Annotated in this window: 56 protein-coding genes, 1 tRNA gene and 1 pseudogene (1 of these 58 running past the window's edge); 27 read left to right on the top strand and 31 right to left on the bottom strand. The window is 59.0% G+C overall.

Translation table 11 applies throughout. The features are described from left to right. Both HNQ99_RS16895 and HNQ99_RS05920 read left to right on the top strand, forming a co-directional pair. On the top strand, positions 1-586 hold the 3' portion of the coding sequence (locus HNQ99_RS16895) for a glutathione S-transferase family protein (protein WP_184474702.1). It extends 83 nt beyond the left edge of the window; 586 of the gene's 669 nt are visible here — the last part of the coding sequence; its start codon lies beyond the left edge, outside the window; its stop codon occupies positions 584-586. Positions 587-1012: 426 nt separating this feature from the next. Then, positions 1013-1456: a globin domain-containing protein gene (locus tag HNQ99_RS05920; RefSeq protein ID WP_184474701.1), complete on the top strand. Its 444-nt coding sequence runs from the start codon at positions 1013-1015 to the stop codon at positions 1454-1456. 641 nt (positions 1457-2097) lie between these two features. Here HNQ99_RS05920 and HNQ99_RS05915 read toward each other — a convergent pair. Beyond that, a complete protein-coding gene (locus HNQ99_RS05915; protein ID WP_184474700.1) occupies positions 2098-2343 on the bottom strand; it encodes a hypothetical protein in 246 nt (81 codons plus the stop codon). Between HNQ99_RS05915 and xth the strand changes: the two genes are divergently transcribed. Then, positions 2324-3109, top strand: coding sequence for an exodeoxyribonuclease III (xth, locus tag HNQ99_RS05910; protein ID WP_184474699.1), 786 nt, complete (start codon positions 2324-2326; stop codon positions 3107-3109). The two genes, HNQ99_RS05915 and xth, sit on opposite strands and share 20 nt — an antisense overlap. Before the next feature lie 212 nt (positions 3110-3321). Here xth and ppc read toward each other — a convergent pair whose 3' ends face one another. Both ppc and pyk read right to left on the bottom strand, forming a co-directional pair. Then, on the bottom strand, positions 3322-6006 hold the full coding sequence (gene ppc / locus HNQ99_RS05905; protein WP_184474698.1) for a phosphoenolpyruvate carboxylase: 2685 nt from the start codon (positions 6004-6006) through the stop codon (positions 3322-3324). Between the two features lie 80 nt (positions 6007-6086). Further along, the gene (pyk, locus tag HNQ99_RS05900) at positions 6087-7550 is read right to left on the bottom strand and encodes a pyruvate kinase (RefSeq protein WP_184474697.1); all 1464 of its coding nucleotides are present in this window, start codon (positions 7548-7550) and stop codon (positions 6087-6089) included. A gap of 104 nt (positions 7551-7654) precedes the next feature. Here pyk and HNQ99_RS05895 point away from each other — a divergent pair, with 104 nt between their 5' ends. From HNQ99_RS05895 to HNQ99_RS05830, 14 genes are all read left to right on the top strand, one after another. After that, positions 7655-7939: a DUF1244 domain-containing protein gene (locus tag HNQ99_RS05895; protein WP_407692304.1), complete on the top strand. Its 285-nt coding sequence runs from the start codon at positions 7655-7657 to the stop codon at positions 7937-7939. A 62-nt stretch (positions 7940-8001) separates the two neighbouring features. Beyond that, positions 8002-8244 carry a DUF2312 domain-containing protein gene (locus tag HNQ99_RS05890; RefSeq protein WP_184474695.1) on the top strand — a complete coding sequence of 81 codons (243 nt, stop codon included), beginning with the start codon at positions 8002-8004 and terminating at the stop codon, positions 8242-8244. 140 nt (positions 8245-8384) lie between these two features. Further along, positions 8385-9128, top strand: coding sequence for a YebC/PmpR family DNA-binding transcriptional regulator (locus HNQ99_RS05885; RefSeq protein ID WP_184474694.1), 744 nt, complete (start codon positions 8385-8387; stop codon positions 9126-9128). A 96-nt stretch (positions 9129-9224) separates the two neighbouring features. Then, the gene (gene ruvC / locus HNQ99_RS05880) at positions 9225-9716 is read left to right on the top strand and encodes a crossover junction endodeoxyribonuclease RuvC (protein WP_184474693.1); all 492 of its coding nucleotides are present in this window, start codon (positions 9225-9227) and stop codon (positions 9714-9716) included. Beyond that, positions 9713-10318 carry a Holliday junction branch migration protein RuvA gene (gene ruvA, locus HNQ99_RS05875; protein WP_184474692.1) on the top strand — a complete coding sequence of 202 codons (606 nt, stop codon included), beginning with the start codon at positions 9713-9715 and terminating at the stop codon, positions 10316-10318. The genes ruvC and ruvA overlap by 4 nt, the downstream gene beginning before the upstream one ends. 70 nt (positions 10319-10388) lie before the next feature. Continuing rightward, positions 10389-11414, top strand: a complete 1026-nt coding sequence (gene ruvB, locus HNQ99_RS05870) for a Holliday junction branch migration DNA helicase RuvB (RefSeq protein ID WP_184474691.1) — start codon at positions 10389-10391, stop codon at positions 11412-11414. A 141-nt stretch (positions 11415-11555) separates the two neighbouring features. Continuing rightward, entirely contained in the window at positions 11556-12023 is a 468-nt protein-coding gene (locus tag HNQ99_RS05865) for a YbgC/FadM family acyl-CoA thioesterase (RefSeq protein WP_184474690.1), read from the top strand. After that, positions 12020-12727 (top strand): protein TolQ, encoded by a 708-nt coding sequence (tolQ, locus tag HNQ99_RS05860; RefSeq protein ID WP_184474689.1) that lies wholly within the window; start codon positions 12020-12022, stop codon positions 12725-12727. Before HNQ99_RS05865 ends, tolQ begins: the two co-directional genes overlap by 4 nt. Then, complete coding sequence (tolR, locus tag HNQ99_RS05855) at positions 12727-13173, top strand: protein TolR (RefSeq protein WP_184474688.1); 447 nt, start codon at positions 12727-12729, stop codon at positions 13171-13173. Before tolQ ends, tolR begins: the two co-directional genes overlap by 1 nt. Positions 13174-13185: 12 nt before the next feature. Further along, the gene (locus HNQ99_RS05850) at positions 13186-14004 is read left to right on the top strand and encodes a cell envelope biogenesis protein TolA (protein WP_184474687.1); all 819 of its coding nucleotides are present in this window, start codon (positions 13186-13188) and stop codon (positions 14002-14004) included. Next, the gene (tolB, locus tag HNQ99_RS05845) at positions 14001-15329 is read left to right on the top strand and encodes a Tol-Pal system beta propeller repeat protein TolB (protein ID WP_184474686.1); all 1329 of its coding nucleotides are present in this window, start codon (positions 14001-14003) and stop codon (positions 15327-15329) included. Before HNQ99_RS05850 ends, tolB begins: the two co-directional genes overlap by 4 nt. Before the next feature lie 101 nt (positions 15330-15430). Then, entirely contained in the window at positions 15431-15937 is a 507-nt protein-coding gene (gene pal, locus HNQ99_RS05840) for a peptidoglycan-associated lipoprotein Pal (protein ID WP_184474685.1), read from the top strand. A 157-nt stretch (positions 15938-16094) separates the two neighbouring features. Continuing rightward, positions 16095-16715 carry a DJ-1/PfpI family protein gene (locus HNQ99_RS05835; RefSeq protein ID WP_184474684.1) on the top strand — a complete coding sequence of 207 codons (621 nt, stop codon included), beginning with the start codon at positions 16095-16097 and terminating at the stop codon, positions 16713-16715. 176 nt (positions 16716-16891) lie between these two features. Then, on the top strand, positions 16892-17611 hold the full coding sequence (locus HNQ99_RS05830) for a DUF899 family protein (RefSeq protein WP_184474683.1): 720 nt from the start codon (positions 16892-16894) through the stop codon (positions 17609-17611). Between the two features lie 58 nt (positions 17612-17669). On the opposite strand, the gene HNQ99_RS05825 is transcribed toward HNQ99_RS05830, so the two are convergent. After that, positions 17670-17972: a hypothetical protein gene (locus HNQ99_RS05825; RefSeq protein ID WP_184474682.1), complete on the bottom strand. Its 303-nt coding sequence runs from the start codon at positions 17970-17972 to the stop codon at positions 17670-17672. Positions 17973-17997: 25 nt separating this feature from the next. Next, positions 17998-20877: a M16 family metallopeptidase gene (locus tag HNQ99_RS05820; protein ID WP_184474681.1), complete on the bottom strand. Its 2880-nt coding sequence runs from the start codon at positions 20875-20877 to the stop codon at positions 17998-18000. A 158-nt stretch (positions 20878-21035) separates the two neighbouring features. Between HNQ99_RS05820 and clpB the strand changes: the two genes are divergently transcribed. Both clpB and HNQ99_RS05810 read left to right on the top strand, forming a co-directional pair. Beyond that, complete coding sequence (gene clpB / locus HNQ99_RS05815) at positions 21036-23615, top strand: ATP-dependent chaperone ClpB (protein ID WP_184474680.1); 2580 nt, start codon at positions 21036-21038, stop codon at positions 23613-23615. A gap of 51 nt (positions 23616-23666) precedes the next feature. Beyond that, positions 23667-24410, top strand: a complete 744-nt coding sequence (locus HNQ99_RS05810) for a 2OG-Fe(II) oxygenase family protein (RefSeq protein WP_184474679.1) — start codon at positions 23667-23669, stop codon at positions 24408-24410. 1 nt (position 24411) lies between these two features. On the opposite strand, the gene HNQ99_RS05805 is transcribed toward HNQ99_RS05810, so the two are convergent. The 4 genes from HNQ99_RS05805 to xseA all read right to left on the bottom strand — a co-directional run bounded on the left by HNQ99_RS05805 (position 24412) and on the right by xseA (position 30870). Beyond that, the gene (locus HNQ99_RS05805) at positions 24412-25398 is read right to left on the bottom strand and encodes a hypothetical protein (protein WP_184474678.1); all 987 of its coding nucleotides are present in this window, start codon (positions 25396-25398) and stop codon (positions 24412-24414) included. A 72-nt stretch (positions 25399-25470) separates the two neighbouring features. Further along, positions 25471-28350, bottom strand: coding sequence for a TonB-dependent receptor plug domain-containing protein (locus tag HNQ99_RS05800; protein WP_184474677.1), 2880 nt, complete (start codon positions 28348-28350; stop codon positions 25471-25473). 767 nt (positions 28351-29117) lie between these two features. Then, the gene (locus HNQ99_RS05795) at positions 29118-29327 is read right to left on the bottom strand and encodes a DUF2093 domain-containing protein (RefSeq protein ID WP_184474732.1); all 210 of its coding nucleotides are present in this window, start codon (positions 29325-29327) and stop codon (positions 29118-29120) included. A gap of 40 nt (positions 29328-29367) precedes the next feature. Then, positions 29368-30870 (bottom strand): exodeoxyribonuclease VII large subunit, encoded by a 1503-nt coding sequence (gene xseA, locus HNQ99_RS05790; RefSeq protein ID WP_184474676.1) that lies wholly within the window; start codon positions 30868-30870, stop codon positions 29368-29370. On the opposite strand from xseA, the gene purD reads away from it, so the two are divergent. Next, positions 30869-32149, top strand: a complete 1281-nt coding sequence (gene purD, locus HNQ99_RS05785; protein WP_184474675.1) for a phosphoribosylamine--glycine ligase — start codon at positions 30869-30871, stop codon at positions 32147-32149. The genes xseA and purD overlap by 2 nt on opposite strands. 26 nt (positions 32150-32175) lie before the next feature. Beyond that, positions 32176-32649, top strand: a complete 474-nt coding sequence (locus HNQ99_RS05780) for a hypothetical protein (protein ID WP_184474674.1) — start codon at positions 32176-32178, stop codon at positions 32647-32649. Between the two features lie 78 nt (positions 32650-32727). Here HNQ99_RS05780 and HNQ99_RS05775 read toward each other — a convergent pair whose 3' ends face one another. Continuing rightward, complete coding sequence (locus tag HNQ99_RS05775; protein ID WP_246414560.1) at positions 32728-33918, bottom strand: acyltransferase family protein; 1191 nt, start codon at positions 33916-33918, stop codon at positions 32728-32730. Between the two features lie 270 nt (positions 33919-34188). Here HNQ99_RS05775 and HNQ99_RS05770 point away from each other — a divergent pair, with 270 nt between their 5' ends. Beyond that, positions 34189-35670 (top strand): phytoene desaturase, encoded by a 1482-nt coding sequence (locus tag HNQ99_RS05770; protein WP_184474673.1) that lies wholly within the window; start codon positions 34189-34191, stop codon positions 35668-35670. A gap of 58 nt (positions 35671-35728) precedes the next feature. On the opposite strand, the gene HNQ99_RS05765 is transcribed toward HNQ99_RS05770, so the two are convergent. The 7 genes from HNQ99_RS05765 to HNQ99_RS05735 form a co-directional block, all read right to left on the bottom strand. Further along, the gene (locus HNQ99_RS05765) at positions 35729-36517 is read right to left on the bottom strand and encodes an inositol monophosphatase family protein (protein WP_322790321.1); all 789 of its coding nucleotides are present in this window, start codon (positions 36515-36517) and stop codon (positions 35729-35731) included. Continuing rightward, positions 36510-37856, bottom strand: coding sequence for a TldD/PmbA family protein (locus tag HNQ99_RS05760; protein WP_184474672.1), 1347 nt, complete (start codon positions 37854-37856; stop codon positions 36510-36512). The genes HNQ99_RS05765 and HNQ99_RS05760 overlap by 8 nt, the downstream gene beginning before the upstream one ends. Positions 37857-37952: 96 nt before the next feature. Continuing rightward, positions 37953-39170, bottom strand: coding sequence for an argininosuccinate synthase (locus HNQ99_RS05755; protein ID WP_184474671.1), 1218 nt, complete (start codon positions 39168-39170; stop codon positions 37953-37955). A gap of 84 nt (positions 39171-39254) precedes the next feature. Further along, complete coding sequence (locus HNQ99_RS05750) at positions 39255-39566, bottom strand: type II toxin-antitoxin system RelE/ParE family toxin (protein WP_184474670.1); 312 nt, start codon at positions 39564-39566, stop codon at positions 39255-39257. Further along, complete coding sequence (locus HNQ99_RS05745) at positions 39563-39823, bottom strand: type II toxin-antitoxin system ParD family antitoxin (RefSeq protein WP_184474669.1); 261 nt, start codon at positions 39821-39823, stop codon at positions 39563-39565. The genes HNQ99_RS05750 and HNQ99_RS05745 overlap by 4 nt, the downstream gene beginning before the upstream one ends. 368 nt (positions 39824-40191) lie before the next feature. Then, positions 40192-42864: an aconitate hydratase AcnA gene (gene acnA / locus HNQ99_RS05740; protein WP_184474668.1), complete on the bottom strand. Its 2673-nt coding sequence runs from the start codon at positions 42862-42864 to the stop codon at positions 40192-40194. Positions 42865-43061: 197 nt separating this feature from the next. Continuing rightward, positions 43062-44348, bottom strand: coding sequence for a DUF418 domain-containing protein (locus tag HNQ99_RS05735; protein WP_184474667.1), 1287 nt, complete (start codon positions 44346-44348; stop codon positions 43062-43064). A 240-nt stretch (positions 44349-44588) separates the two neighbouring features. Here HNQ99_RS05735 and HNQ99_RS05730 point away from each other — a divergent pair, with 240 nt between their 5' ends. Together HNQ99_RS05730 and HNQ99_RS05725 are read left to right on the top strand one after the other, a co-directional pair. Next, complete coding sequence (locus tag HNQ99_RS05730) at positions 44589-44957, top strand: glycine zipper 2TM domain-containing protein (protein ID WP_184474666.1); 369 nt, start codon at positions 44589-44591, stop codon at positions 44955-44957. An 829-nt stretch (positions 44958-45786) separates the two neighbouring features. Then, entirely contained in the window at positions 45787-46830 is a 1044-nt protein-coding gene (locus tag HNQ99_RS05725) for a helix-turn-helix domain-containing protein (RefSeq protein WP_184474665.1), read from the top strand. A gap of 31 nt (positions 46831-46861) precedes the next feature. Here HNQ99_RS05725 and HNQ99_RS05720 read toward each other — a convergent pair. After that, positions 46862-47059 (bottom strand): annotated as a pseudogene (locus HNQ99_RS05720) (TetR/AcrR family transcriptional regulator); the annotation flags it as partial. Positions 47060-47109: 50 nt separating this feature from the next. On the opposite strand from HNQ99_RS05720, the gene HNQ99_RS05715 reads away from it, so the two are divergent. Beyond that, entirely contained in the window at positions 47110-47397 is a 288-nt protein-coding gene (locus HNQ99_RS05715; protein ID WP_246414558.1) for a phage portal family protein, read from the top strand. Between the two features lie 7 nt (positions 47398-47404). On the opposite strand, the gene HNQ99_RS05710 is transcribed toward HNQ99_RS05715, so the two are convergent. Both HNQ99_RS05710 and HNQ99_RS05705 read right to left on the bottom strand, forming a co-directional pair. Then, complete coding sequence (locus tag HNQ99_RS05710; RefSeq protein WP_184474664.1) at positions 47405-47698, bottom strand: addiction module antidote protein; 294 nt, start codon at positions 47696-47698, stop codon at positions 47405-47407. Positions 47699-47743: 45 nt separating this feature from the next. Beyond that, positions 47744-48025, bottom strand: coding sequence for a type II toxin-antitoxin system RelE/ParE family toxin (locus HNQ99_RS05705; protein ID WP_184474663.1), 282 nt, complete (start codon positions 48023-48025; stop codon positions 47744-47746). Positions 48026-48938: 913 nt separating this feature from the next. Between HNQ99_RS05705 and HNQ99_RS05700 the strand changes: the two genes are divergently transcribed. Next, a tRNA-Val gene (locus HNQ99_RS05700) sits at positions 48939-49014 on the top strand. 61 nt (positions 49015-49075) lie between these two features. On the opposite strand, the gene HNQ99_RS05695 is transcribed toward HNQ99_RS05700, so the two are convergent. The 10 genes from HNQ99_RS05695 to HNQ99_RS16940 all read right to left on the bottom strand — a co-directional run bounded on the left by HNQ99_RS05695 (position 49076) and on the right by HNQ99_RS16940 (position 55007). Next, positions 49076-49762 (bottom strand): RES family NAD+ phosphorylase, encoded by a 687-nt coding sequence (locus HNQ99_RS05695; protein ID WP_184474662.1) that lies wholly within the window; start codon positions 49760-49762, stop codon positions 49076-49078. Beyond that, positions 49763-50200, bottom strand: a complete 438-nt coding sequence (locus HNQ99_RS05690) for an antitoxin Xre-like helix-turn-helix domain-containing protein (protein WP_184474661.1) — start codon at positions 50198-50200, stop codon at positions 49763-49765. A gap of 54 nt (positions 50201-50254) precedes the next feature. Then, complete coding sequence (locus tag HNQ99_RS05685; protein WP_184474660.1) at positions 50255-50401, bottom strand: hypothetical protein; 147 nt, start codon at positions 50399-50401, stop codon at positions 50255-50257. 67 nt (positions 50402-50468) lie between these two features. Beyond that, complete coding sequence (locus HNQ99_RS05680; protein WP_184474659.1) at positions 50469-50708, bottom strand: hypothetical protein; 240 nt, start codon at positions 50706-50708, stop codon at positions 50469-50471. A gap of 74 nt (positions 50709-50782) precedes the next feature. Then, positions 50783-51319, bottom strand: coding sequence for a peptide-methionine (S)-S-oxide reductase MsrA (gene msrA / locus HNQ99_RS05675; RefSeq protein WP_184474658.1), 537 nt, complete (start codon positions 51317-51319; stop codon positions 50783-50785). A gap of 59 nt (positions 51320-51378) precedes the next feature. Further along, positions 51379-51963, bottom strand: coding sequence for a 3-isopropylmalate dehydratase small subunit (gene leuD, locus HNQ99_RS05670; protein WP_184474657.1), 585 nt, complete (start codon positions 51961-51963; stop codon positions 51379-51381). Between the two features lie 103 nt (positions 51964-52066). Continuing rightward, the gene (gene leuC / locus HNQ99_RS05665; protein ID WP_184474656.1) at positions 52067-53506 is read right to left on the bottom strand and encodes a 3-isopropylmalate dehydratase large subunit; all 1440 of its coding nucleotides are present in this window, start codon (positions 53504-53506) and stop codon (positions 52067-52069) included. 93 nt (positions 53507-53599) lie between these two features. Continuing rightward, a complete protein-coding gene (locus HNQ99_RS05660) occupies positions 53600-54202 on the bottom strand; it encodes a response regulator transcription factor (protein WP_246414556.1) in 603 nt (200 codons plus the stop codon). A gap of 306 nt (positions 54203-54508) precedes the next feature. Further along, positions 54509-54730, bottom strand: a complete 222-nt coding sequence (locus tag HNQ99_RS16450; RefSeq protein ID WP_221232599.1) for an MDR/zinc-dependent alcohol dehydrogenase-like family protein — start codon at positions 54728-54730, stop codon at positions 54509-54511. Then, on the bottom strand, positions 54678-55007 hold the full coding sequence (locus tag HNQ99_RS16940) for a zinc-binding dehydrogenase (RefSeq protein WP_221232581.1): 330 nt from the start codon (positions 55005-55007) through the stop codon (positions 54678-54680). Before HNQ99_RS16940 ends, HNQ99_RS16450 begins: the two co-directional genes overlap by 53 nt. On the opposite strand from HNQ99_RS16940, the gene HNQ99_RS05650 reads away from it, so the two are divergent. Beyond that, positions 54970-55641: a zinc-binding dehydrogenase gene (locus HNQ99_RS05650; protein WP_322790320.1), complete on the top strand. Its 672-nt coding sequence runs from the start codon at positions 54970-54972 to the stop codon at positions 55639-55641. The two genes, HNQ99_RS16940 and HNQ99_RS05650, sit on opposite strands and share 38 nt — an antisense overlap. A gap of 18 nt (positions 55642-55659) precedes the next feature. Here HNQ99_RS05650 and HNQ99_RS05645 read toward each other — a convergent pair whose 3' ends face one another. Beyond that, complete coding sequence (locus HNQ99_RS05645) at positions 55660-56994, bottom strand: MFS transporter (protein ID WP_184474653.1); 1335 nt, start codon at positions 56992-56994, stop codon at positions 55660-55662. Between the last annotated feature and the right edge of the window lie 402 nt (positions 56995-57396).

Raw genomic sequence — 57396 nt, 5'->3', positions numbered from 1 at the left:
CGATTTCGTCAGCGTCGACCTGATTTCGGCGCAGCAAAAGCAGGATTCGTTCCTGGCCATGAACCCGATCGGCAAGATACCGGTCCTGGAGCTTGAGGACGGTACCATCATTTCCGAATCGGCAGCCATCACCGAATATCTGGACAATCTCGACGGCAACCCGACACTTACAGGCCGCACCCCGCGAGAAAAGGGATTGATCCATATGATGCAGCGCCGGGCTGAGATGATGGTGCTCGACGCCGTCGATGATTATTTTCATTACGGTACGCCGGGTCTTGGACCTGCATTGCGTCCTTGGCGCATGCCCGACTGGGAGGGCGCACACGAGTGGGGCCAGCGGCGCGGCGCATATGCGGTGAAGAATATGGCCTATTTCGACGAGCTTCTGGCCAAACAGCCTTTCCTTGCCGGAGAGAAATTTTCGATGGCGGATATAACCTTGTTCAGCGGTCTTATGTTCGCCGATGCGGTCGCACTGCCGATCGCCCCCGAATTGACTGCTCTCCATGCGTGGCGCGCGACCGTCTCTGACATTCCTGCGTCAAGAATCGCAGCGGACAAGATGTTTTGCCAGAGGATATAGAGCGCCACATTGCGGGCTAAAGTGCAGCGTCGGGGATTGTTCCGCCGCGAATATGAGGGCGCCATGCTGCGAACATCTTGGCCTCAAGCGTCCCCCCCCCCCCCCCCCGCGTCTGCCAGGTGAACAGCAGAACACCGCCCAGGGTCTATAGAAACAATGGGCGTTTCATCTCTATTGCACCAAAGGCGGGGTCGTAACGCCGCACGGACATAAACCATGTGCGACTGAGCCGAACGACAAATTCCGCATCCAGCTTGGTTGGACGCGCTGGATCCGTTCCACGACTGCCGCGAACGCGGGTGCTCTGAGATGCATTTCCCCATCTACGTATTAGCCCGTATTTCGCGTGATGTGGCGGCCGGTAGAAGTCGGGAACCCGTCCGGGTCCTATCACCAGCAAGCGGGCTTCGCCCGAAGGAGACAGCTGTGCCAAAGCCGCTTTCGTCGGAAACCATCGCCATCATCAAATCCACCGCTCCGTCTCTTCGCCAGCATGGCGTCGCCATCACCACGCGCATGTATGAACGCTTGTTCGTCGACCCGGCTATCAAGGCGCTATTCGACGAGGCCGCACAACAAACTGGCGAACAACCGAAGCGGCTTGCGGCGGCCATCCTGGCTTTCGCCGAAAATGCCGATAAGCTTGGGGCACTCGTACCCGCCATCGAACGAATGGCCGCGCGGCATGTTGAAACCAACGTCAGGCCGGAACATTACCCGGCGGTCGCCAATGCCCTGTTGCCGGCAATAAAGGATGTACTGGGTGATGCGATTGACGATGCCGTGCTCGCAGCCTGGGGAGAAGCCTTTTGGTTTTTGGCAGATGTGCTGATTGCCCGCGAAACTGCGTTGTACACCCAGGCGGCGTGATAAGGCGGCGGCTTTGGAAGCATGGGAATGCCATGCCTCATAGAGCGCTTCACGGTTATGACGAGCACAATCTGAATGCGGCCGAGAAACGGAAGCAGTAAGGTTGAGGAGCCGCCCTAAAATAATTGGTCGATGGCCGGCTCACATGCGATCCCATCATTGTCCGTCAAGGATCGAACGATAGTCGGCTTCGCCATGAAATATTGGTCCCCTCCCCGCCAGTCGGGCATCGACGCAGTTTCTAAAACGGTGCTCCGCCGGAAAACCAAAAGCAGCAGCGCTTGTTCCTGTTTCAAGTTCAGAGGAATTTGCACTGGCCCAGGCCAAGCCGATTATCGGCCCTTCCAGCATCACCAAAAGGATGCAACGCCAGCGAGAACGACGCTTTCGCTTTAGTAGCCACCGCCCGCGCTGCCGAAGGTATTCGTCCATGAGTGAGAGCTTCCATGAAGACGAGCACAACGTATAGTTGTAATTTTTGCTAACATTCCGACTTTTATGGCGTAGAAGTGCACAACATAGTTCCTATAAAGACTATTTGGATACGCCTTGATCTATAACAAAAGGCATATACTCAAGTTAGTGCCACGAGCACCCTGGCCAATTCACTCAATTATCTTGAGGAAGGTGGAACCGATTATTTAGCAGATGGTTTTTTCTGTGGCGACCCTGAGCTGACCCGGCTTCGGCCGGGCCTTTTTTAAGGGGTCTTTGGCAGTTTCATCCGCTGCGGATAAACCATCGGCCTTTTCTTGTGAACTTCGTGCCTGAGCCATAGCCCTGTCCTGCCGCAGTTTATGCGGGGCGCCGCCGAAAAAGCCGCCGCTCGCCTCCTCTGCCTTTTCCTGATAGGGTGCCGGCTCGAAGATGAAGATCGCGACCTTCAACGTGAACGGCGTTAATGGCCGCCTCCCGGTCCTGCTCCGATGGCTTAAGGAGGAACGGCCCGACATCGTCTGCCTGCAAGAGTTGAAGGCACCGCAGGAGAAGTTTCCAGAAGGGGCAATTCGCGATCTTGGATATGAGGCGATCTGGCATGGCCAGAAGAGCTGGAACGGCGTCGCGATCCTGAGCCGGGTGGGAGCAATTCATGAAACCCGACGCGGCCTTCCCAACGATCCGGATGGCACGCAAAGCCGCTATATCGAGGCTGCCATCAACGGCATCCTGATCGGCGGCATCTATCTTCCCAACGGCAACCCCCGCCCCGGTCCGAAATTCGACTATAAGTTGCGGTGGTTCGATCGCCTCATCGATCATGCCGCTGAACTGATCGGCTCTGGCTTGCCGGTAATGCTGGTGGGCGACTTCAACGTCATGCCAACCGATCTTGATGTCTACAAACCCGAGCGCTGGCTGGACGATGCCCTATTCGCGCCGGAGGTAAAGGCCGCCTTTTTTCGGCTGATCAGCCAAGGCTGGACGGATGCCCTGCGCACGCTTCACCCAAATGAGGTGATATACACTTTCTGGGACTATTTTCGGAATGCCTATGGGCGTGACGCTGGCCTGCGCATTGACCACCTGCTCCTCAGCCCGCAACTGGCAGACAGGCTGGTCGACGCCCAGGTGGATTCAAGTGTCCGAGGATGGGAGAAGGCCAGCGACCATGCGCCAGTCTGGGTCGAGCTTGCGGACGAGCCGCAGCGCTGAGGGGAAATGAGTTGAGAGCCGCGCACCATCCGTGGACTCCGCATGGCTGGGACTGTGGGGCTGGTATGAAACGAAGCGAGGACCATTCGCAATTGCACCTCTTTGCCTCAATAATGTGCCATGAATTCTTCATAGTCGCATGGCGGCTGGCTAAAAATGATCTCCGTCAAGCGCCTTACCGCTTACAGAAGCGGAATGGTAGTGTCCCGCCCTCACCCACTATTTCGCAGCGCCGTCGCGATCGCGTTGATCGACAACTCAATGCCCTCCCGTATTCGGGGATCACTCTCTCCGCTGCGGTGTCGCTTGAGCATCTCGATCTGCAACAGGTTCAGTGGCTCAATATAGGGGAGGCGGAGGCGTATGGAGGTGTCGAGCGCCGCGTTGTTTTCCAACAGGCGGGACTGACCAGTGATCGCGAGCAGTCCGTCATGCGCCTGCTGCCACCCCTCACGGATACGGCCAAAGATCGCCTGGCCCTGCTGCTGATCGTTCACAAGGCCCGCATAACGCGCGGCCAGCGCCATGTCGGATTTCGCCAACACCATTTCCATATTGGCCAGGGTCGCTTGGAAAAAGGGCCAGATATTCGCCATGTCGGCAAGCAGCGCCTTATCCTTAAAAGCGGCGAGCGCCTGTCCCACCCCAAACCAGCCGGGAAGCATGACGCGAGCTTGCGCCCAGCTGAACACCCAGGGGATGGCGCGCAAATCCTCTATCCGGTTGCTCTTGGTCCGGCTGGACGGACGCGATCCGATCTTGAGACCTGCTATTTCCGAAATCGGGGTCATCTGACGGAAGAAGTCGCGAAACCCCTTCGTATCATAGACAAGCCCGCGATAGGCGGCAAAGGCAGACGCAGACAGCTGGTCCATAGCCGTGGAGAAGCGCGCGGCGTCGCGATCCGACAGCGCCTCCGGCTCCAGGCTGGCGAGAAGGGTGGCGCTGGTCATTGCCTCCAGATTGGCCATGGCGACATCGCGCGTGCCATATTTGGCGGCAATAACTTCGCCTTGTTCGGTAATGCGGATGCGCCCCTGCACCGTGCCCGGCGGTTGCGCACGGATCGCGGCGAAAGAGGAGCCGCCGCCCCGGCCCACCGCGCCGCCACGGCCGTGGAAAAGCTGCATCGCCGTTCCGGCGCGCGCAAAGATCGACTCCAGCGCCTTGCTAGCCTGATGGAGGCACCAGGTGGAGGTCAGATAGCCGCCGTCCTTGTTGCTGTCGGAATAGCCGATCATCACCTCTTGATGCCCACGCGCCGTCACCAGAGCATCGATTTCCGGCAGGCCGAAATAGGCAGCCATGACTTCAGGCGCGTTTTCAAGGTCTGCCACGGTTTCGAATAGCGGCACTGCCATGATCGGCGCATAGGACTCTTGCTCGTTCTCCGCCGCGCGCCAAAGACCAGCCTCCTTCAACAGGATGTTGACCTCCAAAAGGTCGGACACGCTTTCGGCCTTGCTGATATTATAGGCGATGATGGATTGCGGCCCATATATTCGGTGCGCCTCCGCCGCCGCGTGAATGATCTCCAGTTCCGAAGTAGTTTCCTGCGAATATTGGGCAAAGCGGCTGCCGAGCGGTCGGTTGGTGGACAGTTCCTTGCGCAGCAGCGCGATACGGGCGTATTCATCCAGGCTCTTATAGTCGGCCTCGGCACCCGCTTCCTTCAACAATTCCGCAACGACGCGCTCATGCACATCACTGTTCTGCCGCAGATCCAGCGTAGCGAGATGAAAGCCGAAGGTCTCCACGGCGCGGATAAGCCGTCCCAGCGCGCCGCCGGTGGCAAGCGCGCCATCGCCCTTGCTCCTGAGACCAGCCGCCACGGTGACAAGGTCGCAGCGAAGTTCGCCGGGCGATTCATAGGGTTCCGCCGGCAAGGCACTGGGCCGCGGCGGAGCCTTGCCGCACAGCTTCTCATATGTAGCCGAAAGGCGCGCATATATGCCCGATATGGCCCGCCGATAGGGCTCATCCTTGCGGCTAAGGGCATCATCGCCGCTCTTGTCCGCCAATGCTTGCACCGCCTCCGGCACCTCGGCGATCTCGGTGGAGATGGAAAGCTCTGCGCCCAGCGCATGGAGCGCGTCGAGATAATGAGCGATGGCAGACGCACAAGCGCGCGACAAAGCGAGGCGCAACGACTCCGCATTCACATGAGGATTGCCGTCGCGATCGCCGCCGATCCAGCTTCCCACACGCAGAAAACTTGGCGGGCGGTGGCCAAGCTCCCGCTCCCATCGGGCATAGAGCGCGGGTAGCGCAGGCAGGAAAACCTCGCTGAGGTACGTGAGAGCATTTTCCACCTCATCCGCCACAAAGAGGCGCTCGCGCCGAAGCGGACGAGTCTGCCAGAGCAAAGCAACCTGACGATATATCGCTTCTTCGATATTATCGTTCACGTCAGTTTCAGTAAGGCCTGCATCCCTCATCCGCATGAGTTCAGCGATGCGGTTCTTATGGTCGATCATGCTCTTGCGCCGCACCTCGGTCGGGTGCGCCGTGAGAACAGGAACGATCAAGGCCTTTTCGAGCAGCGCCATGACCTGATCGGCGTCAACGCCATGCTCTTTCAAGCGCTTGAGCGCGGAGGCCACATCCGCGCCGGGTTCCACCGTCACGCCCTGCCGATCCTCGGCCAGATTGGCGAGCATCGAAAAAAGCATGAAGCCCCGCACGAAATTGATGGTGTCATCAAGGCTCAGGGCATCAAGGCCGGGATCGACCACATCCGCGCCTGCCACTCCCCGCGCGCGGTCGACCGACGCGGAACGGATATATTCGGTCTGACGGTACAGCTTGTCGCCGCCATAGGCGCGAATCACGTCTCCCAAAAGGCGTCCCAAGAAACGGACGTCCGGATTTTGCGTGATAAGTTGATTAGTCGCCATAGGTTTATGCTGCGCCGCAACAGGAGAAGAATCAAGGCCGGAAGGACGTTCCTAGATTTCGGAAAAGGACTGCGCCCGCCTCATTCTCCCTCGTCGCGTCCTTTCAATTCATCGCCCGTGATCGTCGCCACATGAAGCACATTGGTGGAACCCGGCGTACCGAAGGGAACGCCCGCAACCATGATGACCTTGTCGCCCGCCGTGGCAACGCCGCTGCGCAGCGCCATGCGACGACCCTTGGCGATCATTTCCTCAAAGCTGCCGATGTCCTTGGTCCGGACGGCATGAACCCCCCAGAGCAGGCCCATGCGCCGGGCGGTATCGAGGCGCGGGGTCAAGGTCAGGATAGGCGGAACGGGCCTTTCACGGGATACGCGGCGCACCGTGCTGCCTGAAGCGGTGAAGCAGATGATCGCGCTTGCCGAAACCGTGCGGGTAATGCTGTCAGCCGCTTCTGCCAGCGCGTCGGCGGTGGTGGCATCCGGCTTCGTTTCGGTAAAATGAAGCCGCGCGAAATAGCCGGGGTCGCGTTCCACGCTATGCGCGATGCTGTTCATGATGGTGACCGTTTCTTCCGGCCAGTCCCCGGCGGCGGTTTCAGCGGACAGCATGATCGTGTCGGCCCCATCGTAAACGGCGGTTGCGACGTCCGACACTTCCGCGCGAGTGGGGGTCGGCGACTTGATCATCGATTCGAGCATCTGCGTCGCGACGACGACAGGTTTACCAACGCGGCGAGCGCTAGCCACGATATGTTTCTGCAGCGGCGGCACGGCCTGAGGCGGCAGTTCAACACCCAGGTCGCCGCGCGCCACCATCACCGCGTCGCAAACCTCCAATATCTCGTCCAGGCGCTGCACGGCGGCGGGCTTTTCAATCTTGGCGAGCAGCGCGCCATAGCCGCCCATCAGCCGCCTGGCTTCGGCGAGATCCTCCGGCCTCTGCACGAAGGACAGCGCGACCCAGTCGACCTTTTGCTGCATCGCGAACGCGAGGTCTCGACGATCCTTGTGGGTCAGGGCTGCGAGCGGCACCACGACATCGGGAATGTTGACGCCCTTGCGGTTGGATAGCGCCCCGCCAACCTCGACCACCGTCTCGATACGATCATGCGTCACCGACTTGACGCGCAACACCATTTTTCCGTCGTCGAGCAGCAGCCGGGTCTCCGGCTCCAATGCCTCATAAATCTCTGGATGAGGCAGGTTGACCCGGGTCGCATCGCCTGGTGTTTCATCGCGGTCCAGCCTGAACTTCGCTCCGACCTTCAGAACGGCGACACCGTCGGCAAATGTGCCGACGCGCAGTTTTGGCCCCTGAAGATCGGCCAATATGGTGGTGGGACGGCCGAATTCCTTCTCCAGCCCCCTTATGGCTTCTATCCGGGCAGCATGGTCGGCATGATCGCCATGGCTCATGTTGATCCGGAAGGCATCAGCCCCTGCTAAATACAGCTTGCGGATCATTTCAGGGCTGTTGCTGGCCGGGCCCAGCGTCGCCAAAATGCGAACCTTGCGCGATCTTGGACTTATTTTCTTGGTCACACCTGCTCCTGCGCATTAAGGGCCGCCTCTATATGAGGGCGACCTATGGAATGATTGAATTTCCCAGCTGCACGACAAGGAGAACGGATTTGCCCGACAACATAATGAATGATGCCGCCGCCGCAACGGTTTTCCGGCGACTGCTTTCACATTTGCAGCATCGCAAAGACGCGCAGAATGTCGATTTGATGGGGCTTGCAGGTTTCTGCCGCAACTGCCTGGCCGACTGGCTGGCCGAGGCGGACCCGGCGCTCAGTAAGGAAAAGGCGCGGGAAATCGTCTACGGCATGCCCTATTCCGAATGGAAAGCGAAATATCAGGGAGAGGCCACACCCGAGCAGTTGGACCGAATGAAGGAAAGCGTGGCGAAGAATGCCGGAAGCCATTAGAGGCTTCGCCACTGATTCATTCGAGGGCCGATCCCGGCCTGTCATGACCTGACGGAGATAATATGAGCGAAGGCAATGTCGCGGCCGACCAGCTGCGCCTTTTCATCGAGCGCATTGAGCGGCTGGAAGAAGAAAAAAAGGGCATCGGCGACGACATCAAGGATGTCTATTCCGAGGCGAAGTCAAACGGCTATGATGTAAAGATCATGCGGCAGATTGTTCGGCTGCGTAAGATGCCGGTGCATGACCGACAGGAAATGGAAGCGATTCTCGAAACCTATAAGGCGGCTCTAGGTATAGAATAAGCTCCGGCCCCGTTCAGAGGCGGATAACCCGGCAAGGCTGAAGGCGGCACTGCTCCAGTTCGAGCGGCGCTTGCCCTTTTGACGCGCGCTGGTGTAAGGCCGCCCATTATCTTTCAACTCGCAGACCAGAACCCAGACCCATGGCAGGCCATTCCAAATTCAAGAACATCATGCATCGCAAAGGCGCGCAGGATAAGAAGCGCTCCGCGATGTTTTCCAAGCTCAGCCGCGAAATCACCGTGGCGGCGAAGATGGGTATGCCCGATCCGGACATGAACCCGCGCCTGCGTCTGGCCGTCAATGCCGCCAAGGCGCAGTCGATGCCGAAGGACAATATCCAGCGCGCCATCGACAAGGCAAGCCAGGCGGGTGGCGAGGATTATGAAGAAATTCGCTATGAGGGCTTCGGCCCCGGCGGCGTGGCGTTGATTGTAGAGGCGCTGACTGACAACCGCAATCGCACAGCGACCAATGTCCGGACTGCCTTTTCAAAAAATGGCGGAAATCTTGGAGCTTCAGGCGCTGTAAGCCATGGCTTCGACCGCCTGGGCCTCATCACTTATCCAGCCAAGGCAGGCGATCCGGACAAGGTGTTCGAGGCCGCGCTGGAGGCAGGCGCGGAAGACGTGGCCTCCAACGATGATGAGCATGAAATCTGGACGGCTCAGGACATGCTGCACGAGGTCGCAAAGGCGCTGGAGCCGGTGCTCGGAGAAGCCGAAGGCGCGAAGCTGGCATGGAAGCCGCAGACGATGGTTGATGTGGATGAGGCCGCCGCGCAATCGCTCTTCAAACTGATCGATGCCCTTGACGATGATGACGACGTGCAGACCGTCTGGGGCAATTATGAAGTTGCCGACGAGGTGATGGAGAAGCTCGGTTAGCATTGAGGGAGAAACCCGTTTGCCCCATGCGGATCCGAGAGACGCTGACCGGGTGCGGATGCGTCCCGACTTCGCCCCGCACGAACGTTCTCTTTCATGATCATCCTCGGCCTTGACCCCGGTCTTGGGACAACCGGCTGGGGCGTCATCGCTGCGGACGGCAATCGCCTTTCCCATGTTGGTAACGGCCAAATCAAAACCGACAGCAACATGCCCCTCGCCAGCCGCCTGCTGGTACTGGACCTAGCCCTCACCGACCTGTTGCTGGAGCACAAGCCGGACAGCGCCGCGGTCGAGGAGGTGTTCGTCAATAACAACCCGCAATCGACCCTGAAGCTTGGCCATGCCCGGGGGGTGGTTTTGCTGGGCGCATCCCGATCCGGGCTTGAGGTTGGCGAATATGCGGCGCGGCTGGTGAAAAAATCGGTCGTCGGCGTCGGCAACGCCGCCAAGGAACAGGTTCACGCCATGGTTTCACGCTTGCTCCCGGGCGCAAAAATTGCAGGAGCGGACGCTGCGGACGCGCTTGCCGTCGCGATCACGCATGCGCATCATATGGCGAGCGCTAGGAGGCTGGGGGGACGATGATTGCAAAACTGAAGGGTTTGCTGGACAGCACCGGTATCGATCATGCCATCATCGACGTGCAGGGTGTCGGCTATCTGGTTGCCGCGTCGTCCCGGACGCTGGCCTCCCTGGGCCCGGTGGGCGAAGCCTGCACCGTCCATACCGAAATGCTGGTGAGTCAGGATTCGATTCGCCTGATGGGTTTTGCCAGCGCGGAGGAACGCGACTGGTTCCGCCTGCTGACCAGCGTTCAAGGCGTGGGCGGGCGAGTGGCGCTCGCCATCTTGTCGGCACTCGGACCCGCAGAGCTGCACCGCGCCGTGGCAACCGGCGACAAGGCGATGATCGGACGCGCCAATGGTGTGGGACCAAAGCTGGCGGCGCGGATCGTCAATGAGCTGAAAGACAAAATCGGCGCAGCGGCGATCGGTCCCGGCATGGCTGCAGGATCGTCCGCAGCACCAGTCGGCAGCCACGCGGCCGATGCCGTATCGGCGTTGCAGAATCTGGGCTTCCGTCCTGCAGAGGCTAGTACAGCCGTGGCGGCGGCGGAAGCAGACCTGGGCGACGGCGCGACGCTCGACGCTTTGGTGCGACTGGCGCTTAAGAAGGCGGCGAAGTGAGGAGGATAAGAGATCAGCGTCAGCCCGTTCTGCGCTTTCGTGGATATGCCGAACAGGGTAAGTGCAGTCGATGACCGACGCCAACCGCATCATCACCCCTGCCCGTCGCGCCGAGGATGTGGACGCCGCGTTACGGCCTAAAACCCTGGATGAATTCGTCGGGCAAAAGGGTGCGCGGGAGAATCTGCGCATCTTTATCGAGGCGGCGAAGACGCGGGGCGAGGCGCTGGATCATGTGTTGTTCTTTGGACCGCCGGGACTCGGCAAAACCACGCTGGCGCAAATCGTCGCGCGGGAGATGGGCGTGGGCTTTCGCGCCACCTCTGGTCCAGTCATCGCCAAGTCGGGCGACCTGGCGGCGCTCCTCACCAATCTGGACGAGGGCGACGTCCTTTTCGTCGATGAGATCCACCGCCTCAATCCAGCGGTGGAGGAAGTGCTCTACCCGGCGATGGAGGATCGCGCGCTGGATCTGATGATCGGCGAAGGCCCCTCGGCGCGTTCCGTGCGTATCGATCTGCCGCAATTTACCTTGATCGGAGCAACGACCCGTCAGGGGCTGCTGACCACGCCACTTCGCGACCGCTTCGGCATTCCGGTGCGGCTGAATTTCTACACCGTGGAAGAATTGGAGCTGGTGGTGCGACGCGCGGCCCGCTTGCTCGACCTTGCCATTGCCGAGGATGGCGCGCACGAAATCGCCCGTCGCGCACGAGGGACGCCCCGCATCGCGGGACGGCTGTTGCGCCGGGTGCGCGATTTCGCGAATGTCGCAGGCCAGCCCGTAGTTGACGCAAAGGCGGCAGATGCGGCGCTTACCCGGCTGGAGGTCGACAATCTGGGACTGGACGCCATGGACCGCCGTTATCTTCATATGATCGCGGATATTTACCGGGGCGGACCAGTAGGCGTGGAAACGCTTGCGGCCGGTCTGTCCGAACCACGCGACACGATTGAGGAAGTCATCGAACCTTATCTGATCCAGCTCGGCCTCATCGCCCGAACGGCCCGCGGCCGCTGCCTCAACGGCAGGGGATGGAAGCATTTGGGGCTGGTTCCTCCCGCGGATCTGGATCAGGGCGGGCTATTCGATTGAATTCCTGCTGCCTGGAAGGCAGAGCACAGCTAATTCTTTCGGATAAACAGCCATGTTTTAGCAAGACCGGCTGTTGGATTAACGCGCCGGACTGCACATTATCGCTTTGCGCCGAGTCCCCCTCCGGCTACTGAATGGGCCATGATCGCACCCGCTCCACTAAAGCCAGCAACCGGCCGGTTCCGCGAGGGAGTGCATGAGTTCCCGGTCCATGTCTATTTCGAGGATACCGATTTGTCTGGCATGATCTACCATGCCAATTATCTTCGCTATATGGAACGAGCGCGCTCCGACATGCTGCGCCTCGTAGGCATCGACCAGCGTCAGGGCCATGAAAATGGGAATGGTGTCTATGCTCTTTCCGATCTTAGCATAAATTACAAGCGCCCGGCAAAGCTCGACGACGATTTGCTTGTGGTCAGCAAGGTTGTGGAAATCCGCGCCGCCAGTTGCCGCATTCATCAGACAGTCATATGCAATGACCAGATATTGACCGACGGTGAAGTAACCGCAGCCTATTTGTCGCCCGGCGGTCGGCCGCAGCGGCAACCAAAAGCCTGGATCGACATTTTTACACGTCTTCAGAATGGGGAAGATATCAGCTTATGAGTGCATCGCTTCCGTCGATATCCTTGATGACCGAGGCCGCGACCATATCTCCCTTCGCCTTGTTCATGCAGGCGGACATAGTGGTGAAGCTTGTCATGCTGGGGCTGCTGTTCGCCAGCATCTGGACCTGGGCAATCATTCTGAGCTTCGCGACCAAACTGTCCAAGACCAAGAAGGCCTCAGATAAATTCGAACATGATTTCTGGCGCTCGGAAGATATCGACCGCTTTTACGACCTGCACGACCGTTCCCATTTGCCCAGCGCAAAGGTCTTCGCGGCTGGCGTGAAGGAGTGGCGGCGTTCCACCAAGGGGAGCGCGGTCGATCGCGAAGGCACACGCGACCGGCTTTCCACGGCCATGAGCGCCGCCGTGGCGTCGGAGGTCGATCATCTGTCCGACCGTCTCAATATCCTGGCCACGGTGGGCAGCGTCGCTCCCTTTGTCGGCCTGTTTGGCACCGTCTGGGGCATTATGCGCAGCTTCACCTCGATCGCGGCGGAAAACAACAGCAGCCTTGCGGTCGTGGCCCCCGGCATCGCCGAGGCGCTTTTCGCGACCGCCATCGGGCTGTTCGCCGCCATTCCGGCGGTGGTCGCCTATAACCGCTTCAGCCATGGCATTAACCGGCTCGAATCCCGGCTCAATCGCTTTGCTGACGGCTTTTACACGACGTTGAGCCGAGAGCTTGAGGGCAACCGATAATGGCAATGGGTGGTCTTCCCTCGGGCCGCCACGGCCGCCGCCGCACGCCGATGGCGGATATCAACGTGACGCCGCTGGTGGACGTCATGCTGGTGCTGCTCATCATCTTCATGGTGACAGCACCCCTGCTTGTCACAGGCGTGCCCGTGAACCTGCCTGAGAACCGTGCGAAAGCGCTGGAGCAGAGTCAGGAGCCGGTACAGGTGTCGCTTGACGCTGACGGACGCGTGTATGTCAATGACGTAGAGACGGCGATGTCGGACCTTCCCGATGTGCTGGACCAGATCAAGCGGGACAAGGGCAATGGAGGGGAAGCGCCGCAGGTCTATCTCCGCGCCGACCGCGTGCTTGATTATGGGCAGGTGATGATGGTGATGGGCGAGCTTAATCGCGCGGGCCTCAACCGTGTGGCGCTGGTCAGCACCGATTCATCCGGCAAGAGCTAGGACAGCCGGATCATGGAGCGCGCTGAGAAAATTGGCCTTGGCATAGCGACGGCGGGACATGTGCTCCTGTTCGGCGTGTTGTCCGTCGGCTTTCTCTCGACGCCAAATCCCCTGAAACTTCGGACGCCGCCCATTGAGGTTCAACTGGTCGATGAGGTCGGTCTTGAAATGGCCGCACCGAAGATCTCGCGGGAGGAAATGCGCGCGAGTCAGGCGCCCGAAGTGGGCCCGACCGAGGACGCCGAGCCGGAGCCGATGCGGCCGGCGGAAGCGGAGCCCACCCCTGCTCCTCCAAAGATAGAGCCCACCCCCGCGCCCAAGCCCGCTGAAAAGGCGAAACCCAAGCCTGCTCCGCCAAAAAAATCCGAAGCCAGGCCCCAGCCGCCCAAGGCCAAGCCGCAGCCGGAAAAGCGCGCACGCGGGTCACGGCTCGGTGACAATTTCCTGAAGGGAATTCAGACGGAACGGCAAACCGGTACGGCAGTCACGCCGCCCGCTGAAAAGATGAGCAGCGCTCAAGTCGCCAGCCTCAACGCCGAAATTTACCGGCAGTTGAAGCCCTTCTGGAAGCCGCCTTCGGGCGCGGACGCGGAATTGTTGAAGACGCAGCTCAGCGTTTATCTCAATCGCGACGGTTCCGTGCGGGGACAGCCCGAGGTCGTGGGAACCACCGGCATCACCGCCAGCAATGAGGGCCAGGTTCAGCTCCATCAGGAACGCGCCGTCCAGGCGGTCATGCGCGCCTCGCCATTCAAGAACCTCCCCCCCGAATTTTATGATGAATGGAAGTGGCTGAAGCCGCTCAATTTTGACGGAAGGCTTGCCCGATGAAGATAATGAAGATTGTCCTAGCCGCGTTTACGGCCCTGTTGGCCTCCGCTGGTCCTGCGGCGGCCCAGCTCAGCGTCGATGTGACCGGCGAAATCGACAGCGACCTTCGCATCGCCGTCCCCGCCATGCCGAGCGACCAGAATGTCGAAACCCCCGCCGGCTCCACCACCGTTCTCGGGCGGCAGGTTGCGGAAGTCATCGCGTCCGACCTGCGCGGCAGCGGCCTTTTCCGCCCCATGGGTCCTGCTGGCGTCAAGCAGATCACTTTCCCCGAAGTCACAATGCCCGACTTCCCAACATGGACGAGTTCCAACGCGGAGGCGCTGGTACAGGGTTTCGTCCGCGCCAATCCAAATGGCGAGCTGACCGTCGGCTGTTACCTCTATGACGTCGCATTGAAGCAGGAGCTGACCCGCGCCGGCTATGTCATCGCTCCGCGCGAATGGCGGCGGGCGGCACATAAATGCGCGGACGCCATCTATGCGCGGCTCTCCGGTGAATCGCCTTTCTTCGACAGCCGCATTGCCTATATCGCCGAAAGCGGCCCCAAGGATCACCGCACCAAGCGGCTTGCCATCATGGATAGCGACGGGGCCAATCACCGCTTCATCACCAATGGCCAAAGTATTGCGCTGACCCCGCGCTTTTCGCCCGACTATGGCTCCATCGTCTATGTGAGCTATATCGGCCGGCGCGTCCGCATCTATGTCTATGACATCGGCACCGGCAAGCAGCGGCTGGTGACCGAAAGCAACAATCCCACCTTCGCCCCGCGCTGGTCCCCGGATGGGAAGACCATTCTCTTTTCCATGGCGGTGGCGGGTAACACCGACATCTATCGCGTCTCCGCCAGCGGCGGCACGCCGACCCGTCTGACCAATACCCCGGGCATCGACGTCGGAGGAAGCTATTCTCCCGACGGGTCGAAGGTCGTGTTTGAAAGCGATCGTTCCGGATCGCAGCAGATCTATGTCATGGATGCCAATGGCGGCAATCAGCACCGCATCAGCTTTGGCGGCGGGCGCTATGCCACTCCCGAATGGAGCCCGCGCGGCGACCTGATCGCCTTCACGAAGATTGTGGGCAATTTCCGCGTCGGCGTGATGACGCCCTCGGGCGGGGGCGAACGGTTGCTGACCAATAGCTGGCAGGATGAAGCCCCCACATGGTCGCCCAATGGCCGCGTCATCCAGTTCTTCCGGACCAGCCAGGGCAAGACCGGCAAGTCCGAGATCTGGCAAGTCGATCTTACCGGCGTCAACGAACGCAAATTGCCGACGCCCATTGACGGTTCGGATCCAGCCTGGGGCCCGCTGCTGCCATGAGCGGCGGGAACTGATTCATCTTGACTGCGTAACAAATACAAACAACCATTGCCTCCAGTTTCCGGGGGGCGGCATTCGTTTTTAGTTCGAAGGAGAAAAACATGAATAGAACGACCCGCAATGTGCTTATCGCGACGTCCATCCTGGCGCTGGCGGCCTGCGCCAAGAAAGCACCGCCCGAACTTCCCCCCGCTCCCGCACAGTCGGAGCAGGCTCCCTACACCCCGCCGTCATCCGGCCCGGTCAAGGGCAGCCAGGAAGATTTCATGGCGAGCGTGTCGTCCGACCGGATTTTGTTCGACACCGACAAATATGATGTCGATGCCCAGGACCAGGCCACGCTTCAAAGCCAGGCTCAATGGCTGCAGGCCAATCCCAATGTTCGCGTCACCGTTGAAGGTCATGCCGACGAACGCGGCACCCGCGACTATAACCTTGCGCTGGGCGAACGCCGCGCCAATGCCGCCAAGAACTACCTGGTCTCGCTGGGCATCCCCGAAGCGCGCATCAGCACCATCAGCTATGGCAAGGAACGCCCCGCCGCGACCGGCTCAGACGAAAGCGCCTGGGCCCAGAACCGCCGCGCTGTAACCGTGACGGTACAGTAAGGCTCCGGCCTGACGAAAGATGGCCCGCCGGTCGGCTGATCGGCGGGCTATTTTGTGGCTTCTGGACTTGTATAGAGAAGCCCGTTGATAGCTGCCGTGCATTTCGCCCCAGCTTCAGCTATGCACGCTTTCGAACAGGTTGTTGGAGGAAGCGTTCATGCAGATTGCGGTTTTGACGTTCGAGGGGTTCAATGAACTGGACTCGTTCGTCGCGGCAGCAATCCTCAACCGCATGAAGGCGCATGGTTGGGCGGCGCATATCACTTCGCCCACACAACAGGTTACGTCCATGAATGGCGTCATTGTCCAGCGTCAGAAGCCCCTGGAGTATACGGCCGAAGCCGACGCCGTTTTGATCGGCAGTGGCATTAAGACCCGCGAAATTGCAGCAGACGGCGATCTGCTGTCTCGCATCAGGCTCGACCCGTCGCGCCAGCTCATTGCCGGGCAATGTTCGGGCACTTTGTTGCTCGCGAAACTAGGACTGCTCGGCGATCTGCCTGCCTGCACCGACCTGACGACGAAGCCTTGGGTAATTGAGGCCGGCGTGAAGGTAATTGATGCTCCCTTTGTCGCACATGGCAACGTGGCAACGGCCGGAGGCTGCCTTGCTTCACAATATCTGGCGACTTGGATGATCGCTCGTGGCGCTTCCATGCGCGATGCCGAGGAAGCAATGCACTACGTCGCGCCAGTGGGAGAGAAGGCGCTTTATATACAGCAAGCGACGGCCGCTGTTGCACCCTTTCTCATGCCAGAGAATACTATCGCGGCTTAACTTCTGCTCCGCGAACGCTCTGTCGGTGTTGGTTTACTGGGCGGAACGTCCATGTTTGGGCGCGAGCCGTAAAGCTGCTTCGCCCTGCCAGGGAGTATCGCTGGAGCCGCCAACGGGAACCTTGAGCCCTAGCTGCTGTTCCCCTTTCACCAGCGGGCATCTGGAAAGGTTCAGCGATGGCTCATCTGTCTTACCCCAATGAGAGCGCCCAGTATCGCGACGCGCGCAACGCGCTGCTCGAAGCGGAGATAGCCCTGCGTGCGCAGATCGAGGCAGTGGCGGCGCAACGTCGCGCCCTGCCTTCCGGCGGTGAGGTGCCCGAAGATTATGTGTTCGAACGCCTCGGGGCAAACAACATGCCTGAAAAGGTCCGCATGTCAGAACTTTTTGGGACCCATGACACACTGATCCTCTACAGCTTCATGTATGGGCCCGACCGCGAACGTCCCTGCCCTGGATGCACAAACCTGCTTGATGGCATGGATGGCGCTGCTCGGCATTTGGGGCAACGAGCGGCTTTATATATCGTCGCGAAATCGCCGCTCGCTCGTCTGGTGGCGTGGGCCCATCAACGCGGCTGGGATCATCTTCAACTCGTTTCCACCGACGGCAACAGCTATGATGCCGACTATTTTGGGGACACATCGAAACTATCGCCGGACATGCGCAAGGCCCATGGCGTTCCCGACGGCGAAGATTGGGACGAGACCATCTACAACGTTTTCCGCCGGGAAGAGGGAAGGATCAGACATTTCTGGGGCTCCGAGCTAAGCTTCTCGCGCCCCGAACCCGATCAGGATCATCGGTCCGGCGACTTGGCGAGCCCGCTTTGGGGCCTCCTCGATATGACACCCGAAGGGAGAGGCGCGTTCTTTCCCAGGCTCGATTACGACTGATGGATGGAGCCGAAGGATGCAGCATGGGCACCGACTAGGCTAAGCCATGCTCTGAACCTCAGCTTCGCCGTTTTCCTGACATCGCCATCGCGCCAAAAGCCCCGGCCTGGATTGTACCTGTCAGCGTATCGCCGTCCACAACAGCCTCGGCCATCAGCGTCATCGGCATGGGCACGATCATTTCCATTTTCCAGGCCAGCTTGTTGCCGTCGACCTTGCCATCCTTGACGTCGAGCGATCCTAGCGGTCCCGCATTGGTGCCGTGGAATGTGCCGCCATTGCTGATCACCGTGAACACCGACTGCTGATCGCCCATCGGCGTCTTGGTGATGCAATCATAAGCGCCGTCTACCGTTGCCATTCTTCGTCTCCTGCTGGCGAGATCATTATTTGGATACAGCCGGGGCGCTGCCAGGGGCTTCCACTACGGTTATGGGCATGCCGAGCGCTTCAAGCTGACCCATGACCTTGGCCTTGTCCCCAACGACGACCCAGGTGAATTTGTCCGGATCAATGGCCGCGCGAGCGGCGGCGTCAAGGCCTTTGGCGGTCAGGGCGCGATATTTGTCCGCCAAGCCCTCCACATAATCGAACGGCCGGTCGTAAAGCCGATCCCGCTGCATTTGACCGACCACATCGGCGGAGGTTTCATAGCTCCCGGGAAGTTCGCGAACGCTGCCATTGACGGTGCGTTCAAGCTCGGACTCCGTCACGCCCTTGGCGCCCATGAATTCCTTCATCTGCGTCTTCAGCGCCTCGATGGCGGGGCCGGTCTTGTCGGCCTGCACCGGGGCGCTCAAAATATAGGGAATGTCGTGCTGAACCCGGTTGATGCTGCCCCGCACGCCATAGGACCAGCCTTTCGTTTCGCGCAGGTCCATGTTCATCCGCGACAGGAAATTGCCGCCAAGTACATCGTTCGCGGCAATCAGCGTCACCAGTTCGTCCGTACCTTTGGCGTCCAGCACCTCGCCCGCCAGGATGACCGACTGCGGCGATTGCGGACGATTGACCAGGATGATGCGTTGCTGGTTCGGCGGTGTTTTGACGACGAAGTTCTTCTCCCCCTTCACATCGCGGGTCATGCGCCACAGGCCGAATGATCGTTCCAGCAACGGCTTCAGCTCTGCCAGGCTAGTATTGCCGACCGCGAAGATCTCCGCATTATCAGCCCGAATCCAACGGTTATGAAAGCCGGCGAGGTCATTGCGGGTGAGCTTCTCCACCACCGCCGGATCGCCCGTACCGGTGAAGGGCACGCCATAGGGATGCTCCTTCCCGAACAACAGCGGCGGCAAGGTGCGAAGCGCGATGCTCATCGGCTGGGTATTCTCGCTGGCGATGCGGGCAAGCTGGGTCGCCCGCATCCGTTCCAACTCACGCGGCTCAAAGGCCGGGTTCTTGATGATGTCCGCCATCAGGTCGAGCGATGGCGCGAGATTGGGCATCAGCGCATACATGGAGACGCTGGTCCGATCCATGCTGGCGCCAACACTGATACTCGCGCCCAGCCTTTCCTGCTCCTCCGCGATCTGAACGCTGTTGCGGCTGGTCGTGCCTTCCTCCAGCAGGGAAAGCATCAGCGATTGGGTGCCCAGCTTGTCCTTGGGATCGGCGGCGTTTCCGGCATCGAAAACCACCGAAAGCCGAATGGCCGGAATGGTCGCGCGGCGGGCGAAATGCACCTTGACGCCATTGGACAGCGTCGTGGTCTCAACGGCCGGAAAATCGACATTGGGCGTCGGGCCCACGTCGGGCAATTTGCTGCGGTCCACGAAGGTTACGGGCGTCCGGGCTGCGGTCGAGCCTCCACTTTCGTCATCGGGCGCCTTATAGAAAGCGGGCGACGACAATACGCCCGTCCGGCTACCCTTGGACGCAGCGGCCTCCTCATAGGCGTCGCGGTCGCCCGGAACCACCCGAAGCGCATAGACCGGCCGGCGTAGCCATTTCTGCATCGCCGCGGTGACGGAAGCGGGCGTTACCTTGGCGAGCGCGGCTAGGCGCTTCTTGTAGAATTCAGGGTCGTCCGAATAAAGTTCCCCCTCGGCCAGCGCGACGGCCTTGCCGCTAAAGCCGCCGACCTGCTCCAGTCCTGAAATGCGGCCGGAAACCGACTGCGTCGCCATGCGCCGCACTTCATCGGCGGTCGGGCCCTTGACGATATAATCCGTCATGATGGCGTCCAGCCGCTTTGAAACCACCTCGGGATCGATACCTGGCTTCACATCGGCGGTAACTTCTACCATGCCAAGCTGAGAGAATTCCTGGACCTCCGCGGTCACCCGCACAGCAAGCTGCTCGTCCCGCACCAGAATATTATCGAGACGCGAACTGGCAAGGCCGCCAAGGACACTCATGCCGACTTCAAGCGGCAGCGATTCCGGATCGTTCAGCCCAGGCACAATCCAATTGCGATAGAGGCGAGTAGTCGCCACGCGATCCTTCATCACCTCTGACTTGGGGGCAGACAGGGTGGGAACGGACACGGAAACGGGGGGAACAGGCTTGCCCCTGGGAATGTCGCCGAAATATTTTTCGACCAGCCGCTTTGCCTGCTGCGGGTCGATATCCCCCGCCAGCACCAGAACGGCATTATTCGGGCCATAATGGTCGATGAACCATCCCTTCACATCACCAAGGCTGGCCTTGTCGAGATCGGTCATGGAGCCGATCGTGCTGTGGCCATAGGGATGGTCCGGCGGGAGCAGTGCGGCAAGCTGCGCATATTCGACTAGGCCATAGGGCTGATTGTCACCCTGCCGCTTTTCGTTCTGCACAACGCCGCGCTGGTTATCCAGCTTCTCCTGTGTCACCGCGCCCAGCAAATGGCCCATGCGGTCACTTTCCAGGAACAGAGCCACCTCTAAGGCAGATGTCGGCACCGTCTCGAAATAATTGGTTCGATCGAACCAGGTCGTGCCGTTGAAATCCGTCGCTCCAACCTGCTGAAGCGGCTCGAAGAAATCGCCTGAAGCATTTTCAGAACCGTTGAACATCAGATGTTCGAACAGATGCGCAAAGCCCGTCTTGCCTTGGGGTTCGTTCTTCGACCCCACATTGTACCAGACCGACACCGCGACGATGGGCGCTTTCCTGTCTTCATGCACAATGACCCTCAGGCCGTTTTTAAGGGTGAATTCCTTATAGGGAATGTTCACCGCGGAAATTAGCTCTGAAACAGGGGCAGGCTCTTGCGCTGCTGCAAAGGATGCCGACATTGCGAAAGCCGAGGCAGCAAGTGCGAGGGTGAAACGGCGAAACATGTCGGATCCTTGTTTTCATTTCGGGCAGGCCGAACGGGGGAGAATAGCGGCGCGCTTAGGTGGCGCAACCGGTATGACGGGCATGAAGCATTTTCTGAGTTCCACTCTTGTGTTGTAAAAATACAACATTATCTCGAAGCGGAAAGGAACAGGGCAGTATGAACCTCGAAAAATTCACTGACCGCGCAAAGGGCTTCCTCCAATCAGCGCAAACCGTGGCCATCCGGCTCAATCATCAGCGGATTGCGTCTGAACATCTGCTGAAGGCACTACTTGAGGACGAACAGGGCATGGCATCGGGGCTTATCCGCGCAAGCGGCGGCGACCCTGCTATTGCATTGCGTGAGACGGATGCGGCGCTCGCCAAAATTCCGGGAGTTTCCGGCGGAGGCGCGCAACAGACTCCCGGTTTGGACAATGACTGCGTACGCGTGCTCGACCAAGCCGAACAGATCGCGCAAAAAGCGGGCGACAGCTATGTCACGGTAGAGCGTATTCTTCTGGCTCTGACCCTCGCCACCACCACCGCGGCAGGCAAGGCCCTGGCCAATGCGGGCATCAAGGCTGAGGCGCTGAATGGCGCGATCAATCAGCTGCGTGGAGGCCGCACTGCGGACACGGCAAGCGCCGAGGACCGCTATGACGCGCTGAAGAAATTCGCGCGAGACCTCACTGAAATGGCTCGGGAGGGAAAGCTTGACCCGGTGATTGGGCGAGACGAGGAGATCCGGCGCACAGTGCAGATCCTTGCCCGCCGCACCAAGAATAATCCGGTGCTTATCGGTGAACCCGGCGTTGGCAAAACCGCCATTGCAGAAGGGCTTGCGCTGCGCATCGCCAATGGCGACGTGCCGGATTCTTTGAAAGGCCGCAACCTGATGGCGCTCGACATGGGCAGCCTGATCGCGGGCGCCAAATATCGCGGGGAGTTCGAAGAGCGCCTGAAAGGCGTATTGGATGAAGTCAGGGGCGCTGAAGGCGACATCATCCTGTTCATCGATGAGATGCACACGCTGATCGGTGCGGGCAAGAGCGAGGGCGCGATGGACGCATCCAATCTTTTGAAACCTGCGCTTGCACGTGGCGAACTGCACTGCATTGGGGCCACCACGCTGGATGAATACCGCAAACATGTTGAAAAGGACCCCGCGCTCCAGCGACGCTTCCAGCCGGTGTTCGTTAGCGAACCGACGGTGGAGGACACCATCTCCATACTGCGCGGCCTTAAAGAGAAATATGAGCTTCATCATGGCGTGCGGATCACAGATGGCGCCATCGTCAGCGCGGCGACGCTGTCGCATCGTTATATCACCGATCGCTTCCTGCCCGACAAGGCTATCGATTTGATGGACGAGGCGGCGAGCCGCCTGCGCATGGAAGTGGAAAGCAAACCGGAAGAGATCGAAGCGCTCGATCGGCGGATCATCCAGCTCAAGATCGAGCGTGAGGCGCTGAAGAAGGAAACGGACCGTGCATCGAAGGATCGTTTGACCGCTTTGGAAGAGGACCTTGCCAATCTGGAACAGCAGTCCTCCGAACTGACGCAACGCTGGCAAGCCGAAAAAGACAAGATCGCGAGCGAGGCGAAGCTCAAGGAACAACTTGACGGCGCCCGTCTGGAATTGGAACAGGCGCAGCGCAATGGCGATTTAGCCCGAGCGGGCGAACTCAGCTACGGTACGATTCCACAGCTTGAACGGCAACTTGCCGAGGCCCAAGGCGTCACTCAGGGCGCGATGCTGCGCGAAGAAGTGACCGGCGAAGATATTGCTTCGGTCGTTTCTCGCTGGACCGGGATACCCGTGGACAAGATGATGGAAGGCGAGCGCGAAAAGCTGCTCAACATGGAGACCCAGCTTGGCAAGCGCGTCATTGGCCAGGAGGATGCGGTAAAGGCCGTCTCCACCGCCGTCCGCCGCAGTCGCGCGGGGCTTCAGGATCCCCATCGGCCGCTGGGCAGCTTCCTTTTCCTTGGTCCGACGGGCGTCGGCAAAACCGAGCTTACCAAAGCACTCGCCGAATTCCTGTTCGACGACAGCAACGCCATGGTTCGCATCGATATGAGCGAATTTATGGAAAAGCACTCAGTCGCCCGCCTGATCGGCGCGCCTCCGGGCTATGTGGGATATGAGGAAGGCGGCGTGCTAACGGAAGCCGTGCGGCGGCGTCCCTATCAGGTCGTGCTGTTCGATGAGGTCGAAAAAGCGCATAGCGACGTGTTCAACGTGCTCCTCCAGGTACTCGACGACGGCCGTTTGACCGACGGTCAAGGACGGACGGTGGATTTCAGCAATACGTTGATCATCCTGACGTCCAATTTGGGCAGCCAATATCTTTCCAACCTTGCCGATGGGCAGAAGGTGGAGGATGTTGAGCCGCAGGTGATGGAAGTTGTCCGGGCCCATTTCCGACCGGAATTCCTCAACCGTCTGGACGAAATCATCCTGTTCCACCGCCTTGGTCAGGAACATATGGGTCCGATCGTCGACATTCAGGTAGCGCGGGTGCAGAAGCTGCTGAAAGACCGAAAGGTGGAACTGGAGCTGACACAAGGCGCACGCAACTGGCTTGGCCGCGTCGGTTATGACCCGGTCTATGGCGCAAGACCGCTGAAGCGGGCCGTGCAGAAATACCTTCAGGACCCGCTTGCCGACATGATCCTCCGCGGCGATGTGCTCGACGGAACGGCGGTGAAGATCGAGGAGGGCGATGGCGCGCTGGTATTGGAGGTGGTGTGACGCCAACTTAACGCACGTCAAAGGCCGGATGAGCAGAATGAATGGAATGGAATGAGAAAGCAGCTGACCTCTGGACCTCGCCTTGAGTTCAACCAAAGCCTCGACCGGGAAAAACTGGCGAGCCTCATTGAACGAACTGGTTGCGTGCAGATTGCGGACTTTCTTTGCCAAGCCGGAGCGCCAAGTCTCCAACAGGAATTGCTCGCGCGCGCCGATTGGAAAAGAGTGATCAATGGCAGAGAAAAGGTCTTCGAAACTGACGCAAATTATTATGTGACGATGGATCCGGAAGAACGACGCAAGCTTGATGCCGCCGTCTATTCTTCTGCCACGCACGGTTTTCAATTCCAATATGATACCATCAGGATAGCTGATGATTTGCCCTCGCGAGAGCGCGATAATAGCATGCTCAGCCGCTTTGCCCGTTTCATGTGTGAGCCTGACTCGCTGAATTTCTTTCGCAGCATCACTGATGAACCAAAGATCGTTTTTGCCGATGCTCAAGCCACACGCTATCGTGCTGGCGATTTTCTGACCCGGCACGATGACGCTATAGGAGGGAAACACCGCAGTTACGCCTATGTCCTAAGTCTGTCGGCAGATTGGCAGGCGGAATGGGGTGGGCTGCTTCTCTTGAATGATCATCAAGGCGGAATTGCCCAAGCCATCGTGCCGCGATTCAACAATCTTGTTCTGTTCAGGGTAGGGCAACCACATAGCGTGAGCTTCGTGGCTCCCTATGCCGGGAGCGATCGGCTCTCCATCACCGGATGGCTGCGTACCCAAATGCCGTGAATCAGTAAGGGAGGAACCGGTCCGCCCAATCCAGGGCTTGTTCTATCACTGCTCCATGCTTTGCGTGGACATCGACAGCCAGTCGACTATTTCGATCCGAAAAGAAAGATGCGCCAGGGTCTTTTGCGTCTCTCTCACCCCATAGTGCAATATTGTTGGCAATTGCTCCGGGTGGAATGTCCAAGTCCAAAGCTTTTGTGGAGCGGATAGCGGCATCAAAAGGATCGGCGGCCAAATGAGAATAATCTAGCCACTTGTCTTCACCCCAGCCGGACCGCTCCGCAACTACTCTGAACTGGTGCAACTGAATGGCATGAAGGACCAGCGCAAGCCGCGCCAGTCGTCCTGACTGATCTCCATCTACAGTCAGGGCATCTGCAACCACTAACGCGTATTCCCCTCCTTCACTCGACAGATGAAGGGTGGCGCGCGCCGCAAAAGCGAGTCGAGCCGGCCCTCCGCGAAGAACGGATTCCAAAAACTCTCGCCTGGAAGATGTCAGGAACAAGGCTTTAACGCCTGGCTGAGAAATGAGCTCAGGCAAAATGTTGTTCACCCAATTGGATGGTTTGACTATCACAGGTTCCGCAGCAGCCCATGGACGCGCCAGATGGCGGTTCGTGGCCCCGATGGCTGGCAATAGGAGGGGATGATTAATCTCTTTCTTTGCTAGCCCGGCTTTAATATTTGCAATGCCCGCCAAGCAATTCGGTTCACGCAAAACAAACGCTTGCCCCGGCACGTCCAGCAACCTCGAAAGGAGTGTGGAACCGCAAAAACCGATATGAAAAATATAACGCGGTTCTGGTGCCCTCGCTTTTTCATCTTCTAAAAATTGAGACAAGGGCAATTGAAGAGGTTGCCGATCTGACAAGGAACTACGTCCATCGATAAAAGCGGCTTTCCGCAAAGTTTGAGGATTGGTCCAAAGGAGAGAGACTTGGCCAGCCTGCAGATCAATATTGTGGAGGAAGGTACGTTCGATCATATTGGAAGAGAATGGCGCCGGTGGGATCGCAAGCAAAGAAAAAAGCCCGGGCGAGAAGCCCGGGCTTACGATTTAGAAGTGAATTGTGGCGCCAGCAAAGAACGATCGGCCGAGCACATCATATGTATTCGGGAAAGTTCCGCCGCCGGTAGCCGTTGCCCCCGTTGTATCGCCCACCAGCGGAGGCTCCTTGTCAAAGAGGTTCAGGACACCAAAACGCAGCGTGAAGCGATCATCAAGATCAACACTAAGCGTTGAATCGAAATAATTGAACGGCTTGATCGTCTGCAGCACGATTCCCTCCGGGCCTGAAATGTCGGAATCTGCTTTGATCTTCCCGATGAAGCGCCAACGCGTCATAAGATTGATGTTATTCCAGGCCAGATTGACCTCCGCGACATGCTTCCATTTCGGCATGGGCTCCAGATCGCATACAGGGCCGAAAAACCCCGCGCACTGTTCGGCTGGGGACGTGACGTCCGCCTGGAATTTATAATTCCGGGTCCAAGTGCCGGCAAAGCCAAGCGAATAATGGAACCCTTCCTTTTCTCCGCCGCGATAACTCAGAACGATGTCCACACCATCGGTCTTGATAGAGCCAACGTTACCCAAAGTTGACGGAACGCCAACAAAGGTTGGCCCGCTCAAAGAACCATCGACTGGATTGCGCACGATGCTTTGGCACACCGCGCTCGTGGGATCCGGATTATTGAAGCACTGCGCAATCGTGATCGAAGGAGGAGTGTCGCTGATCGCTCCCTTTATCTTGATATTGAAATAGTCGACCGAAGCGCTGAAGCCCGGCAGCTGTGGCGGACTGACTACAACACCGGCCGTCCATGTGTCGGACTTTTCTTCGCTCAAATCGGGGTTGCCGCCCGTAAAAATATTGATCTGACCTGAAATAGGCTGCGGAATGATGCTCACCCCTCCTGGTCCAAACGCTGCCGCGGGGGCGCCTTGTGCGATACAGACAGCTTGAACTTGCGGCGTTACTGTACCTGCGCATGGATCGGCGGTGAGACCGCCCGTACCCGCGACCACAGGAGAAAAGAGTTCGTAAATATTCGGAGCCCGGACCGCTCGCTGATAGATGCCACGGAACCGGACCCCTTCCATGGGAGCCCAATCCCCGCCCAATTTGTAGGTCCATACGCTGCCAACAGTCGAATAGTCAGAGAATCGTATGCCCGCCTCAATGCCTAAGGAATTGAAGAATGGACGATCCTGGATCAACGGCGCCTTAAGTTCAGCGTAGATTTCCTTCACGTCATAGCTGCCAGAGATGTTTTGCCCCTGGCCATAGAAAATCAAGTCGCCGGATGCATAGAGTGGATCGACCGCAGTCCGGCCCTTTTCCTTTCTATACTCACCGCCGACAGAGAAAGCCGCCGGAGCGGTTGCAAGCGGACTTTGCAGAAAACCAATATCACCGCCGATATTGGCGCCGACAATGAACTGGCTGATTTTGGTATCTTCAATTGCATCTCTAAGAACGAAGGCGAGCGCATCCTGAGTGACGGTTTCAAATCCGAACACGTTCAACGGTACACATCCATTCGAAGGATCGAAGCAAGCTGGGGCGCCTCCCGGTCCGGCGACGACGTCAAGTGCCTGCTGAAGCGCCGTGAAGGACAAATCGTTACGGAGAACACTGTGCTTTTTCGACTGGCCATATTGCGCCGACACATCCCAGTTTAGATCACCCAGGTCGCCACGGAAGCCGCCCAGGAACTGCATGTTCTTCGTGTGGAAATCCTCAATGCGGCCGCCCGTCTCGATCATACGGCGCCGGATGCCAATAACCGACGTGCCGGCACGAGCCGTAGGGTCGTCGCCAACGCCAGATCCATCGTTAATCTGCAAACCTGGATTGGCCGCTGTATCAAAAAAGGCCGCGCGCTGCGCATCCGAAAGGAATGGATTACTAGGATCAATATTGAAAAGAAATCCAGCAGTGGCGGTCGGAGCAAGCTGCAGTTGCACCTTCACGTCCGAATACATGGCGCGACCATAGAGCTCGATATTGTCGGTCAGTTCATAGCGTCCGAGAGCCATCAAATTCCATCGTTCAAATGGCGACTGCGCATAATTGACCGGATTGAAATTGTAGAGCTGCACGTCATCGCTCAGTCCACCGCCTGGCGTTACTTGCAGACGGCCGGCCCCGGGAACATCGAAGGCGGTGGGTACAGTGTTGCTCGATCCGCCAGAACTCACCAAGTCAAAGCTGTCGAGAGCAACTGCCAGCCGGGGTCGAGCACCAAAGAAAACGCCCTCCCGCTTCGACCAGCCGCCTGACACTACCAGATTACCCCTGTCGCCGAGCTTTAAACCCGCGGTCAGACTTGCATTGTAAATAGCGCCATCGCCATCGCCAGTAATCTGTGAGCTGCCCTCTGCCGTGACACCCTCGAACTGGTCATTCAAAATGAAATTTACGACGCCGGCAATGGCGTCAGAGCCGTACACGGCTGACGCGCCGCCGGTGAGCACATCTACTCGCTCTATGAGCACGGCCGGAATGGAATTCACATCGACAGCGCCGCTGGTATCGTAAGAGGGCGCGCGCTTACCGTCTATCAGGACCAAGGTACGATTTTCTTCAAGGGCCCGGAGATTAACGGTTGCGGAGCCATCGCCGGGATTGTTGGAGCTTTGCCCAAAGCCCGATGCGAATTGGGGATTGGTGGCCAATATCTGCTCAACGGTGACGGCGTTGGTCTCCTTTATGTCTTCAGCGCTGACAACCGCTACAGGGCTCGACGCCTCCAAATCAGGCCGAGCAATGCGCGACCCGGTCACGATGATCGCCTGCCCTTGAGCTTCAGGAGCTTGGGGGCTGGTAGCAGGCGCCTCTTGCCCGAACGCGGGCATGGAAAGCATCGCCACACCTAATATTGCCGGTGCGACGCTGGCGCGCAGAAGCGCGTATTTCGATGTCTTGGTCACAGTTCCAGTCCCTTATCTCTGGAGAAAGCGGATTTGGAAAACCCACTCAATTTCCCGTGGCCCAGCGAGGTCCGATCTACGCCGGATTATGGAACCGCGAGTAAACTGATGTTGCGACGCTGTTATACAACTGTAAAGTCGAAGATGAAAATGATGTGTAACTTTTCCGTCGCTCTGTGGCGAATATGCCACATAGCATATTAGGGGGTTTGGTATGAAAATTACAGTGATCCATGCTCTGAACGAAAGGATCGTTCAGGGAACCATCTAGAAGGTGGTAACGAATAACATTACGAATTCGTTCCAAAAATTGTGATGGTCGTTCGAGGTAAGGGGAAATTTGCCGAATTTTCTCTCCTTTGGCGTCCTCCTTAAGAGAATAGACGGTATTGTTCTGAGGACCGACCTGTACCCACCTTCCGACGGCTGGCATCGGGACGGGTGAATGGCCATTTCCATACCGTGAGTTCTATTTTTGGGAAGATTCGGATCGTTCAGTGTCTCTACATCTAACTGAAAAACCTCCTGCACCGAACAGACGTAGCCATAGTCCGGTAGACACAGGATCAACTTGAAACGAAATCCTTTGAGAAGCGAAGTCCACGCCGTATCGTGTCGAGGGGGGCTGAGAGATAGCCAGAACCAGCCCAACGCCACCCTCGCTCAGGACGAATGGTTTCCGTTAATCCGGACAGCATGTTTGTGGGCTCGCAGCCCAGGACGAACCTTAACGAAAAACGCTATGCGAGGGAAAACCCCTCGCCGGTTTATGCCATGCGGTTTTTGAGCGCCGCCTGCACGGAAATTTCGGCGGAGGCATAGGCCTCCTGCTTTTCGACACTCCAGTAACGCAGGTCATCCAAGCGGATTTTCTCACCCGTCACGGCGCAAACCACATGGTCACCAGGGGACAGCATCCGAAAATTATAAGCCATATAATGCAGTTTGGCCGGACGGTCGCGGTTCGACATCAACATCGACATATACCCTGTCTATTCTCATCCAAGGCGCGGACTATCATGAAAACAGATCCTGCTGTCGTTTTGCGGAATCTTCATCCCTCGCGGGACCCGGCCTTTTGCTTATGGCCCTAGATGTAGCAGTTTTTGCCTGTTTCTCAAGGCTGGAGGAAATCTCCGCTGCAACGTCATCATCGGCGAACTTCAACGTGACATGACCTGCCGCGCGAGCAGCAACGGCGGTAGGCACCAGCTTCTCTCCGTCCATGACCAACGCATAGCCCTTCGACAGTGGTCGTTTTGGATCGAGCGAGGCCGCAAGGCGCGCCATGCGATCCAAAGCGATTGAGCAATCGGATAGGCGGCGGCGCAACAGCTCGGGGCGCAACCGCACATTATCGAATCTCGCCTGCTCCCGGTCCAGGCGTTGACTGAGAAGTGCAGGGCGGAGCGCGCCCGATGCATCCGCCAGTTCATGCCGGGCTTCACTCAGCCGGTGGGACAGCCCGCGCCGCAACCGCTCCGCCATGTCATCGGTGCGCTGCCTTTGTGGCTGAAGCAAATCCTCAAGACGCGGCATAAGGCGAACTTGCGCCGCCAACCGCTCCTGCGCGCGTTCATGATAGCGCCGCGCACAACGACCGGCGCGCAGGCCAAGCTCAGTCACGGTCGCTATCAATTCGGCCCGCACCGGTACGGCGATCTCTGCCGCCGCAGTGGGAGTAGGCGCCCGGACATCGGCCGCATAATCGCACAAGGTGGTGTCGGTCTCATGCCCCACCGCCGAAATGACCGGAATGCGGCAATCCGCAACGGCCCGGATCACCGGTTCCTCGTTGAAGGCCCAAAGGTCCTCAATCGAGCCGCCGCCCCGCGCCACGATCAGCAGATCGGGACGCGGAATCGGCCCGCCCGTCTCTATGGCATCAAAGCCCCTGATTGCCCGCGCCACTTGCAGCGCCGCGCCCTCGCCTTGCACCAAGACCGGCCACAGGATGACGCGCGTGGGACAACGATCCGCGAGCCTATGCAGAATGTCGCGGATTACAGCGCCTGTCGGGGACGTCACGACACCGATCACTTGCGGCAAATAGGGCAGCGCTTTCTTGCGCGCGCCATCGAACAGTCCTTCGGCGGCCAGCTTCTGTTTCAGCCGCTCCAGAAGCTGCATGAGGGCGCCTTCGCCCGCCAACTCCATCCGTTCGATGACTATCTGATATTTGGATCGTCCGGGATAGGTCGTGATCTTGCCCGTCACCACGACTTCGATGCCGTCTTCCGGACGGAAGGCAAGCCGCTGCGCTCCCGTCTTCCACATCACACCATCGATGACCGCATTCTCATCTTTCAGGCACAGATAAACATGTCCTGAGGCCGCTCGCTTGAAGCCGGAGATTTCGCCGCGCAGCTTCACATGCGAAAAGCGATCCTCCACCGTCCGCTTCAGCAGCGCGGAAATTTCGCTGATGCTGAGCGCGGGCGCGTTGTCCCCGGCGACGTCCTCGGCTAACAGCCTGCCGGACGGATTGAACGGATCATATTGGGAAGGCGTATCGGGCATGAACATCCTGTTGTTGGGCAGCGGCGGCCGGGAACATGCGCTCGCATGGAAACTGGCGCAATCGCCCATGCTCGAAAAGCTGTACGCCGCTCCTGGCAATCCCGGAATAGCCGAACATGCCGAACTGGTCGAGCTTGACGCTGCCGATCACGCCGCAGTGTCATCTTTCTGCAAGGAAAAAACCATCGGCCTGGTTGTGATCGGTCCGGAAGCGCCGCTGGTCGACGGGCTGGCCGACACTTTGCGTGCGGCGGGCGTGCCGGCATTCGGGCCATCCAGGCTTGCAGCGCAGCTTGAAGGTTCGAAAGGCTTCACCAAGGACCTTTGCGTCAAGGCGAACATCCCTACCGCTGCCTATGTCCGCGCCCGGACCGTCAACGAAGCGCTGAGCGCTCTCAGCGATTTTTCCCTGCCCATTGTGATCAAGGCCGACGGGCTTGCTGCCGGCAAAGGCGTTGTCATTGCCATGAACGAGCAGGAGGCCAGAGAGGCCATTGCCCACATGTTCTCCGGCGGGCTTGGCGAAGCCGGGACGGAAGTGGTGATCGAGGAATTTCTTGAAGGGGAAGAGGCCAGCTTCTTCGCGCTCACCGATGGCAAGGCAGTGCTGGCCTTTGGCTCGGCCCAGGACCATAAGCGTGTCGGAGACGGCGACACCGGTCCGAACACGGGCGGCATGGGCGCCTATAGCCCAGCGCCTGTTCTAACGCCTCAGTTGGAGCAACGCGTGTTGGACGAGATCGTGCAGCCAACCGTCGCCGCCATGGCGGCGCAGGGCATGCCTTATAATGGCGTCCTTTATGCGGGCCTGATGCTGACCGAGCAGGGGCCGAAGCTTATTGAATATAACGCCCGTTTCGGCGATCCCGAATGCCAAGTGCTGATGATGCGCCTTGATGAAGATCTGGTGCCGCTACTGCTGGCGACTGCGGAAGGCAAATTGGCGGAACACGGACCAGTGGGCCTTTCCGATGATTCCGCCCTGACCGTCGTCATGGCTGCAAAGGGCTATCCCGGCACGCCGGAAAAGGGCGGAGCTATCAGCGGCATTTCCGAGGCGGAGGAACATGGTGCGAAAGTCTTCCACGCCGGCACGAAACTGAAAGACGGCCAATTTGTCGCCAGCGGCGGACGCGTGCTGAATGTCACGGCAAGAGCTTCGAATGTGACTGAGGCTCAGGCTGCTGCTTATAAGGCAGTTCGAGCCGTTAATTTTCCAACCGGCTTCTATCGAAGCGATATTGGCTGGCGCGAAGTGGCGCGAGAAGCGAAAAGCTGAGAATCAGAGACATAAGGAGAAGCAGGATGCAGGACTTTATCGCCACTTACGGCCTTTGGATCTTGGTCGTTCTCGCGCTGATCGCGATTATTGCTTTCCTGTTCAGGGGCAAGGGAGCGGACAAGACCATTGTCGCACCGCCTCCGCAGGCAACGTCTGAAAAGCCAGGCTTTGCGCGCGCCCCACCCACTCCCGTGGAACCAGCCCCTCAGCCGAAAGCGGCCGAACCTGTTGCTCCCGCAAAACCTCGTTCCAGTGGGGAACCCGACAATCTGCTGAAGATCAAGGGCATTGGACCCAAGGTTAACGGCATCCTCATTGGGCTTGGGGTCACCCGCTATGAGCAGATAGCGTCCTGGACGGCCACCGATCTGGCGGAAATCGACCGGCATCTGGGCAATTTCGCGGGACGACCGAGCCGGGATCAATGGATGGACCAAGCGAGCTATCTCGCGCGGGGCGATGTTGCCGGATTCGAAGCCAAATACGGCAAGCTCTAGAGTGATTTCGAGCCAGATGGAATCATCTGGCGACTCGGAAATCGCGGTAAACAAAGAATTTCTAGAGGCCAGAACCCGTTAACGCCGGGCCCGCTGATAGGAGCGCCACCAGGGTGCGCCTGCCTTGAAGCGGGGGACAGATGGCGTTGCCTCATTCTGCCTCACCTTCAGCCGGCCTCCGCTCATCAGCTCGGCCGCGCGTGGAGCCACGACCATCAACCCTCGCCCTATAAGGATTCCCGCCGCTGCCGCCAGCACTGGCTGGAGCAGCAGATAGGCAGGATAGGCCGGCGACCCGAGCGGTCCCGTGAGCAGGCCGATCCCCGGCCCTGCAAGCCAAATCAGGATAAGGTGCGAACAAAATATCAGAAACGCATAAGGCTCGATCCGCAGCAATATTGCGCCCTTGCTCGTTCCGGCCAGATGCCATGCGAGCCGCCAGAAGAACAGCGCCGCCGAAAAACGCAGTAACAGGTCAAACGCCGCCATCATGTGGGGATGCGCGTCCCCCAAGGGCGTAGCAAGGGCCGACAGCCAAATCTTTACCAGCGCGCAAATTCCGAAGATAAGAGCCGGCCAAGCCACAGGTATCGCCGCGACGCGCGCTTCGAACCGGCTCCGGCGCACCATGATTCCCGCAATGAAGAAAATGAGGATCGACGGCCGCAGCAGCAACGGAAACATCCAGCCGGAAACCGACCAGAGCGCCGTAGCACCCGCAATGCTCCACAACCAAGGGCTACGCATCCGCACCAGCAATGGAGCAAAAGCCATGCACACGAACAAATCTCGCAGGAACGCCATTTGCACATTGGTCTCATTGGGCGACAGGAACGCAAACAGCTGATCCACGGCGATCCAAGCAGACCCGGGAAGGGGGGCCGCCAAAAGGCCCAGCGCCGCTCCCCCAGTGATAATCAGCATTGCCAGCGCATTCCAAATCAGCATCGGCAGCAGGATTGTCCGCGCTTTTCCACGCATGAAGCTGCCATAGGATCTGGACCAGGCCGACCCCGCCACCAACCATCCTGAAATCATGCCGAGCAGAGGCACCGCGCTGCGCCCCAGAAGTTCCATTAATACCCAGCGCATCACGCCTTGCGCCGAACCGTTGGCTTGAACCAACTGGCCGCCATCAAGTCCTGTCCAGGCATGGACGTAGACCACACCCAAAATGCACAGTACGCGCGAAATGCCGATACTTCCCGACAGACGGGCGGGCGAAAAGCTATCCGGAAACGGAGCGCGGCTGTCCGGTAACTTCAGCAAAAGGGGGCGACCTGATTTTCTTGCATGCCGCCGTTAGTCCCGATTCCCCCGCGCGATGCCAGAGCAAAGGCGGCGGATGCAGCTTCTAACGGGATGGATGGTGATGAAATCAGCCTGCTCCTGCCATATTGGGAGTGGGGCCGTGCGGGCCTTCCCAACGACTCGCATTGTTCTAAGTTTATTCACCCGCCCCCTTCCCCGGCCTTGCCCCCGCCGTTAAGTCTTTGCGCCAATGATCGGAATCTTTGCAGTGCTTGGAGATAAGGCAGCGTGAAAAAAGCCGCGATCATCGGAGCTGGCATTGGCGGCCTTGCGTTGGCGATCCGGCTGCAATCGGCTGGTATTGCCACCATGATCGTCGAAGCGCGCGATCGGCCTGGCGGCCAGGCCTATGTCTGGGAAAAGGAGGGCTTCACTTTCGATGCCGGACCAACCGTCATCACCGACCCCGCCTGCCTGACTGAGCTATGGCGCCTGACCGGGCATGACATGGCGGAAGATGTGGCGCTGCATCCAGTCAGTCCGTTTTATCGCCTCAACTGGCCTGACGGAACGCAGTTCGACTATAGCAATGACGATCTTGCGCTCCGTCACGAAATCGCCAAGCTCAGCCCAGAGGACATTGCCGGCTATCAGCGGCTTCTGGAATATTCTGCAGGCGTCTTTGAAGACGATTATGTGAAGTTGGGGACAACGCCCTTTCTCGACTTCGCCTCAATGGTCCGCGCCGCACCTCAGTTGGCAAAGCACCAGGCCTGGCGGTCGGTTTATTCGATGGTTTCAAGCTTTGTGAAGCATGAGAAGCTGCGCGAGGCGCTGAGTTTCCATAGCCTTCTTGTCGGCGGCAATCCAATGACCGCCAGCGCGATTTACGCCCTGACCCACAAGCTTCAGCGCGATGGGGGGATATGGTTCGCCCATGGCGGCACCAATCGCCTTATCGCCGGAATGGTGGCGCAGTTTGAACGGATCGGCGGCACATTGCGCCTTGGCGATCCAGTTGAAGAGATCGAGACGCTGGGCGACCGCGTCACCGGTGTCCGCACCCGTTCTGGCTGGCACGACAAGTTCGACGCCGTGGCCAGCAATGCCGACATCATGCACAGCTATCGCGACCTGCTCGGCAATACGGTCCGCGGACGCCGCCAGACGCAGGCGCTTGAGCGCAAGCGCTGGTCGCCCAGCCTTTTCCTCGTACATTTCGGCATCAAGGGCACTTGGCCTGGCATCCCGCACCACATGGTCCTCTTCGGGCCGCGCTTTAAGGGGCTGTTGAAGGACATTTACGATCACGGCGTGCTGGCGCGGGATTTCTCGCTCTATCTTCATCATCCCACCGTTACCGATCCCAGCTTGGCGCCCGAGGGCCACTCAACCTTTTACGCGCTCGCCCCCGTACCGCATCTTGGCAAGCTGCCGATTGACTGGTCCCAGATCGGACCGATCTACAAGGAACGGATATTGGATGAGATCGAGCGCCGCCTGATCCCCGACATTCGCTCCCGCATCGTCACCAGCTTCCACTATGCGCCTCCCGACTTCGCACAGGATCTCAATGCCCATCTCGGCAGCGCCTTCTCGCTTGAACCGGTGCTCAGTCAGAGTGCATGGTTCCGCACCCACAATAGAGACGACATGATACACAATCTCTATTTCGTGGGCGCAGGCACCCATCCAGGCGCCGGCATCCCTGCGGTCGTCGCGGGCGCGAAGGCAACAGCAGGGCTGATGATCGAGGATTTGCGACTGTGAGGACTATGCACTGGTCGAAGGCCCGATGGCTAAGACACCAACCGAAATGGAAGCGGAATTAACCGCCCAGGACCTCGTGCGCCCGTCCGGCAAGCCGCTGCACCGCCGAGGCATGAATAGCAGGCGCACAGCATAAAATTCCCAGGGCCGTTGGTTTTTCTCTGTTGAACCGCAAGTCATGGCCCAAGGCATCTGTCACGGCCGCCCCGGCCTCCTGCGCGATCAGCATGGCGGCGGCAATATCCCACTCATTGCCCCAACGTACCGTCGCCACCAGGTCGGCCTCATCCGCCGCTACCATCGCCATGCGCAACGCGATGCTGTTAGGCTTACATACCGTGGTCAAATCACCGTCGACCTTTGCCAGATGATCGGCCGGCACTCGCGCGCCCGCAAAGCTTGCGCGTGTACTTGCCGCAAGCGGAGTTCCGTTCCGCCAGGCTCCGGCCCCTTTCCGCGCCGTCCACAGCTCTTTACGGGCGGGGGCGGCGAGCAAGCCGAGTACAGGCTCTCCATGCTCCACCAATGCCACAGACACTGCCCAGCCCGGTCGGCCGCGCAGAAAGTCCCGCGTCCCATCAATAGGGTCGACCAGCCAGATGCGTTCATGATTGAGCCGCACCAGATCGTCTGCCGTTTCTTCTGAAAGCCAGGCCGCGCCAGGATCGATGGCGCTCAGCCGTTCACGCAACAGCCGGTCCGCCGCCAGGTCGACCTCGCACACCAGTTGCCCAGGCGATTTTTCCCAATTTTTGACGCGTGACTCGCCGGGCGACCATAATGCCATCGCCATATCCGCCACTTCATTGACGGCCTCAGCGGTCTGGTCGAGCAACGGATCAGCCACCCGCGACCATCATTCCGTCGATGCGCAAGGTGGGAACATTGACGCCGTACCGGAACTCAAGATCGTTAGCCGCCGTCAGTTCAGCAAATATGTCCAGCAGATTGCCCGCAATGGTGATTTCCGCAACCGCCGGCCCCGTCGCTCCATTTTCGATCAGGAAACCCGAAGCGCCCCGGCTATAGTCCCCCGTCACCATATTCACGCCCATGCCGATCAGCTCAGTCACATAGATACCGCGCTTGACGTCCGCCATCAGTTCGCCAGGCGTCATGCTGCCGGGGTCCATATGTACGTTGGTCGCGCTGGCGCCCGGTGCGCCCCCTATGCCTCGGGAGGCGTGGCCGGTGGGCTGCAGTCCCAATTGCCGGGCCGAAGCGCTATCCAGCAGCCATCCGGTAAGCACCCCGTTTTCGATCAGGTTGGTTTGCCTGGTTGGCAGTCCCTCTCCATCGAACGGTCGGGACCGCAAGCCGCGCGGGCGCAACGGCTCGTCGACGATGTTGATGGTCTCACGAAAAATGCGCTTTTCCAGGCATTCGAGCAGAAAGCTCGCCTTGCGTGCGATTGCGGATCCTACGATGCCCCCGATCAAATGCCCCAGCAGGCTGGAACCGACGCGTGGATCGAAAATGACCGGCATCTGGCCGCTATCGATCTTGATGGGATTGAGTCGCGCTACCGCCCGTTGCCCGGCCCGGTGCCCGATGCTGTCCGGTTGTTCCAGGTCAACGAGATGCCGGACGCTGTGGCTGGCATAGTCCCGTTGCATGGCCGAACCCTCGCCGGCAAGCACACTGGCATAGCAGCTATGGGACGTTCCGGCGTAGCTGCCCGAAAAACCGTGGCTGGTGGCCAAGGCGATATGGCTTCGCCCCGCACCTGCACCCGCGCCTTCGCTGTTGGTGACGCCCATGACGCTGCGGGCAGCGTCCTCCGCCACCAGCGCGCGTTCCTTCAGCGCCTCGGGCTGCGGGTCCTGCGCGTCCGCCAGATCCAGGCCACTGACTTTTCGGCGGAGCAGCAGTTCCTCTGGCGCAAGTCCCGCATATTGGTCGTCGGGGGCCTCCCTGGCCATGGCGAGCGCCCGCTCCGCCAGCTGTGAAAGCGCCTCCGTCGACATGTCGGACGATGACACCGTCGCGGACCGCAGGCCGGAAAAGACGCGCAGGCCGATTTCCTCGCCCTCGGACCTTTCCACATCCTCCAGCGCGCCAAGGCGCATCTGCACCTGGGTCGACGCATCGCATACGTAAATCGCGTCGGCGGCGTCCGCACCGATGGCGCGCGCCATTTCAACGAGCTGTTCGGCGCGCTTCTGGGCTTCTTCTAGGTTGAGCATCTTCGTGCCCTATCCCTGAATTCGGCGGAGGTCAAAGCCTGTCTTAGAAAGGCAATTGCCACCGCCCTGCCCCGGCCAAGGGCGGGCAAGGCCAAATCAGCGATCCCGCCGTCCTAGCAAACGCAGCCGCAGCGCGTTCAGTTTAATGAATCCTGCCGCGTCCCGCTGGTCATAAGCGCCCGCATCATCCTCGAAGGTCACAACCTTTTCGCTGTAAAGCGAATGGGGCGACTTGCGGCCGACCACATAGACTCCGCCCTTATACAGCTTCAGGCGCACTGTGCCGGTCACCTTTTCCTGGCTGTAGTCTATGGCCGCCTGCAGCATCTCCCGCTCGGGCGAGAACCAGAAGCCATTGTAGATAAGTTCGGCATAGCGCGGCGCAAGCTCATCCTTCAGATGCGCTGCCCCCCGGTCGAGCGTCAACTGCTCGATACCGCGATGCGCGAGATGATAGATGGTGCCGCCCGGCGTCTCATACATGCCGCGTGATTTCATCCCCACGAAGCGGTTCTCGACAAGGTCAAGCCGTCCGATGCCATGCTTCCTGCCATAAATGTTGAGCGTTTCCAGCAGTGTAGCAGGGCTCATCCCTTCGCCGTTAATGGCAACGCCATCGCCGCGCTCGAAGTCGATGGTGATGAATTCGGGCGTGTCGGGCGCGTCCTCCGGATTGACGGTGCGCGAATAGACATAGTCCGGCACCTCCTCCCAGGGATCTTCCAGCACCTTCCCTTCGGATGAGGTGTGAAGCATGTTGGCGTCGGTGGAAAACGGACTCTCGCCGCGCTTGTCCTTCGGCACCGGGATCTGGTGCTGTTCAGCAAAGGCGATGAGCGCGGTGCGGCTGGTCAGGTCCCATTCGCGCCAGGGAGCGATCACCTTGATATCCGGCTGCAAGGCATAATAGCCAAGTTCAAAGCGGACCTGGTCATTGCCTTTGCCGGTGGCGCCATGGCTCACCGCATCTGCGCCGACCATCTTTGCAATTTCGATCTGCCGCTTGGCGATCAACGGCCGTGCGATCGATGTGCCGAGCAGATACAGTCCCTCATAAAGCGCATTGGAGCGCATCATCGGGAACACATAGTCCCGGACAAACTCTTCGCGCAGGTCGTCGATGAAGATATGCTCTTCCTTGATGCCCATAAGACGCGCCTTGGCCCGTGCCGGCTCCAGTTCCTCGCCCTGGCCGAGGTCAGCAGTGAAGGTCACAACCTCACACTGATATTCCTGCTGCAGCCATTTCAGGATGACGCTGGTATCAAGGCCGCCCGAATAGGCCAGCACAACCCGATTGATCTTCTCGCTCATCTCTATTCTTCCCAGGCTTTGGAGCGCCGCGCGGGCGAAACAGCGCGCGCCTAACAGGGGCGGGGGATTCGTGCAACTATGGCGTCAGCTGTCGTCAAACAGACGCGCGACATCCCTTGCCCCTGATACAGCGCGAAGGATTGAAACAGTGCGTCCGTCAATCCTGTAGGCAACGACCACACGCCGTTCGAAAGATACCGTGCGAACACCAACCATCAGATCGTCGCGCAGCGCACCACGCCGAGGAAAATCGCAAAGCTTCAAGCAGAACGCCTCAATCCGGCTGACATAGGCGATTGCCGTCTCCAGATCAGCTTCGTCGGTAATCCAACGTCCAATGGAGGTGATGTCTTCGATAGCCTGTTCGGAAAGGACGACCTGGTAGCGGGCCGTCAAATCTTCCGGTCCAGACCGGCCCGAATGCGCGCAAAGGCTTCATCCATCGGCACCGGCGGCCTCGGATCAGCCAACGCCTCTTCCAACTTTGCCTTAAGCAGCGCATCAAGTGTCGCTTCTTCCCTGTCAAGCGCACGCAGTCCTGCACGCACCACCTCACTGATCGAGGCATAGCGCCCCGAATCCACCAGCTTCTGCGCTCGCTCGGCCATGCCGCCCAGCGTAACGGTGACGGGTTTTGAGGATCGTTCGGTCATGACGGACCTCCATATATGACAATGTCATATTAATATCGGACGCGCCCCACCACAACGCCAAATAAAAAGGTTATCCCTGCCGATTACGCGGATTCCCAGACCCACGCTCTGAACGGAGAAGATGGAGAGTTCATTTGATCGGCTTTGTGGTGTCGAGAAACTTTCTTAATGCTCGTTCAGTCTCTCGATCCTTATGCCTCGCAATTAGACGTTCCACAATTTGCTTCGATGCACCCTCGGTTATAGCCCGCCGGAGGGAGAAAGGTTTGCTTCCCTTCCATCTTACAAAATACGCCGTTCGGCACCTGGTTAGCTCCGGCTCCCCAAAGAGGGGAGCCGAAGATATGAGTCTCGTCCCACGCGGGTAGTTAAGCCGCCAATTTCCGCAGCACGTAGGGCAAAATCCCGCCGTTCAGGAAGTATTCCAGCTCGTTCGCCGTGTCGATGCGGCAGAGCGCCTGGAAGGTTTCGGTCTTGCCGTCCGCCCGAGCAACGATCACATCGACCATCTGCCGTGGCTTCAGGCCCGCAACATGCTGGATCGTGAAGGTTTCGTCGCCGGTGAGGCCCAGCGTCTTGCGGCTGGCGCCTTCGGGGAATTGCAGCGGGAGGACGCCCATGCCGACCAGGTTCGACCTGTGGATACGCTCGAAGCTTTCTGCGATGACCGCACGGACGCCCAAAAGGTTGGTGCCCTTTGCCGCCCAGTCGCGGCTGGAGCCGGTGCCATATTCCTTGCCGGCGATGACCACGAGAGCCGTACCGTCGGCCTTGTGCCGCATGGCCGCGTCATAGATCGGCAGCGTTTCGCCCTCATATTTGGTCACGCCGCCTTCGACGCCCTCCAGCATCTCATTCTTGATGCGGATATTGGCGAAGGTGCCGCGCATCATGACTTCATGATTGCCACGCCGCGCGCCATAGCTGTTGAAGTCGGCCTGGCTGACCTGATGCTCCTGCAGGTAGATACCCGCGGGCGACGCCGCCTTGATCGAACCAGCAGGGCTGATGTGGTCGGTGGTGATGGAATCACCAAAAATCGCCAGTGGCTTCGCCTCGATGATGTCGCTGACCGGCGCCGGCGTCATGCTCATGCCCTCGAAATAGGGCGGGTTGGCGACATAGGTCGAGCCGGCGCGCCACTGATAGGTGTCGGAACCGGTGACGTCGATCGCCTTCCATTTGTCATCGCCATCGAACACATTGGCGTAGCGTGCGCTGAACATATCCCGGTCGATGCAGCCGTCCATGACCGAGCGGACTTCTTCGTTGGAAGGCCAGATATCCTTGAGATACACGTCCTGCCCATCCGAACCCTGGCCGATCGGTGTTTCGACGAAATCGGTCGTGACGGTGCCCTTCAGCGCATAGGCGACCACCAGCGGCGGCGATGCAAGGAAGTTGGCGCGCACGTCGGGGCTGACGCGGCCTTCGAAGTTGCGGTTACCCGACAGCACGGAGGCAGCGACGATATTGTTGCCGTTGATCGCCTTGCTGATCGGCTCCGCGAGTGGCCCCGAGTTGCCGATGCAGGTGGTGCAGCCATAGCCCACGAGATTGAAGCCGATGGCGTCCAGATGCTCAGTGAGGCCCGCCTTCGCGAGATAATCGGTCACTACCTGCGATCCCGGCGCCAGCGAGGTTTTCACCCAGGGCTTGCGGGTCAGGCCCTTTTCGTTCGCCTTCTTGGCGACGAGACCGGCGGCCACCAGAACCGAGGGGTTGGACGTATTGGTGCAGCTCGTGATCGCCGCGATCACCACGTCGCCATCGCCAATATCATGGCTTTCGCCTTCCACCGGAACGCGCTCGGGCAGGGCCTTCTTGTAGACATTGGTGAGGTCGGCGTTGAACACATCGTCGACCTGGTTGAGGATCACCTTGTCCTGCGGGCGCTTTGGCCCCGCAAGGCTGGGCTGCACGGTGCCCATGTCGAGCTCAAGCGTGTCGGTGAAGACCGGATCGGCCGCTTCAGCGTTCAGCCAGAAACCCTGCTCCTTGGCATAGGCTTCGGTCAGCGCCACTTGTTCCTCGGTACGGCCGGTGAGGCGCATATAATCAAGCGTCTTGCCGTCGATCGGGAAGAAGCCGCAGGTCGCGCCATATTCCGGGGCCATGTTCGCGATGGTTGCGCGGTCAGCCAGCGACAGCGCGCCCACGCCGGGGCCGTAAAATTCTACGAAGCGGCCTACTACGCCCTTGGCGCGCAGCATTTGCGTGACGGTCAGAACAAGGTCAGTCGCCGTAATGCCCTCATGCAGCGCGCCCGTCAGCTTGAACCCGACCACTTCCGGAATGAGCATGGAGACAGGCTGGCCCAACATCGCAGCTTCCGCCTCGATGCCACCTACGCCCCAGCCCAGCACGCCCAGGCCGTTGATCATCGTCGTGTGGCTGTCCGTGCCGACGCAGGTGTCGGGATAGGCAATGGTCGCGCCCGAAGCGTCAGTGGAGGTCCACACCGCCTGCGCGATATTTTCCAGGTTCACCTGATGGCAGATGCCGGTGCCGGGGGGCACAACCTTGAAATTGTCGAGCGCCTTCGAACCCCATTTCAGGAATTCATAACGCTCGCTATTGCGCTGATATTCCAGCTCCACATTGTCCGCGAATGCCTTGGGCGAGCCGAACTCGTCCACCATCACGGAGTGGTCGATCACCAGATGCACGGGAACCAGCGGATTGATCTTCTTCGCGTCCGCACCCAGGGCGTTCATGGCGTCGCGCATGGCCGCCAGATCAACGACGCAAGGAACGCCCGTAAAATCCTGCATCAAGACGCGCGCGGGGCGATATTGGATCTCACGTTCGAAGCGGCGATCCTTCTGCCAGTCGACGATCGCCTGAAGATCCTCGACCGTGACGGTATTGCCATCTTCAAAACGCAGCAGATTTTCCAGAAGCACCTTCATGGAAAAAGGAAGGCGGGAAACATCGCCAAGCTTTGCAGCGGCCTTTTTAAGCGAGTAATAAGCAATGGCCTTGCCGCCGACATTCATGGTTTCCCGCGCGCCGAGCGTATCCTGTCCGATAGCAGTCATGATGCGAACCTTTCAAAACATCAGGACGAATATGATCGCCCGTTTTGGGTGTGACGATGCCGTGGGAACTTCGGATCAGTGATATGGAAAGAGGCGTCGTTGCATTTCCACCCCCAGCCGCTGGCATCGGCTCGAATGAGTCCCGCGCGCCTTAGCAAGGGTTTTGCAGCTTGGGAAGCGGTGAAAAGAGGACAAGCCTATACGGCGCTTGCGCGACGCCTTGAGGACAGCTGACGGCGAAGAGGAACGTCAAAGCTCCGATAAGTTCCGCATCGCCAGAGCCACTCCAGGGGACCATAGCGATAATGCCGCATCCACAGGTGCGCGAACAGCATCATTGCGGCAAAGGCGCCAAGCCCAAAAAACAACGCTCGCCCTTGGCCCATGTCCTGATACCAGCCCAGGCCAAATCCATAGAATACAGTCACGCCCAGCAGGCCTTGCCCGACATAGATGGTGAGACTCATTTGTCCGCAGGGTGCGAACAACGCCAGAAAGCGGCGGCAAAGGCTCAGGCTGAAGGCCTCCACAAACAACAGCACCCCTGCCGTCGCCATGGCTAGCGCAGCCCAACTCTCCAACATATTGGCAAGGCTTAGTTTGGCTGCAGCGTGCGATTGCATCGGGGACGCTGCGTTATAGAAATCTAGAAGAGCATGAAGCAGAAGGCTTGCCATCACGGACAGCAAAATGCCCCAACGCCTTTGCTTCAGAAAGCGGTCTGGCTCGGTGAAGAACCCGATGCGTCCCAGCAGCAATCCCCATATAAAAAGCGCAGCCAGCGAGGAAATCCGGGCCGTTTCAAAAATATATGCCCATTTGAACAATTGCCCCTGCCATAGGTTCAGTCGAACCACGTCCAAGAAGCCGCCATGCGCGAATACCTCCGCGGTCTTGGCATACAGCATCCAATAGAGTTGGGATTTATTGCCTTCTTCCGATGATATGAGGGCGCTGAACGTGTGGATCAGCAAGTGCGGATGCGCCAGGAACATGACCGACAGGATCAGCAATGTACGGTTGCCAAGCCGGTTAAACAGCAGCAGGCTTAAACCCAGCAGGCCAAGCACCTGCAATATGTCGCTCACATAAATCAGGCTGTTGAAATAACCCATCGCCACCAACAACAGCAGCCTCCAGGCGAATCGCCCGGATACATCGGCCTGTCGCCTGCCCCGCCCATTTATAAAAAGGAAAAAGCTGTAACCGAAAAGCAAGGCGAAAACGGCATAGGCTTTGTCCGCGAACAGAAAGTCTACGGCATTGTGAATGTGGCTGGGTTCCGGGTGTCTCCAATAAAGCTCGAAATATTCCACGCAATGAACGAGGAATAATCCAAGCAGCGCAAAACCGCGCAGAGCATCAACCAGGACGATCCGCCCGGTGGGCCGCGCGCCATGGAATGTGGCCCGTGCCGACGTCAGCAGTTTGGGGAACGCTTCTGAGCGCAATAGAGCCAGTTCCGGCACCCGTTCAGAAGCCATTATCTTTAGTCCCCCCGCCGCGCCTGCGTCCTTGGACCGAGCCAACCGAAACAATGATACAATGTGGGGGAGCAGCTTTTCATTGGCGAAATCTCCTACACGGTTTCGCAAACCGAAAGGGCCGCGCCGCAAAGCTTAACCGTGGCTGACAGCCACGTTCAGCCTTTCGCCAGCAGCGCTGTGGAAATCAGGCCTCCGAACAAGGGAAGACAACTCGACCCTAATGGGAGGAATGGTAACATGATGATCCGCAAAATGATTTTGACCGCAACGCTCCTGGCAAGCGCATCTGTTGCGTTGCCATCCACGGCTTTCGCCGGGGGTGGTCATGGTTGGCATCGCCACCATGATCACGGCCATGGCCGCTGGCATCGCGACAGACGTCATTATGACGACGGCTATTATGCCGCGCCGAGGCGTTACTATAGCGGCGACCGGCCGCGTCGCTGCCGGAGCGGCAGTGGAACTACCGGACTCATCCTGGGTGGTGCGGCGGGCGCGCTGCTGGGCCGCGAAGTCGATCGCTATGGTGACCGCACGCCTGGCACGATCGTTGGCGCCGGTGCCGGTGCCCTGATCGGACGAGAAATCGACCGCAACCGCTGCTGACAGAAAATAAATTTAGCGAAGCGGGGGGCGCTCCATCGGGCTCCTTTTCGACAAGCCAGGAACCCCCGGAGCGTCCCATGGTGGGAAATCGCCGGGCCTATCCAAAATTGCCGTACCCGGCCTTCCCGCTCTGGGGTACACTGATGGCCATTTCGCGGGGAAAAGAGTGAAATTTCATTGGGTCGCACCGCAATGATTCGGCGTCCTCAGGCTATTCGCGGGCGCTTTTCATCGCGGGAGGAACTCCGTTTGCCGCGCGTCGTTATCTGGTGAAGTGACGAAAGGGAGGACCACTAGATGCATCCCGATCTTGCCTCGACTACTCCGCTCAGGGCCAGTGGGGACCCATTTTTGAGGGGCTACCACATAATGTACCGCCTTAACGAGAACAACCATTGCCCCGGATGCGGCCGGAGCCACTGGATCGTCGGCCGCTTATTGGCCGAATGCGCCTTTTGCGGCACCGCGTTGCCGCTGGAATGCTATTCGGGCAGCCTGGGGGGCGAACCACGTTTTGCCATCGGTCCTCTGGCAGCTTGATTACTGACGATCGTTCAAGTGAAAGGGCGGCGGCTTCGTTGCACCGCACCTAAAAATTTGTCCATAACGGATGCACGTCCACTCTCCTCCGGATTGGACCCGCACACCCCCCATTTCGGCCTTAGTTAAACCGCCGCAATCGAAACGATCCCCTTAATCCTTCCTTTTTTTGCTGCTCGCCCCTGCAAATCCGCCATCATTATCTCCATAATGGATCGAAGCGGATAGGATCGGACCGCCGATTTCCCGCAATATAGCGGGCGAACAAAAGTGGCACAGGAGGCATTAGGTGAACGAACAGGGGATTATGACCGGACTGCAGGAAACGCCTTTGGGCGGCGGGCATGGTCAATTCGCTGCCGCAGCATTGCAGAATGCGTTGGCCGGAGCACTTGATGCCCGACCCTCCGCGCTCATTATTGCCGAAAGGTCGGAGGACCGCGAAAAGCTGGCGCGTATGGCCGATGCGGTGGGGGCGCGGCTGATCGGCGCATTGGATCTGGAGGCCGGACTCGAACGGCTTGACGTGATTGCCGCGGTGCGGATCCTCGTCGTCCAGGCCGAAAGTTCCGGCAGCACGTTTTCGCGGCTGCTGGTCCGCCTGCAGCAGCTTGCGGATACGGATGACTGCCAAGTAATCATAGCGGTATCACCCGGCCTGGTCGATGAAAGTTTCGCCATGCTGTCCACGCCAATGGCTCAGTTGCTATGTTCGCCCGAAGATGCCGATCTTACTGCCGCCCTGGCCCTATCGGTCCGGCCAGCTACAGCCGCCGCATTCCACGACGTGGGGAGGGAAAGCGAGGCAGTTCGCCTCCAGCGCCTGTCGGAGGAGGTAAGCCGGATCGCCCGCACTTTGGCCAGCCTTTCCGGTCGGGATTTGACGCCGTCCCCAACGCACGCCGAAATGCTGAGTGAACCCGATAGCGGCCACTATATGGGTGAAGCCAGCCTCGATATGCCGCGACGCCCCTCGCCTCCCGCCGTTACCGCGCGGGAATTGCGCGAAATGCTGCGGCTTCGTCGACTGCGGGATCAGTTTTTTCCGGGAGAAATGTTCGCAGACCCGGCCTGGGACATGCTGCTCGACCTGATGGCGGCGCGGCTTTCCAACCAACGGGTATCCGTATCCAGTCTCTGCATCGCCGCCGCCGTGCCAGCCACCACAGCATTGCGCTGGATTCGAGCGCTGTCCGATAATGGACTCTTCCTGCGGCAGGCCGATCCCGCCGATGGACGTCGCGTGTTCATCGCCCTGTCTGAAACGGCAGCAGAGGCGATGACCAGTTATTTTACCGCTGCAAAGAAAGGCGCCGAAGCCATCATGGTTTAACCCTTGCTCAACCCGGAACATTTCGCAGGCATCACCGCAGCATGGTGTCGGCAATTATCTCCCGCCGCTCTGCGAGTGTTTCTGGCGATCCCATGTCCCACGCAAAAATTCGTGAAAAGGTGTGACGGTTCGAAACATTGTAGAAACACAATGCGCTGATCGACATGTGCAAGTTGATCGGATCGATCCCGGTTCGAAAGGTGCCATCGGCAATGCCGCGTTCGATGAGCCTACCAGATTGCGCATGATGGCGCGATTGCGTGTCTTCATGCTGTCCAGATGACCGAGGGTTTCGCCGGCATGGTGCAGGACTATTTGGTCATGGGGAACGCCTATGTGCAGGAGGTGCGCAACCGGCTGAGCGGTGTCATGCGGCTTGACCATTGCCTGGCAAAATATACGCGACGCGGCGTGGTGCCGGGCCGTTTCTGGTGGGTGCCGGGATACCGCAACCAAAGCGAGTTCGCGCCGGACACGGTGCATCAGCTGCTCGCGTCCGACATCAATCAGGAGATCTACGGCCTGCCCGAATATCTGCCGGCCCTGCAATCCGCGCTGCAAAGATGAATGAGACTTAGGGTTGGACCGCCGTTTCAATCCGCATTCTAAGGCCCAGCGCGGGAAGCACCTTCAGCATCGTTTCGAGCGTCGGGTTTCCTTCCGCGCTGAACGACTTGTAAAGCTGTTGCCGCTTGAGGCCGGTTTCATTCGCGAGTTCGCTCATCCCGCGCGCGCGGGCGACCATGCCGATCGCGGCGGCGATCACATGGAAATCGCCGGTGGCGACGGCATCGGCCAGAAGCTCGGCCTGATCCTCCGGTTCGGTGATATGTTCGGCCGCGTCAAAGCGGCTGAGTTCGATTGTCATGGTGTGCCCTCCTTGGCTTTACCACAATGAGGCTGCTCAGGGTATCTAAGCGGCCATTTCCTTCGCCTTTGCTATATCCCGCTGCTGAGTGGACTTGTCGCCGCCCAGAAGCAGGATGATCAACCTATTGCCCCGGCGCGTGAAGTAGAGGCGGTATCCGGGGCCAAAGTCGATCCGCGCTTCAGAAACGCCGTCGCCTACCGCCCTAACGTCGCCCATCAGGCCCAGTTCAATTCGGGCGATCCGCGCGGCGATCTTGGACTTTGCCTTGCGGTCGCGGAGGTCATCGAACCATTCAGCGAAGGCGGGCGTTTGCTGCGTTTCCATGTCGTCATTTATAAGTGACACATGGCTAACTGTCAACTTTTAAATGACACCTTATCGCGTAATTATCTTGCGCGCGCGGTCACCAACGCTGATCCGAGACTGGATTTACCCCCGCCAGTCTGAAGAGAGCCGGAAAGGACGCGAGGCGGGCATCCGGAGCCATGGGCCGCGCCGCAACCCCAACGCGCGCGCTTTTTTCCCCGCCTCGCCCGCGCACTTTTTATGTCCCTTTTGATGCACTGCCCCACCCCACCCCTGTGGCTCAGCTCCAGCGCGGTAGCGCCAATGGCAAGCGATATATGCTGATGCATTTTGATGCAGCTGTGGCCCCACACTTCGTTCGCCCCAGCGGTTCCGCATCAGGAAAAATTCTGCTGCAGCGCTGCCGATCATGAGGGAGGGGGCGAGAAAGAGCAATATCCGAAACCAAGCCTCGCCACCACCATGCAACATACTGACTTTACAATATTCTTGTAGTTGCGCGCCCAGGATAACGAAGCGTCACTCCTGCCTCGGAAAAGTGTAATCCCCGCAGAAATCCTAGCCTCTTCAAATATCAAATGTTGCGTTTTCCAAATGTAACCTGATTGCGTGGAAGTTACGCCGGATGTTGCCGGAAAGATGGCGGTTTTCTGTCAATGTTACAAATGTTGCGTTTTTTCCGATACCGGCCACGCCGTGAAGGCCGAGGGCAATTGTATATAGCTCTGGCGAACTCCTTGATCCTGATCTGACAGAGACTGTCGTTGCTCGTCATCGATCGACGGCCGCTTGCAATGACGATAGCGCATTTGGCTTCGGGAATAGTTCGGGACTCTCAGGTCCGATCTTTTCCGCTCGTCGCTGTTCCGTTCCACAATTGCGCCCTTGACCACAGGCCAAATTTCCCTAGAAGCAGCGGGAATCCCACAGGGGGCGATTAGCTCAGTTGGTAGAGCGCCTCGTTTACACCGAGGATGTCGGCAGTTCGAGCCTGTCATCGCCCACCATTCCCGATCGGCCTGTTAAACCGCGCAGAAACCTCGGTCAGCTCGTTGCCGAATGAGCATCCTATGCTGCCTTCTCAATTTCCGGTTCAGGAGATCCGCGCCAGGTCATCCTGTACACATCGCCTTGCGCAACCGACTGCACCGCATGCGGAAAAAGCGCTGCAATGCATGTGCCCCCGGAATGTCTGACGGAAGGATAAATGATGCCATTCAACCCCTTCGCCCGAGCAGCGTCTGCCAAGGCATTCCCTGCGGGATAGCCGATCGCCCTGTTCGGATTAAGAGCCATATGGTCAGTGTGCGAGCGCAGATCGACAAATTCTCCCGCGAAGCTGGCGAATAGTTCGGCATAGTCGACGACCGCCTCAAAGACGCCGGTCGCGGCAAGTGCCTCCGTCAAGTGGAAGCGTACCTCGATCAGGCTCGTCTCCAACTCCAGTGCCGCATACCAGGCCCCCCGGTCAGCGCTGTTGAATCGGTTCGGTTCCCGTGGCTTGGCATAAGCGAATGCCGCATTGATGAAATGGGCGTGTGGCACACCGTAGACGAGTTCATAAGAATGCATTTCGCTAGTCCCCCGAGCCTGAGCGACCAGCCGATTGCTGGTGGCCCCTTCGATTTCTGCCAAGGCTTCAAGAGCTTCGGCGTCCACCAAGCCCAGCAAAGCCGATTCCCGCAGACGCGCCGTCGTGACCAGCCTTATGGTTCTTGGCAAAGCGTCCCGGATTATCGGCAGCCCATCCAGCACCTACATTCCGCCCCGAACCGCGTCGACGTAACGGCGCGTCTCCAGCATCAAAGGAATGCCCCCTTCTATCATGGCGTCGACGGGACTTTTCCGCTGGAATATCGACCCCCGGTTCGGCAGCTTTGGCCAACGATCCGCCATGGCATCGGCGAAAAGCAGATGAAGGCCTTTATATACGCCAATCGCGGCCGAGGCGCGGGTAAGCTGATCTTGCGAAAGCGGCTGATCCCATACGCCTCGCTTGATACGATCCCAGGTGCTTTCACTTACGCCGAGGAGTGCGGCGGCCTCGCTGTTCGACAATTCCCACTGCCGAACGATCGATCGGAACGCCCTGAGCGCGACGCCGGAAAGTCGTGCACGATCTTCGCTCCTGGAAAATGTCTGGACGTCAACAGGTGATAGCGGAGCCTCCGCAAATTCAGCGACCTCTGCCATTCGCCCTCTCCTTTCACCCATTATATATTCCGTCAATTGACGCGACGTCAACCGTCAATTGACGGCGAGTGCCTTTACCAAGGATTTCTGGCCATCCGTCGCCCGCGCGCTCCCTTCGCGCGGCGTTCTCGATGGTGGCGATAGCGGGTTGGCCTTTATCAGCGTAACAGCCTGCACGGTGCGGCCGAACAGCGCCGCCATTCAACCGGCCGAGCATCGCGATGTTTTGGGATAAGCGAGAGGCCATTCACTCTTTGAGAAAGGGACTTCAACAATCCCGATATCCAGCCTCCTCGCAGGCCTTCTTCCGCTCCCGGGCTTCACGCGCCTCCCGTTGCCGCATTTCCCGCCCATAGTTGCGATCCGATTCGTCCTGACTTGTCGTCGCCCAATCGGCGGCCTGGGAGGTGGCCTTCACCGGCATGGTGGCCACGTTCAGCGCTGTCTTTGCGATGCATCCAGGCAGCAGCAGGGCGGCGGCAAAAACAAGGGGTCCGGTCTTCTGCATGGGCATCTCCATTCCGTCAGCAGGACTACCCGCGTTCAACTAACAATCGTCGATGAGCCGATCATGAATGCACATCAATCCGGCCTCACCCTCTCGGCGAACTTCTTGCGCAGCTTTTGCAGCTTGGGGGGAATGACGGCCATGCAATAGCCATTGCGGTTGCCCACACGGTCCCAGTAGCGCTGGTGATAATCCTCTGCCGGATACCATGTAGCCAAGGGTTCGATCTGGGTAACGATCGGGCTCGGCCATTCCGCGCTTGCCCGTTCGATCGCCGCACGAGCATCCTGCTCTTGTTGTTGTGAATGGGGGAAAATGGCGGAACGATATTGCGTCCCCACATCATTGCCCTGGCGGTTCAGCGTCGTCGGATCATGAGTCGCGAAAAATATGTCCAGCAGATCGCCATAGCCGATCTGTTCGGGATCGAAGAGGATGCGAATTGCTTCTGCATGCCCGGTGTTCCCGGTACATACCTCCTCATAGGAGGGATTGAGCTTGCCGCCGCCTATATAGCCACTCTCAACGCTGGTGACGCCCTTCAGACTGTTGAAAACGGCCTCGGTGCACCAAAAACACCCTCCCGCAAACGTCGCCGTTTCCTGCGCCATATCTCGCCCTCACGTCAAAGAATGGCAATAAGATAGGGAATGGAAGAAGGTTGCGCCAGTCAGACCGTCACTGGCCGCAGCCAGGAAGGCTCCTTCATTTCGAACTGCCCAATGATCGGCGCCTGTTCGAGCGTTAATCCCACCTCATCCAGTCCTTCTTTCAGGCAATGCCTGCGGAAGGGATCGATCGAAAATTCAAAGCGATCCTGGAATGGGGTCGTGACCGTCTGCGTTTCAAGATCCACATGTATGGTATCGGTCTTCGCTACCTCCAACAGCCGATCGACGGCCTCCTGGGGCAGCGCGACGGTCAGGATTCCATTTTTGAACGCATTGCCTGAAAATATATCGGAAAAGCTGGGAGCGATGACAGCCTTCACGCCCATGTCGCTGAGCGCCCACGCGGCATGTTCCCGGCTGGAACCGCAACCGAAATTGTCCCCCGCGATCAATATCGGCGAACCCTTATATTCCGGATCGTCGAATACATTGCCGGGATCCTGCCGAAGCGCCTCGAAAGCGCCGACGCCAAGGCCATTGCGGCTGATGGTCTTCAACCATTTTGCGGCAATGATCATGTCCGTGTCGACATTCTTCATGCCAAAGGGATAAGCGCGCCCCTCGATCGTCGATACCGGGTCCATTATCGCTTGCCCTCCACCGTTTGCGGAGCCGCCCTGCTGCCCGCGGTAATGGCCATGGCGCCACTGATTATCGTTCCCAGAAGCAAGAGATACCAGGCCACCTTCATTCCGAATTCCTCATTAATTCCCGCACGTCGGTCAACCGTCCGGTCACGGCTGCGGCCGCCGCCATTGTGGGCGAGACCAGATGCGTTCGCGCGCCGGGCCCCTGCCGGCCCATGAAATTGCGATTGGACGTGGAGGCGCACCGTTCGCCGCTCGGCACCTTGTCGGGATTCATCCCAAGGCAGGCCGAACAGCCCGGTTCCCGCCACTCAAACCCCGCTTCTGTAAATATACGGTCCAGCCCTTCAGCCTCAGCTTGCCGTTTTACGAGTCCTGAACCCGGCACGACCAATGCCTGCTTTATGGAACCAGCAAGATGACGGCCCTTCAGCACGGATGCAGCGGCGCGCAAATCTTCGATCCGGCTGTTGGTGCAGCTTCCGATGAAGATATGCTCAACGGCCACGTCCTGCATCTTTTGGCCCTTGTGCAGGCCCATATAGTCGAGCGCCTTCAACGCGGCGGCTCGTTTGGAGGCGTCCGCGAAGCTCTCCGGATCAGGCACTTCGCCCGTGATCGGCACGACGTCCTCCGGGCTGGTGCCCCAGGTGACATTGGGCGCTATGTCGGCCGCGTTGAGTGTGACGGTGGCGTCGAACTTCGCGCCTTCGTCGGTCGGCAATGTCTTCCAATAAGCAACGGCCGCGTCCCAATCCGTTCCCTGGGGGGCCATCGGACGGCCCTTCAGATAGGCGAAGGTCTTTTCATCAGGGACAAACAAGCCGGCGCGCGCGCCACCCTCGATCGACATGTTGGAGACGGTGAGGCGTCCTTCGATCGACATATCTTCAAAGGTACTGCCGCGATATTCGATGACATAGCCGGTGCCGCCGGCAGTACCGATCTTGCCGATAATGGCCAGTATGACGTCCTTGGGACTGACGCCAAAACCAAGAGGTCCGTCCACCCGTACTTCCATCGTCTTCGATTGTTTGAGCAGCAGCGTCTGGGTCGCCAGCACATGCTCCACTTCGCTGGTGCCGATCCCGAAGGCCAGGGCCCCCAGCGCGCCATGTGCCGCAGTGTGGCTGTCGCCGCAGACAAGGGTTGTGCCTGGCAAAGTGAAGCCTTGCTCGGGCCCTATCACATGGACAATGCCCTGTTCCACATCTGTGGCGCCGATATATTTCACGCCGAATTCCGGCGCATTCCGCTCCAGCGCGGCCAGTTGCTGGGCGCTCTCCAGATCTTCAATAGGAATGCGATTGCCAGCGGCGTCGATCCGCGGCGTCGTGGGCAGGTTGTGATCCGGAACGGCGAGCGTCAGGTCCGGACGACGCACCTTGCGCCCGGCAAGACGGAGACCCTCAAATGCCTGCGGGCTGGTCACCTCATGCACAAGGTGACGGTCGATATAGATAAGGCAGGTGCCATCCTCCCGCCGATCAACGACGTGAGCGTTCCAGATCTTTTCGTAAAGTGTCAGTGGTCCAGTCATGGCTGGGTCACTAGCGTTTCACGTCACGTAATTAAAGGAAATTGCGCTATCGCGCTTGGTAATTTTGCTGCTCGTGCGCGTGACTGGGGAAGTTCAGCGATCGGGCCCCATCCGTTGCAATTCGTCGTGAAGGGCCTGGATCGATTGCACCAGGCGCGCGCGATCCGCGTGAAGTTCTTCCAGTTCAGCTCTGGTTTCGCCCAATTCAATTGCTCGACGGGCGATGCGAGCGTCCAGCAATTCATTGTGACGCGCAAGAATGTTCATCTGATCTGCCCGAGCAACCAGGCGACGAATGCGAATATCGAGAACATCGAAATCAAAAGGCTTTACAATATGATCGTCGGCGCCTTCAGACAGGGCCACCACGGCAGCATGGCTTTCCGCCCGTCCAGAAATCATGATGATCATTGCGTCAGCCAGAAGGCCCGATGCCCGCATCTTCTTCATGGTTTCGATGCCCGACAAGGCCGACATCGTCATGTCGATCAGGATGACGTCAAAACGCTGCGCCTGCATTTGACTAAGTGCGACAAAGCCGTTTTCGGCGAGCACCACATCATGTCCCAGGTGCGACAGCCGGCGTCCCATGACGCTGAGGGCAGTAGCCTCCTCATCCACGATGAGCAGCCTGATCCGGCGTGACGCGCCCGAATCGGTCCGCGTGTTTCCATCTGTTTCCCGCTGATCCGGCATGGATTCTCGTCCGAATATCCGCATTGGTCCCACCTGCTTGAGGTCCTGAAGAACCTAAGCGGAACCAGGCTTACAAATGGTTAACGTGTTGCTTCCGGACCCCACTCTCCACGCCCAACATGGATCTGAAGTCAAAGGACGCAAAGCTGCTCCGGAATGCCTGCGTGGACCAAGCAGATCACTTTGGCCCGAAGGAATTTTATATGTTATTTGGCATATGATGAAAAATTGTGCTGCCGGTGAGGATTGACATCTTCTCACCGGTCTCCATCCCTGGGCCGCAAAATCCGCTTATCAACCGATGCTCTAGCGAAGCTTGACAAGCAGCTTACCGAAGTTTTTGCCCTTGAGCATGCCGATGAACGCATCAGGAGCCTGCGGGAGGCCTGTCACGACGTCCTCGCGATAGCGGATAGCGCCATTCGCAATTCCAGCACCGACCTCTTCCAGAAATGCCGGATAATATTCCATCAGGTCAGAGTTGATGAAGCCGCGAAAGGTTATGCTCTTGACCAGAATATCGCGCATGAAAGCAAGGAATTGATCCGGTGCACCGGCGGACTCCTGAATAATGGGCGACCAGGCCACACACCGGCACGCGGGCAAATTGGTTGAGCAACGGCAAAACAGCCGCAAGCACCCGGCCGCCGACATTCTCAAAATAGACGTCGATCCCATCGGGGCAAGCCGCGCTCAACCGCGCCTCGAAATCCTCTGCATAATGGTCAAGAGCTACATCGAAGCCGAAATCATCCAGAAGCGCGCGCGTGAAAGGCGAATGGCTGATTCCGCTGCCCGAAGGCATAAGCGGCGCCCAGGCCATGGCTGTCGGCACCGCAGGCTACACCGCGATGCTCGCCTTGATGGCGATCGAGCATCAGGGCGTCACACCAAGCTATGGTCCGGTTATCGTTACCGGAGCGGCGGGCGGTCTCGGCTCGATCGCTATTGCTCTGCTCGCAAGAGCGGGCTGGCATGTCATCGCCTCCACGGGCCGGGCAAGTGCAACGGACTATCTCAAGGAACTCGGCGCGACCGAGATCCTGGATCGTGCGGAACTGGCCGGATCAGGCCAGCCACTCGCCAAGGAGCGTTGGGCCGCGGGCGTTGACTCGGTCGGATCCACGACGCTTGCAAGCGTCCTTGCGAGCACAAAGTATCGCGGTGCCGTCGCAGCCTGCGGCCTGGCTGGCGGGATGGATCTGCCCTCGTCGGTGGCGCCGTTCATCTTACGTGGTGTAAGTCTGCTCGGTATCGACTCCGTCATGGCGCCGAAAGCACTTCGCCTGGAAGCCTGGAGACGTCTGGCCCGAGAGCTTGACCATGAGAAACTCGCCGCCATGACCACGACGGCGGGCATCGAGGACGTTATCCAGCTTGGTCATGAGATTCTGGAAGGTCGAATCCGAGGGCGGGTCGTGATTTCCATGAGCCATTGAAGATCCGGGACCGAACAACTAGATGCGGGCACCAACGACAGGGAAGCCGGCAATCGCTTCACGTTCGAAATCGGCGCGTATCCACCAGAGCAGTAACAGGCCAAATGCGCTGAGCGCTCCGCAGACGGTCGCCAGTCCCCCAGTCAGGCCGTGGAGCATATCGCCCAGCATCGGGACAGCGACCGGAACCACGCCTGCGCCCAACAGCGTGAGGCCCATGTACAGCAACGCCACAAATGTCCCCCTCATCCGAGCGGGCGCGACCTCCTGCATGGAAACCACGATATTGGTGACGCCACCCAGCCCTGCGGCCGAACCCAATCCAATCAATGCCAGCCGAACCACTGGGTCGGGCAGCATCAAGCCGATGGACAACGATGGAAAGGCCATGGCCATACAAGCCATGGTGACCAGAATGACGGCATCCATGCGCCCCCGTGCTTTCACGCGGGAAGTGATCCAGGGTACTCCCATCACCCCGAGTATGCTCCCCACGAAAACGACCGGGCCATAGGCCGATCCGGCCTCTACCGCAGACCAGCCAAAATCCCGCTTGAGCGACTCTACCGTCCAGTAATTGAGCGCGTAGCAGAACCCTCCCGCGGACGCGGTGGTTAAAAAAAGCCCGGAATACATTTTTTTGTGGGCCGCGATCTGGCGGATGACATCGCGCTTTGTAACCGCATGCGCCTGGCCATGCTCGTTCGTCCGCTGCGGCTCGCGGGCCGTCAGCAGAAACAGGATGGACAAAGCCAGGGACGGCAGGCCCACCGCAAGAAGCACAAGTTGCCAGATCTGCATGTCGATCTGAACGCCGCCGGCCTTCGCAGCTTCGATGCCCGCGATGATTAGGGCGCCGCCGGAAAACGCCAGGGGCGGGCCAATTAGGCCAGCGGTCGTGTAAAGGCTCGCGGCCAGACTGCGCTTTTCACGCGGAAAAAGATCGCCGATCATCGAATGCGCCGCTGGCGTCAGCACCGCTTCACCGGCAGCGAGACCCAGTCGGAGCAAGACCAATATGACGTAGCTGGCGGCAAAGGCCGATCCGATCGTGCAAAGGCACCAGATGATCGCACCCGCGGCGATCAGCAGTTTGCGGTTGCCTTGATCGGCTATGCGGCCTGCCGGTACGCCCAGAAACGCATAGACAATGGCAAAAGCTGTGCCGACCAGCAAACCGATCTGTATATCGTTGAGCTGAAACTCTGTCTTGATCGGGCCGATCAGCAGGATGAGAATATTTCGATCGACCAGCGAAAATGTATAAAGCGCCGCCAACATAAAGAGAACCAGCCATGGCCCAGCGCCAACCTTTAAAGAACTGGGCGCTTCAGTGCTGATGGACGCGTGCATTTTCTCTACTCTCCCTTGCGGCATTCGCAGTCTTATTTTTCAACCATCGGTGGCAGGGTAAATTGATTACCCCACAAAGCATCGCGGCGAATGCCGCGGCAAACGAGGAATGGATAGGCCGTTCCGAAGAACGCTCGCTACGCCGTCAAACGGAGTTCCGCATCGCCCGTCCGGGATGTGCACGAAGGAAGGGGCGATCTGACGAACCGCCAGTGGAAGTCAGCGCGACGCCGTCGCCAAGATTTTCCGCTTAGTATGATCCATCGCTGCATCGGCCTCCAGCCGTTCCGCTCATTCTGCCCCGAGGCTTATCCAGTGACAATATGAGACACAGCTCTACGGTCTAGCAGATTAATTGAATCGCCATTTTAAAGGACAGATCACTAGATTTGCAGTAGCCAA

Origin of the sequence: Rhizorhapis suberifaciens (assembly GCF_014200045.1) — a bacterium.
Lineage (GTDB): Bacteria > Pseudomonadota > Alphaproteobacteria > Sphingomonadales > Sphingomonadaceae > Rhizorhapis > Rhizorhapis suberifaciens.
The sequence above is the reverse complement of the archived record's forward strand: the minus strand, read 5'-3'. Positions and strand labels throughout refer to the sequence as shown.

Coding starts and splice junctions, on each gene's coding strand:
- HNQ99_RS05890 (WP_184474695.1), top strand. CDS start 8,002: ATGAGCGAAGGCAATGTCGCGGCCGACCAGCTGCGCCTTTTCATCGAG.
- HNQ99_RS05850 (WP_184474687.1), top strand. CDS start 13,186: ATGGAGCGCGCTGAGAAAATTGGCCTTGGCATAGCGACGGCGGGACAT.
- HNQ99_RS05660 (WP_246414556.1), bottom strand. CDS start 54,202: ATGCCGGATCAGCGGGAAACAGATGGAAACACGCGGACCGATTCGGGC.
- tolB (WP_184474686.1), top strand. CDS start 14,001: ATGAAGATAATGAAGATTGTCCTAGCCGCGTTTACGGCCCTGTTGGCC.
- HNQ99_RS05885 (WP_184474694.1), top strand. CDS start 8,385: ATGGCAGGCCATTCCAAATTCAAGAACATCATGCATCGCAAAGGCGCG.
- HNQ99_RS05895 (WP_407692304.1), top strand. CDS start 7,655: ATGAATGATGCCGCCGCCGCAACGGTTTTCCGGCGACTGCTTTCACAT.
- HNQ99_RS05830 (WP_184474683.1), top strand. CDS start 16,892: ATGGCTCATCTGTCTTACCCCAATGAGAGCGCCCAGTATCGCGACGCG.
- HNQ99_RS05690 (WP_184474661.1), bottom strand. CDS start 50,200: ATGGCAGAGGTCGCTGAATTTGCGGAGGCTCCGCTATCACCTGTTGAC.
- HNQ99_RS05795 (WP_184474732.1), bottom strand. CDS start 29,327: ATGTTGATGTCGAACCGCGACCGTCCGGCCAAACTGCATTATATGGCT.
- HNQ99_RS05760 (WP_184474672.1), bottom strand. CDS start 37,856: ATGCTCAACCTAGAAGAAGCCCAGAAGCGCGCCGAACAGCTCGTTGAA.
- clpB (WP_184474680.1), top strand. CDS start 21,036: ATGAACCTCGAAAAATTCACTGACCGCGCAAAGGGCTTCCTCCAATCA.
- HNQ99_RS05705 (WP_184474663.1), bottom strand. CDS start 48,025: ATGGAAACGCAGCAAACGCCCGCCTTCGCTGAATGGTTCGATGACCTC.
- ppc (WP_184474698.1), bottom strand. CDS start 6,006: ATGGCGACTAATCAACTTATCACGCAAAATCCGGACGTCCGTTTCTTG.
- HNQ99_RS05780 (WP_184474674.1), top strand. CDS start 32,176: ATGCAGGACTTTATCGCCACTTACGGCCTTTGGATCTTGGTCGTTCTC.
- leuC (WP_184474656.1), bottom strand. CDS start 53,506: ATGACTGGACCACTGACACTTTACGAAAAGATCTGGAACGCTCACGTC.
- HNQ99_RS16450 (WP_221232599.1), bottom strand. CDS start 54,730: ATGCGCGATATTCTGGTCAAGAGCATAACCTTTCGCGGCTTCATCAAC.
- HNQ99_RS05810 (WP_184474679.1), top strand. CDS start 23,667: ATGAGAAAGCAGCTGACCTCTGGACCTCGCCTTGAGTTCAACCAAAGC.
- HNQ99_RS05835 (WP_184474684.1), top strand. CDS start 16,095: ATGCAGATTGCGGTTTTGACGTTCGAGGGGTTCAATGAACTGGACTCG.
- msrA (WP_184474658.1), bottom strand. CDS start 51,319: ATGGCGCAGGAAACGGCGACGTTTGCGGGAGGGTGTTTTTGGTGCACC.
- HNQ99_RS05735 (WP_184474667.1), bottom strand. CDS start 44,348: ATGGCTTCTGAACGGGTGCCGGAACTGGCTCTATTGCGCTCAGAAGCG.
- HNQ99_RS05730 (WP_184474666.1), top strand. CDS start 44,589: ATGATGATCCGCAAAATGATTTTGACCGCAACGCTCCTGGCAAGCGCA.
- xseA (WP_184474676.1), bottom strand. CDS start 30,870: ATGCCCGATACGCCTTCCCAATATGATCCGTTCAATCCGTCCGGCAGG.
- ruvB (WP_184474691.1), top strand. CDS start 10,389: ATGACCGACGCCAACCGCATCATCACCCCTGCCCGTCGCGCCGAGGAT.
- HNQ99_RS05805 (WP_184474678.1), bottom strand. CDS start 25,398: ATGATCGAACGTACCTTCCTCCACAATATTGATCTGCAGGCTGGCCAA.
- acnA (WP_184474668.1), bottom strand. CDS start 42,864: ATGACTGCTATCGGACAGGATACGCTCGGCGCGCGGGAAACCATGAAT.
- HNQ99_RS05755 (WP_184474671.1), bottom strand. CDS start 39,170: ATGAGCGAGAAGATCAATCGGGTTGTGCTGGCCTATTCGGGCGGCCTT.
- tolR (WP_184474688.1), top strand. CDS start 12,727: ATGGCAATGGGTGGTCTTCCCTCGGGCCGCCACGGCCGCCGCCGCACG.
- ruvC (WP_184474693.1), top strand. CDS start 9,225: ATGATCATCCTCGGCCTTGACCCCGGTCTTGGGACAACCGGCTGGGGC.
- HNQ99_RS05825 (WP_184474682.1), bottom strand. CDS start 17,972: ATGGCAACGGTAGACGGCGCTTATGATTGCATCACCAAGACGCCGATG.
- HNQ99_RS16940 (WP_221232581.1), bottom strand. CDS start 55,007: ATGCCTTCGGGCAGCGGAATCAGCCATTCGCCTTTCACGCGCGCGCTT.
- purD (WP_184474675.1), top strand. CDS start 30,869: ATGAACATCCTGTTGTTGGGCAGCGGCGGCCGGGAACATGCGCTCGCA.
- pal (WP_184474685.1), top strand. CDS start 15,431: ATGAATAGAACGACCCGCAATGTGCTTATCGCGACGTCCATCCTGGCG.
- ruvA (WP_184474692.1), top strand. CDS start 9,713: ATGATTGCAAAACTGAAGGGTTTGCTGGACAGCACCGGTATCGATCAT.
- HNQ99_RS05685 (WP_184474660.1), bottom strand. CDS start 50,401: ATGGCGGCGCTGTTCGGCCGCACCGTGCAGGCTGTTACGCTGATAAAG.
- leuD (WP_184474657.1), bottom strand. CDS start 51,963: ATGGACCCGGTATCGACGATCGAGGGGCGCGCTTATCCCTTTGGCATG.
- xth (WP_184474699.1), top strand. CDS start 2,324: ATGAAGATCGCGACCTTCAACGTGAACGGCGTTAATGGCCGCCTCCCG.
- HNQ99_RS05710 (WP_184474664.1), bottom strand. CDS start 47,698: ATGACAATCGAACTCAGCCGCTTTGACGCGGCCGAACATATCACCGAA.
- HNQ99_RS05865 (WP_184474690.1), top strand. CDS start 11,556: ATGATCGCACCCGCTCCACTAAAGCCAGCAACCGGCCGGTTCCGCGAG.
- HNQ99_RS05715 (WP_246414558.1), top strand. CDS start 47,110: ATGACCGAGGGTTTCGCCGGCATGGTGCAGGACTATTTGGTCATGGGG.
- HNQ99_RS05745 (WP_184474669.1), bottom strand. CDS start 39,823: ATGACCGAACGATCCTCAAAACCCGTCACCGTTACGCTGGGCGGCATG.
- HNQ99_RS05680 (WP_184474659.1), bottom strand. CDS start 50,708: ATGCAGAAGACCGGACCCCTTGTTTTTGCCGCCGCCCTGCTGCTGCCT.
- HNQ99_RS05820 (WP_184474681.1), bottom strand. CDS start 20,877: ATGTTTCGCCGTTTCACCCTCGCACTTGCTGCCTCGGCTTTCGCAATG.
- HNQ99_RS05645 (WP_184474653.1), bottom strand. CDS start 56,994: ATGCACGCGTCCATCAGCACTGAAGCGCCCAGTTCTTTAAAGGTTGGC.
- tolQ (WP_184474689.1), top strand. CDS start 12,020: ATGAGTGCATCGCTTCCGTCGATATCCTTGATGACCGAGGCCGCGACC.